Annotated in this window: 56 protein-coding genes (1 of these 56 cut by a window edge); 28 read left to right on the forward strand and 28 right to left on the reverse strand. The window is 65.5% G+C overall.

All coding sequences use genetic code 11. From position 1 onward, the window contains the following. Positions 1–250 precede the first annotated feature (250 nt). Positions 251–1,018, forward strand: a complete 768-nt coding sequence (locus tag EJV47_RS19515) for a TerC family protein (protein WP_126694868.1) — start codon at positions 251–253, stop codon at positions 1,016–1,018. Positions 1,019–1,238: 220 nt separating this feature from the next. On the opposite strand, the gene EJV47_RS19520 is transcribed toward EJV47_RS19515, so the two are convergent. The 3 genes from EJV47_RS19520 to EJV47_RS19530 all read right to left on the reverse strand — a co-directional run bounded on the left by EJV47_RS19520 (position 1,239) and on the right by EJV47_RS19530 (position 5,452). Next, on the reverse strand, positions 1,239–2,396 hold the full coding sequence (locus EJV47_RS19520) for a PepSY-associated TM helix domain-containing protein (protein WP_126694869.1): 1,158 nt from the start codon (positions 2,394–2,396) through the stop codon (positions 1,239–1,241). A 9-nt stretch (positions 2,397–2,405) separates the two neighbouring features. Then, entirely contained in the window at positions 2,406–2,903 is a 498-nt protein-coding gene (locus tag EJV47_RS19525; protein WP_126694870.1) for a GyrI-like domain-containing protein, read from the reverse strand. 89 nt (positions 2,904–2,992) lie between these two features. Further along, on the reverse strand, positions 2,993–5,452 hold the full coding sequence (locus tag EJV47_RS19530) for a TonB-dependent receptor (protein WP_126694871.1): 2,460 nt from the start codon (positions 5,450–5,452) through the stop codon (positions 2,993–2,995). Between the two features lie 452 nt (positions 5,453–5,904). Here EJV47_RS19530 and EJV47_RS19535 point away from each other — a divergent pair, with 452 nt between their 5' ends. After that, a complete protein-coding gene (locus EJV47_RS19535) occupies positions 5,905–6,396 on the forward strand; it encodes a hypothetical protein (protein ID WP_126694873.1) in 492 nt (163 codons plus the stop codon). Between the two features lie 9 nt (positions 6,397–6,405). On the opposite strand, the gene EJV47_RS19540 is transcribed toward EJV47_RS19535, so the two are convergent. Next, complete coding sequence (locus EJV47_RS19540) at positions 6,406–7,509, reverse strand: patatin-like phospholipase family protein (RefSeq protein WP_126694875.1); 1,104 nt, start codon at positions 7,507–7,509, stop codon at positions 6,406–6,408. Positions 7,510–7,671: 162 nt separating this feature from the next. Here EJV47_RS19540 and EJV47_RS19545 point away from each other — a divergent pair, with 162 nt between their 5' ends. The 7 genes from EJV47_RS19545 to EJV47_RS19575 all read left to right on the forward strand — a co-directional run bounded on the left by EJV47_RS19545 (position 7,672) and on the right by EJV47_RS19575 (position 15,698). Continuing rightward, positions 7,672–8,670 (forward strand): NAD-dependent epimerase/dehydratase family protein, encoded by a 999-nt coding sequence (locus EJV47_RS19545; RefSeq protein ID WP_126694877.1) that lies wholly within the window; start codon positions 7,672–7,674, stop codon positions 8,668–8,670. Positions 8,671–8,849: 179 nt separating this feature from the next. Then, positions 8,850–9,575 carry a DUF3891 family protein gene (locus EJV47_RS19550; protein WP_126694879.1) on the forward strand — a complete coding sequence of 242 codons (726 nt, stop codon included), beginning with the start codon at positions 8,850–8,852 and terminating at the stop codon, positions 9,573–9,575. Positions 9,576–9,670: 95 nt separating this feature from the next. After that, positions 9,671–11,890: an OmpA family protein gene (locus tag EJV47_RS19555; RefSeq protein WP_126694881.1), complete on the forward strand. Its 2,220-nt coding sequence runs from the start codon at positions 9,671–9,673 to the stop codon at positions 11,888–11,890. A 93-nt stretch (positions 11,891–11,983) separates the two neighbouring features. Then, positions 11,984–12,961, forward strand: a complete 978-nt coding sequence (locus tag EJV47_RS19560; RefSeq protein ID WP_126694883.1) for a YihY/virulence factor BrkB family protein — start codon at positions 11,984–11,986, stop codon at positions 12,959–12,961. 71 nt (positions 12,962–13,032) lie between these two features. Next, complete coding sequence (locus tag EJV47_RS19565; protein ID WP_126694885.1) at positions 13,033–14,196, forward strand: hypothetical protein; 1,164 nt, start codon at positions 13,033–13,035, stop codon at positions 14,194–14,196. Positions 14,197–14,261: 65 nt separating this feature from the next. Then, positions 14,262–14,957 (forward strand): spondin domain-containing protein, encoded by a 696-nt coding sequence (locus tag EJV47_RS19570; protein WP_126694887.1) that lies wholly within the window; start codon positions 14,262–14,264, stop codon positions 14,955–14,957. A gap of 51 nt (positions 14,958–15,008) precedes the next feature. After that, complete coding sequence (locus EJV47_RS19575; RefSeq protein WP_126694889.1) at positions 15,009–15,698, forward strand: hypothetical protein; 690 nt, start codon at positions 15,009–15,011, stop codon at positions 15,696–15,698. 79 nt (positions 15,699–15,777) lie between these two features. Here EJV47_RS19575 and rlmN read toward each other — a convergent pair whose 3' ends face one another. Beyond that, positions 15,778–16,851 (reverse strand): dual-specificity RNA methyltransferase RlmN, encoded by a 1,074-nt coding sequence (gene rlmN / locus EJV47_RS19580; protein ID WP_126694891.1) that lies wholly within the window; start codon positions 16,849–16,851, stop codon positions 15,778–15,780. A gap of 285 nt (positions 16,852–17,136) precedes the next feature. Further along, the gene (locus EJV47_RS19585) at positions 17,137–17,568 is read right to left on the reverse strand and encodes a thioesterase family protein (protein ID WP_126694893.1); all 432 of its coding nucleotides are present in this window, start codon (positions 17,566–17,568) and stop codon (positions 17,137–17,139) included. Between the two features lie 220 nt (positions 17,569–17,788). On the opposite strand from EJV47_RS19585, the gene mnmC2 reads away from it, so the two are divergent. The 6 genes from mnmC2 (at position 17,789) to EJV47_RS19615 (ending at position 22,440) form a co-directional block, all read left to right on the forward strand. Further along, complete coding sequence (mnmC2, locus tag EJV47_RS19590) at positions 17,789–18,469, forward strand: tRNA (5-methylaminomethyl-2-thiouridine)(34)-methyltransferase MnmC2 (RefSeq protein WP_126694895.1); 681 nt, start codon at positions 17,789–17,791, stop codon at positions 18,467–18,469. A gap of 95 nt (positions 18,470–18,564) precedes the next feature. Beyond that, positions 18,565–19,506, forward strand: a complete 942-nt coding sequence (locus EJV47_RS19595; RefSeq protein WP_126694897.1) for a hypothetical protein — start codon at positions 18,565–18,567, stop codon at positions 19,504–19,506. Positions 19,507–19,531: 25 nt separating this feature from the next. Next, positions 19,532–20,089, forward strand: a complete 558-nt coding sequence (locus EJV47_RS19600; RefSeq protein ID WP_126694899.1) for a hypothetical protein — start codon at positions 19,532–19,534, stop codon at positions 20,087–20,089. A 61-nt stretch (positions 20,090–20,150) separates the two neighbouring features. Further along, entirely contained in the window at positions 20,151–21,377 is a 1,227-nt protein-coding gene (locus tag EJV47_RS19605; protein ID WP_126694901.1) for a DUF2157 domain-containing protein, read from the forward strand. Then, positions 21,377–21,937, forward strand: a complete 561-nt coding sequence (locus tag EJV47_RS19610) for a GDYXXLXY domain-containing protein (protein ID WP_126694903.1) — start codon at positions 21,377–21,379, stop codon at positions 21,935–21,937. The genes EJV47_RS19605 and EJV47_RS19610 overlap by 1 nt, the downstream gene beginning before the upstream one ends. A 2-nt stretch (positions 21,938–21,939) precedes the next feature. Continuing rightward, entirely contained in the window at positions 21,940–22,440 is a 501-nt protein-coding gene (locus tag EJV47_RS19615) for a hypothetical protein (RefSeq protein ID WP_126694905.1), read from the forward strand. A gap of 31 nt (positions 22,441–22,471) precedes the next feature. Here EJV47_RS19615 and EJV47_RS19620 read toward each other — a convergent pair whose 3' ends face one another. The 4 genes from EJV47_RS19620 to bshC form a co-directional block, all read right to left on the reverse strand. Continuing rightward, the gene (locus tag EJV47_RS19620; protein ID WP_126694907.1) at positions 22,472–22,972 is read right to left on the reverse strand and encodes an ExbD/TolR family protein; all 501 of its coding nucleotides are present in this window, start codon (positions 22,970–22,972) and stop codon (positions 22,472–22,474) included. A gap of 56 nt (positions 22,973–23,028) precedes the next feature. Beyond that, positions 23,029–23,628, reverse strand: a complete 600-nt coding sequence (locus tag EJV47_RS19625; protein WP_126694909.1) for a 5-formyltetrahydrofolate cyclo-ligase — start codon at positions 23,626–23,628, stop codon at positions 23,029–23,031. A gap of 25 nt (positions 23,629–23,653) precedes the next feature. Further along, positions 23,654–24,529: a carboxypeptidase-like regulatory domain-containing protein gene (locus EJV47_RS19630; protein WP_126694910.1), complete on the reverse strand. Its 876-nt coding sequence runs from the start codon at positions 24,527–24,529 to the stop codon at positions 23,654–23,656. 163 nt (positions 24,530–24,692) lie between these two features. Then, positions 24,693–26,273 carry a bacillithiol biosynthesis cysteine-adding enzyme BshC gene (bshC, locus tag EJV47_RS19635; RefSeq protein ID WP_126694911.1) on the reverse strand — a complete coding sequence of 527 codons (1,581 nt, stop codon included), beginning with the start codon at positions 26,271–26,273 and terminating at the stop codon, positions 24,693–24,695. A 159-nt stretch (positions 26,274–26,432) separates the two neighbouring features. On the opposite strand from bshC, the gene EJV47_RS19640 reads away from it, so the two are divergent. After that, positions 26,433–26,636 carry a hypothetical protein gene (locus EJV47_RS19640; RefSeq protein ID WP_126694912.1) on the forward strand — a complete coding sequence of 68 codons (204 nt, stop codon included), beginning with the start codon at positions 26,433–26,435 and terminating at the stop codon, positions 26,634–26,636. Between the two features lie 83 nt (positions 26,637–26,719). Here EJV47_RS19640 and EJV47_RS19645 read toward each other — a convergent pair whose 3' ends face one another. From EJV47_RS19645 to EJV47_RS19655, 3 genes are all read right to left on the reverse strand, one after another. Beyond that, a complete protein-coding gene (locus tag EJV47_RS19645; protein ID WP_165903836.1) occupies positions 26,720–27,532 on the reverse strand; it encodes a phytanoyl-CoA dioxygenase family protein in 813 nt (270 codons plus the stop codon). Positions 27,533–27,789: 257 nt separating this feature from the next. Next, on the reverse strand, positions 27,790–29,106 hold the full coding sequence (gene rimO / locus EJV47_RS19650) for a 30S ribosomal protein S12 methylthiotransferase RimO (RefSeq protein WP_126694914.1): 1,317 nt from the start codon (positions 29,104–29,106) through the stop codon (positions 27,790–27,792). 253 nt (positions 29,107–29,359) lie between these two features. Next, a complete protein-coding gene (locus EJV47_RS19655; protein WP_126694915.1) occupies positions 29,360–30,505 on the reverse strand; it encodes an acyltransferase family protein in 1,146 nt (381 codons plus the stop codon). A gap of 128 nt (positions 30,506–30,633) precedes the next feature. On the opposite strand from EJV47_RS19655, the gene EJV47_RS19660 reads away from it, so the two are divergent. Further along, a complete protein-coding gene (locus EJV47_RS19660) occupies positions 30,634–30,939 on the forward strand; it encodes a hypothetical protein (protein ID WP_126694916.1) in 306 nt (101 codons plus the stop codon). 2 nt (positions 30,940–30,941) lie between these two features. On the opposite strand, the gene EJV47_RS19665 is transcribed toward EJV47_RS19660, so the two are convergent. The 10 genes from EJV47_RS19665 to EJV47_RS19705 all read right to left on the reverse strand — a co-directional run bounded on the left by EJV47_RS19665 (position 30,942) and on the right by EJV47_RS19705 (position 38,473). Beyond that, positions 30,942–31,643, reverse strand: a complete 702-nt coding sequence (locus EJV47_RS19665) for a hypothetical protein (RefSeq protein WP_126694917.1) — start codon at positions 31,641–31,643, stop codon at positions 30,942–30,944. 93 nt (positions 31,644–31,736) lie between these two features. Beyond that, entirely contained in the window at positions 31,737–32,714 is a 978-nt protein-coding gene (gene ftsY, locus EJV47_RS19670; protein ID WP_126694918.1) for a signal recognition particle-docking protein FtsY, read from the reverse strand. 260 nt (positions 32,715–32,974) lie between these two features. Next, complete coding sequence (locus tag EJV47_RS19675) at positions 32,975–33,136, reverse strand: DUF4295 domain-containing protein (protein WP_111477636.1); 162 nt, start codon at positions 33,134–33,136, stop codon at positions 32,975–32,977. 8 nt (positions 33,137–33,144) lie between these two features. Then, positions 33,145–33,327, reverse strand: a complete 183-nt coding sequence (rpmG, locus tag EJV47_RS19680) for a 50S ribosomal protein L33 (RefSeq protein ID WP_126694919.1) — start codon at positions 33,325–33,327, stop codon at positions 33,145–33,147. 300 nt (positions 33,328–33,627) lie between these two features. Beyond that, complete coding sequence (locus tag EJV47_RS19685) at positions 33,628–35,274, reverse strand: aminopeptidase P family protein (RefSeq protein WP_126694920.1); 1,647 nt, start codon at positions 35,272–35,274, stop codon at positions 33,628–33,630. Between the two features lie 186 nt (positions 35,275–35,460). Then, complete coding sequence (rpmB, locus tag EJV47_RS19690) at positions 35,461–35,700, reverse strand: 50S ribosomal protein L28 (RefSeq protein ID WP_059068864.1); 240 nt, start codon at positions 35,698–35,700, stop codon at positions 35,461–35,463. 263 nt (positions 35,701–35,963) lie between these two features. After that, positions 35,964–36,854: an SDR family oxidoreductase gene (locus EJV47_RS19695; protein ID WP_126694921.1), complete on the reverse strand. Its 891-nt coding sequence runs from the start codon at positions 36,852–36,854 to the stop codon at positions 35,964–35,966. A 102-nt stretch (positions 36,855–36,956) separates the two neighbouring features. Next, positions 36,957–37,877, reverse strand: a complete 921-nt coding sequence (locus tag EJV47_RS19700; protein WP_126694922.1) for a helix-turn-helix domain-containing protein — start codon at positions 37,875–37,877, stop codon at positions 36,957–36,959. A 48-nt stretch (positions 37,878–37,925) separates the two neighbouring features. Continuing rightward, positions 37,926–38,084: a C1orf53 family protein gene (locus tag EJV47_RS28135; protein ID WP_165903837.1), complete on the reverse strand. Its 159-nt coding sequence runs from the start codon at positions 38,082–38,084 to the stop codon at positions 37,926–37,928. An 8-nt stretch (positions 38,085–38,092) separates the two neighbouring features. Then, positions 38,093–38,473: a RidA family protein gene (locus EJV47_RS19705; protein WP_126694923.1), complete on the reverse strand. Its 381-nt coding sequence runs from the start codon at positions 38,471–38,473 to the stop codon at positions 38,093–38,095. A 237-nt stretch (positions 38,474–38,710) separates the two neighbouring features. Between EJV47_RS19705 and EJV47_RS19710 the strand changes: the two genes are divergently transcribed. Next, entirely contained in the window at positions 38,711–40,186 is a 1,476-nt protein-coding gene (locus EJV47_RS19710; protein ID WP_126694924.1) for a DUF6056 family protein, read from the forward strand. Between the two features lie 86 nt (positions 40,187–40,272). Here EJV47_RS19710 and EJV47_RS19715 read toward each other — a convergent pair whose 3' ends face one another. Beyond that, the gene (locus EJV47_RS19715; protein WP_126694925.1) at positions 40,273–41,181 is read right to left on the reverse strand and encodes an LEA/WHy family protein; all 909 of its coding nucleotides are present in this window, start codon (positions 41,179–41,181) and stop codon (positions 40,273–40,275) included. 194 nt (positions 41,182–41,375) lie between these two features. On the opposite strand from EJV47_RS19715, the gene rocD reads away from it, so the two are divergent. The 8 genes from rocD (at position 41,376) to hemB (ending at position 48,603) form a co-directional block, all read left to right on the forward strand. Next, positions 41,376–42,638 carry an ornithine--oxo-acid transaminase gene (gene rocD / locus EJV47_RS19720; RefSeq protein ID WP_126694926.1) on the forward strand — a complete coding sequence of 421 codons (1,263 nt, stop codon included), beginning with the start codon at positions 41,376–41,378 and terminating at the stop codon, positions 42,636–42,638. A gap of 325 nt (positions 42,639–42,963) precedes the next feature. Continuing rightward, positions 42,964–43,203, forward strand: a complete 240-nt coding sequence (locus EJV47_RS19725; protein WP_126694927.1) for a hypothetical protein — start codon at positions 42,964–42,966, stop codon at positions 43,201–43,203. A 471-nt stretch (positions 43,204–43,674) separates the two neighbouring features. After that, complete coding sequence (locus EJV47_RS19730) at positions 43,675–43,884, forward strand: hypothetical protein (RefSeq protein ID WP_126694928.1); 210 nt, start codon at positions 43,675–43,677, stop codon at positions 43,882–43,884. A gap of 660 nt (positions 43,885–44,544) precedes the next feature. Beyond that, complete coding sequence (locus EJV47_RS19735) at positions 44,545–45,087, forward strand: hypothetical protein (protein WP_126694929.1); 543 nt, start codon at positions 44,545–44,547, stop codon at positions 45,085–45,087. 431 nt (positions 45,088–45,518) lie between these two features. Further along, entirely contained in the window at positions 45,519–45,686 is a 168-nt protein-coding gene (locus tag EJV47_RS28140) for a hypothetical protein (RefSeq protein WP_165903838.1), read from the forward strand. Positions 45,687–46,124: 438 nt separating this feature from the next. Next, a complete protein-coding gene (locus EJV47_RS19740) occupies positions 46,125–46,532 on the forward strand; it encodes a hypothetical protein (RefSeq protein ID WP_126694930.1) in 408 nt (135 codons plus the stop codon). A gap of 471 nt (positions 46,533–47,003) precedes the next feature. Then, on the forward strand, positions 47,004–47,510 hold the full coding sequence (locus EJV47_RS19745) for a hypothetical protein (RefSeq protein ID WP_126694931.1): 507 nt from the start codon (positions 47,004–47,006) through the stop codon (positions 47,508–47,510). A 100-nt stretch (positions 47,511–47,610) separates the two neighbouring features. After that, positions 47,611–48,603, forward strand: a complete 993-nt coding sequence (hemB, locus tag EJV47_RS19750; RefSeq protein ID WP_126694932.1) for a porphobilinogen synthase — start codon at positions 47,611–47,613, stop codon at positions 48,601–48,603. Between the two features lie 199 nt (positions 48,604–48,802). On the opposite strand, the gene EJV47_RS19755 is transcribed toward hemB, so the two are convergent. The 4 genes from EJV47_RS19755 to EJV47_RS19770 form a co-directional block, all read right to left on the reverse strand. After that, a complete protein-coding gene (locus EJV47_RS19755; protein ID WP_126694933.1) occupies positions 48,803–49,903 on the reverse strand; it encodes a glycosyltransferase family 4 protein in 1,101 nt (366 codons plus the stop codon). An 88-nt stretch (positions 49,904–49,991) separates the two neighbouring features. Then, the gene (locus EJV47_RS19760; RefSeq protein WP_126694934.1) at positions 49,992–50,987 is read right to left on the reverse strand and encodes an NAD-dependent epimerase/dehydratase family protein; all 996 of its coding nucleotides are present in this window, start codon (positions 50,985–50,987) and stop codon (positions 49,992–49,994) included. Positions 50,988–51,278: 291 nt separating this feature from the next. Next, entirely contained in the window at positions 51,279–51,980 is a 702-nt protein-coding gene (locus EJV47_RS19765; RefSeq protein ID WP_126694935.1) for a phosphatase PAP2 family protein, read from the reverse strand. A 156-nt stretch (positions 51,981–52,136) separates the two neighbouring features. Beyond that, positions 52,137–53,564 carry an APC family permease gene (locus tag EJV47_RS19770; RefSeq protein WP_126694936.1) on the reverse strand — a complete coding sequence of 476 codons (1,428 nt, stop codon included), beginning with the start codon at positions 53,562–53,564 and terminating at the stop codon, positions 52,137–52,139. Between the two features lie 146 nt (positions 53,565–53,710). Between EJV47_RS19770 and EJV47_RS19775 the strand changes: the two genes are divergently transcribed. Beyond that, positions 53,711–54,667: a cation diffusion facilitator family transporter gene (locus EJV47_RS19775; RefSeq protein WP_126694937.1), complete on the forward strand. Its 957-nt coding sequence runs from the start codon at positions 53,711–53,713 to the stop codon at positions 54,665–54,667. Between the two features lie 164 nt (positions 54,668–54,831). After that, positions 54,832–55,096, forward strand: partial view of a glycoside hydrolase family 1 protein gene (locus EJV47_RS19780; RefSeq protein WP_126694938.1) — the 5' portion only. Its footprint extends 974 nt past the window's final position; only the first 265 of its 1,239 coding nucleotides appear in the window; the start codon lies at positions 54,832–54,834; its stop codon lies off the right edge, out of view.

The raw sequence follows: 55,096 nt of genomic DNA on the forward strand, positions 1-55,096 counted from the left end.
AGTAGCCCCGGCCGCGTGACGGGCCGGGGCTACGCAGGATGAACCCGCAGGCTCTCCTCAAACGAGCCCCAAGGTAAAAAACTGCTCCTGTTTCTTGCTTTCCATCACAGTATCTAACCCCTCCTCATCTGAGGAGGGGAACTAGCTTTAGCCGCAGACGCCCCGTCGCCGTAATAACCGTTGTTTTGCATTTTCGCCCTTTCCTGGCACTTGGCCGGACCTTTTCGGCCCAACCAGGGTTACTCTCTGCATGAACGTCCACCTCCAACAGATTCTGGATAACCCGCTGGCGGCGGCGGCCATTGTCGGCAACCTCATCATCATCGAAAGCCTGCTGAGCGTGGACAACGCGGCGGTGCTGGCCACGATGGTGGGCGACCTGCCCAAGGAGCAGCGCCAGAAGGCTTTGCGCTACGGCATCATCGGCGCCTACGTGTTCCGCGGGCTGTGTTTGCTGTTCGCCTCCTTCCTCATCAACTTCTGGTACCTCAAGCCCCTGGGCGGCCTGTACCTGCTGTACCTGGCGTACCAGCAGTTCAAGCCCAAGCGCGGCAGCGACGACGAGGAGCTGCCCGACAAGCAGCAAAGCTGGCTGTACCGCCGCACCCTGGGCGCCTTCGGGCAGTTCTGGGCCACCGTGGCCCTGATTGAGCTAATGGACCTGGCTTTCAGCATCGACAACGTCTTCGCCGTCGTCGCCTTCACCGACAACCTCATCCTGGTGTGCGTGGGCGTGTTCATCGGCATTCTGGCCATGCGCTTGGTGGCCCAAGCCTTCGTGCTGCTGATGGCCAAATATCCCTTCCTCGAAACCTCCGCCTTTTTGGTTATCGGCATCCTGGGCCTGAAGCTGATGCTGTCCTTGTTCGAGCATTTCCAGCCCACGCACCCCTTCAGCGTGTTCCTCAGCAGCCACACCGCCGATGTGGGCCTGACGGTGCTGACGGTGCTCATGTTCGTCGTGCCGCTGGGCACCTCGCTGCTGTTCAACGTGCCGCGGCACCAGCGGCTGGGGTAGCGGGGAACTGGCGCCGGTTTAGCCGTCGAAGACGGCGTAACCGGTGCCTGTCATAAAGCAGGCTTTCAGCCTGCGTTCGGCGCCCGGCCTCTTTGCTGGTTGCTCAAAAAAAGTCGTCGGGCCCGGAAGAACACTTCCGGGCCCGACTGCTTTTTGCACGGCCCCAACGCAGGTTGAAAACCTGCTTTATTGTGGGCACCGGTTACACTCGCTTCGCTCGCTAAACCGGCGCCAGCTGGGCCGATTGCGCGCGTGTCTTCGGCTTCTTGGTCTTGTTGCGCCGGCCCCACCAGATGATGGTACCCGTCACGGGCATGCTGGCCACAATCAGGCTGGTGAGGAAGGCCACGATTTTGCCGCCGAAGCCCAGAATCTGGCCCACGTGCAGGTCGTAGTTCATGTCCGAGAACAGGGTGCCGCGGCCTTTGCGGGCGTGGGGCAGAAACTCCATCAGCTGGCCCGACACGGGGTGAAAGGCGTACTCGTCGCGGTGGTAGTAGTGCAGGGCCTTGCCGTAGGTCCAGCAGTACACCGGGTCCTTGCGGGTGCTGGCCGGGCCGATCAGAATCATTTCGGCCCGGGGCGAGAGGCGGCGCGCCTCGCGGTACACGAGGTCGTGCAGGGGCTGGGCGGCCGCGGCGGCGGGCTGCAGGGTATCCACCTTGGCGCTGATTTTCTCGCGCTTGTCCACCGGCCCGCCGTTGATGACGAACACCGTCGAGTCGAGCATCCAGGGGAAAATCATGAACAGGCCAGTCAGGGCCAGCACCAAGGCAATGCTGGCGGCGTAGAAGCCCAGCACGTTGTGCAGGTCGTAGTTGACGCGCCGCCACCGGGCGCCCCACTTGATGGTGAAGCGCTGCTTCCGCTCCTGCTTGCGCTTGGGCCACCACAGTACCAAGCCCGTAATCAGCATCACCACGAAGATGGAAATGCCGCCCCCGACCACCCACTTGGCCACCGCCTCGGGCAGCAGCAGGTGCATGTGGATTTCCTGGACGATGGTGAAAAAGTGCGTGCGCAGATCCGTCTCGTGCAGCACCTGCCCCGTGTACGGGTTCAAGGACACCATGATGGGCGCCCCGGCCTTATCCACGAAAAACACCGTGGCCGAACGCTCGGGCCCGAAGTAGGTGGTCCAGCAGTCCTTGGCGGCAATGCCCGGGTGCGGGGCCAGGGCAGCGGCCTCCAGTTGCGAAGGCAGTTGCATGGCGGTAGTCTGCACCGGCACTTTGCGCCAGGGCTCCGTCAGGTCCCGGATATCATCCTGGAAGGTGAAGATGGCGCCGGTCAGGGCCACGATGAACACAATCAGCCCCGAGGCCAGCCCGAGCCAGAGGTGAAGTTTGCCGACGGCTTTCTTGAAGGGAGTCATCATGGCGGAAGGTTAGTGCGTCGTTGATTCCACGTCTCCGAGTACCGGAAACCAGATTTCCAGCCCGCCCAGGCCGGTGGCCGGGTCGAATTCGGGGCCGTACCGCTCGAAGTCGGGCGTGGGCGACCATTGCAGGCCGGAGGCGGGGTACCACTGCTGCCAGATAGCGTCCCAGGTGGCCTGCAGGGCGCTGATGGGGCCCGCGTGCTGGAACACGGCGTAGCGGGCCACCGGCACGCGCATGCGGCCCAGCCCCAGGGGCAGCGCGGCCAGGTCCGTTACCTCGTGGGCGCACATGTACTCGAAGGTTTTGCGGCCCACGTCGGCCTGGCACACGATGCCGTAGGTGACGCCGCCCGGTACCATCCCCGGCAGTGGCTTCAGCGCCCGAAACCGCCCCCACTGCGCCGGCACGGTGGCGTCGGCCGTGGCGAAGTGGTGAAAACTGCGCAGGCCGCCCATGAGCATGGCGCGGCCGGTTTCGAAGCGGGGAACGGGCGGTTGAGTCATAGCGGGTCAGGTGGCGGGGCGGCGGGAAAGGCAAAATCCGCCGCGGCCGGCAAGTGCGGCCGCGGCGGATTGCGGGGGGCGTAGGCGGCCTAGAACTTGTAGGCGATGCTGCCGATGATGCTGCGCAGCTTCTGCGGGTTCATGGTGGTGTAGCCGGTCCAGTACTGCTTGTCGGTGAGGTTATCCACCTTGGCCGAGAGGCGGTACTTGGGCTGGTCGAAGAAGATGCTGGCGTTGAGCACCGTGTAGCTGGGCAGCGTAAACACGTCGGTGGTGGTATTTACGATGCGGTTTTCGCTGGCGTAGTTGCCGCCGAAGCCCGCACCCAGGCCGCGCAGCGTGCCCGAGGGCAGCCGGTAGCTCACCCAGAGGTTGGCCAGGTTGGGCGAGGAGGCCACGTTGGGGCGGCGGCCGTTTTCCGCCTCGCTGGCGTTTTTCCACTCCGAGACGTTGTAGGCGTAGCCCGCCACGATGTTCAGGCCTTCCACGGGGTTGGCCGTCAGGTTCAGCTCGGCGCCCTGGCTAAACTGGGTGCCGTTCTGCGTCTGGGCGTTCGGAATGCCGTTGGTGGCGCCGGGGGAGCTGGGGGCTACCGGCGTGGCGCGCAGCAAGTCCTGCACCTGCACGTTGTAGTAGCTCAGCGTAGCGCTGATACGGCCGCCGGCCGCGTCCAGCTTGACGCCGCTTTCCCACTGGTTGGCCCGCTCTACTTTGGCCGTCTGGGCCTGGCCGCTGGTGTTGATAAACGTGCCGTCGGTGGGGTTGCGGAAGCTGTTCTGGTAGTTGGCAAACAGCGCCACGCGGTCCTTCACCGGCTGGTACACCACCCCGAACTTCGGCGAGAGGGTCGTCTGCGAGTAGGGCTTGTTTTCGGTGTAGTACACACCGCCCTTGTTGTCGTAGTGGTCGAGGCGCAGGGCGGCCAGCACGCTCAGCTTGTCGGTCAGGTTCAGCACATCGGAGGCGAAGGCGCTGTACGTGTTCGACTTGGTCACCACCAGGTAGTGGCTGGGCGCGGCGGCGGCGTAGGCGGCCTGCACGGCGTCGCGGTTGAAGCTGCGGTAGTCATTGGCCCCCAGCGTCAGCGGCACCGCATCGATGTAGCCGCCGAAGAAGTCCTGGTCGTTGTTGATGCGCAGGAAATCCAGGCCCAGCACCACACGGTTGCGCAGGCTGCCCACCTGGAAGTCACCGTTGAACAGCTGCTGTACCTCCCACACCTGCCGGCGGCTGTTCTGCGTCGATTGGTCGGCGCGGGCCAGCGTGACGGGGCCGCCGTTGGCGCCCGGCATCAGGTAGAAGTAGGGCGCGTTGCCGTTGGAGTAGCTGTGGCTGCTGGTCAGGAAGGTGGTGGAGGTGAAGCTCGGCGAAATCTTGTACCGCACCTGCCCGAACAGGTTGGTGCTGCGCGAGTCCTGAATCAGGCCCGGGCCGGTGTACGACTGCCGGTAGTCCAGCGGCGCGTCTTCGGCGCGGTTGAAGCCCAGCTGGGCCGAGGGGAAGTAGAAGAAGATGATCTGCTTGCTGGTGCCCCGGCCCTTGTAGATTTCCGCGTCGAGGTTGACGGTCAGGCGGTCCGAGGGGCGCCATTGCAGGCTGGGAGCCACGGCCAGGTTCTTGTTGAAGCCGGTGTAGCCCTTGTTCTGGTAGCTGTCCTCGTAGGTGTAGGCCGTGTTCAGGCGCAGGCCCAGGGTTTTGGGCTGGTCGGCGGGCGCGTTCTGATCCACCAGGTTCACGTCGGCACTCACGCGGTGGAAGCCGTAGGAGCCGGCCGCCACGTTGATTTCGCCGCCGAAGGTGTCGGTGGGCTTCTTGGTCACGCGGTTGATCAGGCCGCCGTAGGAGGTCAGGGCCGAGCCGAACAGCGTAGCCGACGGGCCCTTGATCAGCTCCAGCTTCTCCAGGTTCACCGCGTCGATGTCGCTGGTAACGGCGCCGGCCACGCCGTTGCGCAGCTGGCTCGACACCACGAAGCCCCGCGAGGCGTAGTAGGCGCCGCCGTCGCCGCTGCGGCCGGTGGCGTCCCACATTTTCTGCAGGCCCGGGGCGTTGCGCGTCGCGTCGTCGACGGTGAAAACCAGCTGCTCGGTCAGCAGCTCCTTGCCCACGGTGGCGTACACCTGCGGGTTTTCCAGGTTGCTGAGCGGCATCTTGGCCACGTCCACCGACTGCTTGCGGCTGAACTTATTGATGCGGTTGCCCTGCACCGTCACTTCGCGCAGCTGCTGGGCGCTTTCGGCCAGGGTGAAATCCACCGTCACCGGCTGCCCGCCGCTCACCGTTACGGGCTTCTCCGTCGTCTGCAGCCCCACGGCCGACACCACCACGGTGTATTCCCCGTCGCGCACCCGCTCGATGGCGAAGCGGCCCTGGGCATCGGTAATGGCGCCCTGGGGGCGGCCTTTCAATCCTACGGAAACAGCTTCGGCGGGCGAGCCATCCTGCGTGGTGACGGTACCGCGGATGGTGGTGGAGGCTTGCTGGGCCCAGGCGGGCAGCGCAGCAGCCGAAACGATGGTGGCCAGGCCGAGGAGGCGAAGGTGGTTCATGCGGGCTTCGTTATTTGGAATAATTCCAAAGAGCTGCAAAGAAATAGCCCAAACCCGGTTTAGTAAAATATCGACCTTTAATTGTTCAGAAATTTACAACACAACTTATAATCATTCTAAATACAAGAGCCGTTACAGCTAGGCCCCGAACGGGCGCTACAAACGCCAACCGCCCCTCCGGCCGGTTGCCAGAGGGGCGGTTGGTTTTCGATGGACCTGGAAAGCAGGCCGGTACGAATAAGCTCCGCGCCGCGCATGGTACCACACCTGACACCCATGCTAGTTGCCGCATGTGGCGCGGGGCTTCAGGAGTCTTTAACGTCGACCTAAATGGCCTGGCTGCGCCAGAAATGCGGATTTTGGGCCGCGTCGAATGCGGATTTTCAGCGTGCGTAATTGCCCCGGCCGGATTAGCCGACTTACTTGCCGCCCAGTAGTTACCACATTCCCGCATGAGCTTATCCGCATTACTCGCCCGCACTCTGGCGGCCGGCTTGCTGCTGGCCCAAACCGGCTGCGTGGGCCTGAGCTTGGTGGTGGGCAGCAAACAGGCGGACAACGGCACCTCGTTTACCAAGCACCGGGGCCAGCAGACGCCCTTCGATGGCAGCCAGCCCAGCTATACCAGCCAGGCCGATGCGCTGCGCCTGTGGGGCCCGCCCTGGCGCCGGCAGCTGCGCGACGGGCACGAGTGCTGGACTTACAAAACCCTGCGGCCGAAGTGGCGCGGCCTGGAAGTCTGGGGCATCCTATCAGTGCCCGTCTTGCTACCGGCCGGCCGCAAAAAAGCCACCCTGGAATTCGCCGATGGCCAGCTCGTGCGCTACACCATCGACAGTGGCCGCGGCTACTTCGTGGGCCTGTTCCTGAACAACAGCACGGGCGCCTGGTGGCGGTTTTTCGAGTACGATCCAGCATACGAAGGCTCCTGGGGCACTTATTAGCCAGGCGCCCTACCGCTTGGCCTGGGCCCGCAGTAGGTAGGCCTGCACGCCGCGCCGGCCGCTGTCCATGAGCTGCTGCTTCTCCGCGTCCGACATGCGCTTGATTTTCGGGGCGAAACCGGCGGTGTTGATGCTGATGGTCCGGCTCCAGTCCTCGGGGCGGGCGGGGTTGAGGTTTTCCTCCGTCAGGTTGTAGAGGGCGCCCACGTAGGAGCCGAAGCCGTGAATTTCGTAGGGGGCCAGGGCCTGCCGGCCGGTGGGCAGGGTATCGAGGGCAATCTGCTCGGCCCGATCCACGCGCAAACCCAGCGTCTGGGGGTTGAACACGTTGCCGCGGGCGTCGGGCGTGGCCGGGGCGCCGGTGGGCAGGTAGCGCGGCTTGTCGAACAGGTCGATGGGGTAGTTGGCCAGCACCCCGCCGTCGACCAGTACCTGCACGGGCTGGCCCTTGGCGGGCTTGCCGTGGATGACGTTGCCCTGGGCATCGAGCAGCACGGCGCGGAAGTACAGCGGAATGCTCATCGAGATGCGCACCGCATCGGCCACGCGCATCTGGGGGCTGGTTTCGTAGCTGAACACCTGCACCCGCTGCAGGGTGAGGTTGGTGCCGGTGGTGTACAGGTCGCGGAAGTGGCCGGGCTGCTGCTGGGCCAGCTGGTGCAACTCGCCCAGGGTGAGGTCGGGCTTGCCAGTTTTGCGGGCCACCAGGCCGGCTATTTTATCGGCCAGCGCGTCGCCGAGGTACCAGCCGTACTGCTTGCGCATGCGGTGCGAGCCGCCGAAGAAAAACCAGCGCCCGTCGTTGAAGCGCTGAATGGGCGTGTTGTTGACCACCTCCACGATTTCGGCCGGGGTGAAGCCCACGGCCAGCAGGGCCGCCTGAATGGCCCCGGCCGAGGTGCCGCCCACCCGCTCGATGCCGCGCAGCACGCCCTGCTTGTCCAGCTCGTCGAGGGCCCCGCCGTAGGCCACGCCGCGGATGCCGCCGCCCTCCATCACCAGGTTGCGGTACGGATACGCGGTTTGCTGGGCCAGGGTGCCGCCGGCCGTCAGCAGCAGGCCGGCCAGCAAGCCCAGGCGGCCAATCGTCACGGGTATAGTCTTGTGCCTCATGCTACAAAGATAACCGCCGGGCCGCCAGTGGTTGCACTCCGGCCCGCCGCAGGCAGCTCGACGGCCCTAAACCCGGTATCTTTGCTGGCGGCCCGCAGGGCCCCCGAGAAGACACTTTCCCCGACCTGCCTCCTTCCCCCACCCCATTCCCCCGTCCACCCCATGAGCACTACCGGCACAGGCGACACAATTCTGGTAATTGGCGCCGGCGGACAACTCGGCTTCGAACTCACCCACGAGCTGCGCCAGCGCTACGGCGCCTCGAACGTCATTGCGGCCGATGTGCGGCTGCCCAAGCACCCGGAGCTGGCCGAGGCCGGCCCCTTCGAGCAGCTCGACGTGCTCGACCGCGCCCGCCTCGGCGAGGTCATGCAGAAGTACCGCCCCCGGCAGGTGTACCACCTGGCCGCCCTGCTCTCGGCCACGGCCGAAAAGAACCCTGAGTTTGGCTGGCAGCTGAATATGGACGGGCTGTTCAACGTGCTCAACGCCGCGCTGGAGTACGACAAGCCGCGCATCTACTGGCCCTCGTCCATTGCCGTATTCGGGCCGCACACTCCGCGCGAAAACACCCCGCAGTACACCGTCATGGACCCCGGCACGGTGTACGGCATCAGCAAGCAGGCCGGGGAGCTGTGGCTCGACTGGTATTTCCGCCGCCACGGCCTCGACGTGCGCAGCCTGCGCTACCCCGGCCTGATCGGCTACAAATCCTTGCCCGGCGGCGGCACCACCGACTACGCCGTCGACATCTACCACCACGCGGTGCAGGGCCTCGCCTACCAGTGCTTTCTGCAGGAGGATACCTACCTGCCGATGATGTACATGCCCGACGCGCTCAAGGCCACGCTGGATTTGATGCACGCCCCGGCCGAGCAGGTGAAAATCCGCACCTCGTACAACCTGGGCGCCATGAGCTTTTCGCCAGCCGAAATTACCCGCAGCATTCAGCAGCACCTGCCCGATTTTCAGGTCAGCTACCAGCCCGACTCGCGCCAGCAGATTGCCGACTCCTGGCCCAAGAGCATCGACGACTCCCGCGCCCGCGAGGACTGGGGCTGGACGCCCGCCTTCGACCTCGACCGGATGACGGCCGACATGCTGCAGCACCTGCAGCAGGAGCCCGAGTACCTGGCCCCGCTGACGGCCGCCGCGAAGTAGCGCGGGCTTGGCTACGCCTTCCTTCGGTTCAGCCCGCGTCCGTCAGATAGTAATTCCACTTTTGAAACTCTGGTCGTTTAACGATGCAGATTACTATCTAGCGGACGCGGGCTAAAGCCCGCGCTACATCATTCTGGCCCGGCCTGCGTATCGAAAGCGGCTTTATTCGCGATGCGCCCATGATTGTCAACTACACCGCCGAGGGCTGGCAGCTTATCTACCAGCAGGCTCACGCCCTGCTCGCGGCCCAGTTGCTGCACCAGTGGCCCGCCTTTCTGCCGCCGGACCGCTGGGTGGGCCTGCTGGCCGCCGCTGCCCAGCACGATGACGGGCAGCGCCGCTGGGACGGCCGCTACGCCCTCACCCCTGCCGGCGCCCCGGCCGACTTCACCATGAAGGCCTTTTCGCCCGAACAGGCCCGCGAAGTGATGCGCGAAGCCCGCTTCCAGGGTCGCTGGCGCAGCCTGCTCACCGCGCTGCACCTGAGCTTTCTGTACGAGGAGCTGCGCGGGCAGAACCCCGAAACCGACGCCTTCCTCGACGGTTTGCGCCGCTGCCAGCAGCAGTGGCGGCGGGAGCTGGGAATGCGAAAAGCCGAGGCCCAGCAGGCTTACGCCCTGTTGCAGTGGTGCGACCGGCTCAGCCTCATCTTGTGCCGCCAGGAGCTGCCCGACATGGAACGCCTGCTCGAAATCAGCCAGGGCCCCGACGGCCGCCGCTACGACGTGCGCCAGCTCGCCGACGGCACGGTACAGGTGCAGCCCTGGCCCTTCGCGGCCCCGGAGTTTGAAGTGACGGTGGAGGCGGCGGTGCTGCGGCAGCTGCAGTTCCAAGATGATGAGGGGCTGAGCCAGGCCATCAAGGCGGCGCCCATCGTCGTGCTGCGCTGGACGCTGCGCCGCTGACGGCGGCCCGGGTGGCGCCTTGCCGGGGCCGGCGGGTGAAAAATACGTACTGCCCCGGATGGAACAGCCACTGCTTTCGGGCCGACCTTGCGGAGGTGAAACCGTGGCTATACTTCTCCCCCACAGCCGGCCGCCGCTTCGGCCGCGTAGCGCTGACAGCTGTTCTGGTCCTGCTGGCCGCCCTGGCCGGGGCGCAAACGCCCGAGCCGGCGGACCTGGCCCTGGACGAAACCTTTGCCGATAACCGCCGCGGCTGGGCCGTGGGCGATTTTGGCACTTGGTCGGCCACGCTCACGCCGGGCGAGCTGACGCTGACGGCCCGCGACAACGCTGGCTATTGGAACTGGCTGGGGGTGGCCGTCAATTTCGAGCAGGATTTTACCATCGAGGCGGAAATGCAGACTTCCACGGCGGGTGGGCTGGTCTGGGGCGGCCGCTCCTGGCGCAACTCCCGGCTGTTTGGCCCGCTGGTGGATGGCTGCGCCGTCACGAGCTGGCGCGACGGGCAGTTTTATTGGTCGGCCAACAACCCGGTGCGCACGGCGGCCATTCAGCCGGCCGGCGGCTGGAACAGCTTCCGCATGGAGCGGCGCGGGCCCCAGCTCCGATACCTGCTGAACGGGCAGTTGGTGTACCAGGAAGCTTACACCGGGGTGCGGGGCAACAGAATCGGCTTCCAGATCGGGAATGGCGGCACCTTGCGGGTGCGGCGGCTACGGGTGTGGCACCGCAGCCACCTGCGCCTGGCCCCGGCCGCCGCCGCCCGGCTGGCCCGCGAAGAGCAGACAGCCCTGAACGACCCGCAGCAAAGTGAGTCGATGCCCATCGTCACGCCCGACGGCCGCGCCATTTACTTTTCGCGCGGCAACGTAGCCACGCAGCTGCCCAACGTCATTCACCGGGCCCGCCGCCGGGCCGATGGGCGCGACTGGGAAACGCCTGTTGACGTGGGGCCGCCGCTCAACAACAACTCCTTCAACGCGGTCATGGGCATCACGCCCGACGGGCAGACGCTGCTGCTGACGGGCCACTACCTGCCCGATGGGCGCCCGGCCGCCACGGGCGGCTGCTCGCTCAGCCACCGCCGGCCCGATGGCTCCTGGTCCGTGCCCGAGCCCATCATCATCCCCGGCCTGCCCGCCCGGGCCTCCCACTACTACTACTCGCTGGCCGCCAGCGGCCAAACCCTGGTGGTAGCCACCGGCAACCAGGACGACCCCGAAGACCCGCTTGACCTGTACTTCAGCCACCGCGACCCGGGCACCGGCCGGTGGTCGGCCCTGCAAGGGCTCGGGCCCGACGTGAACACGCTGGGCTACGAAAACTCGCCCTTTCTGGCCGCCGATGGCAAGACGCTGTACTTCAACTCCGACGGGCACGGCGGCTACGGCCACCTTGACCTGTTCGTGACCCAGCGCCTCGACGACACCTGGCAGCGCTGGAGCCCGCCGCTCAACCTGGGCCCCACTTTCAACTCGGTACACGAAGACTGCTGCCTCTCGGTGCCGGCGGCTGGCGACTACGCCTACTGGGTAACCGGCAACCCGCCCCACCAGGGCGGCGACGTGTTCCGGGCCCGCCTCGTGCCCGAAACGCGGCCCCAGCCCACGCTGCTGGTGCGGGGGCAGGTGCGCGACGCCCGCAGCGGCCGGCCGGTGGCGGCGGCCGTCGTCTACGAAACGCTGCCCGCCGGCACCTTCGCCGGCCGGGCCCAGGCCGACACCGCCGGCCGGTTTGAAATCGTGCTGCCGGCCGCGGCCCAATACGGCTTCCGCGCCGAGGCGGCGGGCTACGTGGCCGCCTCCGACTACCTAGACCTGACCGCGCTGACCACCCCCCAGGAAACCACGCAGGACCTGCTGCTGCTGCCCGTGGCCGCGCCCGTAGCGGCCTTGCCGAGCCGGGCCGCGGGGGGCACCAGGGCGCCGGGCACGTTGCCGGAGCAGCTCAGCGCCGTGGCCGTCCCGGCCGAAGAGAAAATCACGCTCAACAACGTGTTTTTCGTGCGGGGCAAGGCTATCCTGCTGCCCGGCTCGTTTCCGGAGCTGCGGCGCCTGGCCCAAACGCTGCAGGAACACCCGGAGCTGGCTATCCGTCTCGATGGGCACACGGATAACGTCGGCACGGCCGCCGAGCTGCAGACGCTGAGCGAGCAACGGGTGGTGGCGGTCAAGAATTTCCTCGTCAGGCAGGGCGTGCAGGCGACCCGCCTGGACACGCGCGGCTACGGCGGCACCCGCCCGGTGGCGCCCAACGACACGGAAACGCACAAAGCCCGGAACCGGCGGGTTGAATTCGTGATTGTGCGGCGCTGACCGGGCTCCGCGGAAGCCCGGCCCCAACGTCTGGCCCCGACCGGCCGTAGTACGGCAGATATCAACCCGGCCCCACTGGCGGGCCCGCTGTTTATGGCTACCCCTTTCCGCTTCTCCTCGCTGCCTTCGTTGCTGAGCAATACCCTCGGGCAGTTCAACGAAAACAACTCCCTGCGCCTGGCGGCCGCGCTGTCCTACAATGCAGTGCTGTCGTTGCCGCCGCTGCTGCTCATCGTCATCACCACCGCGGGCACCCTGCTGGGGCAGGAGGCGGTGCAGGGCCAGGTGTTTGCCCAGCTCAACGGCCTGGTCAGCGCCGACGCGGCCAAGACCATTCAGGACTCCATCACCAGCTTCAACCAGCAGCGGCAGGGCGGCATGTCGGCCGCCCTGGGCATTGGCACGCTGATTTTTACGGCCACCACGTTCTTCGTCACCCTGCAGGAAAGCCTGAACAGCATCTGGAACCTGCGCGTCAAGACCTCCGGCAACGTGGGCGTCGTCAAGCAGTTTATCCGCGACCGGGTGCTGAGCTTCGGCATTATTCTGAGCATCGCCCTGCTGCTGCTGATTTCCTTCGTGGTCAGCGCCCTGCTCAGTTTCTTCACCAACTACCTGCAGCGCATCATGCCCGACGCGACGGTCCTGCTGCTGCGCGCCATCGACTTCGTGCTGTCGTACGCCATTACCACGGTGCTCTTTGCCCTGATTTACCGCTTCCTGCCCGACGCCATCATCCGCTGGCGCGACGTGTGGGTGGGCGCCGCCGTCACGGCCGGGCTGTTCGTGCTCGGCAAATACCTGCTCACCTTCTACATCAGCTCGGCCGACCCCGGCTCGGCCTTCGGGGCGGCCGGTTCCATCATCGTGCTGCTGATCTGGATTTACTACTCCTCGCTCATCATCTTTTTCGGCGCCGAGCTGACCCAGCAGTACGCCGACTGCTTCGGGGCCCATGTGGTGCCCAAGGCCCACGCCGTGCGCATCGAAGTGCGCGAAGTGCCCCCCGGAGAAAGCGAGGAGGAGCAGAAAACGGGCCGCCCCCACGCCGAAGGACGCTGGCGCAAGTAGAATTATAGCAAGGCATAGCTTGATATAACTAAGCAAAAAAGTTATAGCTTGGCGCATTCCTGCCTTCCGCTATGCGTCCTGCTATTGCCCTTCCGGGCCTTATTCTCTTATGGTGCAGCGCGGCCCTGAGCGCCCGCGCCCAAACGCCCGCCGATTCTGCCCGCCTCGTCGTTATCAGCCCGGTGGTGGGCGAGGTAATCGACGCCGGCGAAAAGGCTACTTACGGGCTGTTTCCCTACTACTCGGCCAATAACTTCGAGGAAGCGCGCCTGTACCGGGCCCTGCGCCCCGACAGCGCCCTGACCCTGCGCGCCCGCCTGCGCGACGGCCGCACGGCCCTGCGCCCGATCAGCGCCGACGAGCTGGCCATGGTCCGCCGCAGCATCGAGGAGCGCGTCCGCAACGTGGGCACCGCCGCGCCCCTGGGTGCCCCTACCGACTCGGTGGGCCAGCACTACCAGGTGACCCTTCGCAGCGGAACCAGCTTCACCGGCACGCTGGTGGCCCTACGCCCCCGGGAGCTGGAATTCGACACGCCCGATCTGGGCCGGGTGCTCACGCCCCGCGCCAGCATCGTGGAGCTGCTGCCGCTGCTGGGCAAGCGCCGCCCCTGGGAATACGTGGGCAACGGCACCCGCCTGTTTTTTGCCCCCACGGCCCGCAATCTGCGCCGGGGCGAGGGCTACGTGCAGAGCCTGAACCTGCTGCTGGCCGGCGCCAACTACGGCCTGACCGACCACTTTTCCGTGGGGGTGCTGGCCTCGCTGATTCCGTCGATACCTTTTTACCAGCAGGCCTTTGCCATTACGCCCAAACTCAGCACCCCGCTGCGCAACGACAACTGGCACGTGGGCGGCGGGGTGCTCTACGCCACCGCCGGCGGCACCGGCCTGGGTGTGGCCTACGGCGTGACGACCTTTGGCACGGCTAACCGCAACGTGACTTTCGGGCTGGGCTACGGCTTCGGCGGCGGCGAGCTGGCCCGCTCTCCGGTGTTTCTGCTGGGCGGGGCTACGCGCGTCGGGCGGCGCATCTCGCTGATGTCGGAGAACTACCTGTTTGCCGCCGGGCGGGGCAACGGCGTGGCCGCGGGCCTGTACGGGATGCGCCTGAACTGGCCCCGCGCTACCTTCAGCCTCGGCGCCCTGTATTTTGCTTCCCGGAGCGCGTTCTTCAGCACCTACATCTACCCAGTGTACCTCGACCTGAGCTACCGCTTCGGGCAGGTAAAATAAGCCGGGGCCGCACCAATCCGGCCGGCTGCGACGTTGCGTTCGTAGCTTCGCCTTATCCTGCCGCTATGAAACGTCTGCTTCTTCTGCCGCTGCTGGCCCTGCTGCTCGGCGCCTGCGAAAAAGATCCTGAACCGAGGAGCCTCGCCGGCGACCCGGGCACGGCTAAGTACCGCATCATCTTCCGGGCCACTTGGAGCGCGGCCACCCACCCGCAGGCCTACCCGGCCGGGGCTCATTTTTCCCGCCTGATTGGGGCAGCGCACGGCACTGCTATGGACGGCGCGGAAGTATTGTTCCGCCCCGACCACCTGGCCAGCCCCGGCCTCAAGGACATGGCCGAGCGAGGCAATAACACTATTCTGCGCACCGAGCTGCTGGCTCATCAGGGCGCGGGCCTGCCGGTGCGCGAAATTTTCGAAAACAACCTGGCTTACATCGACTCGCCCGGGCAGTTTGTGGATACCGTGCAGGTGGATGGGCAGCACCCGCTGGTGTCGGCCGTGACGATGATTGCGCCCAGTCCCGACTGGTTTGTGGCCCTGCACGAGCAGTCCTTACTGGATGAGCGGGGCCAGTGGCTGCCGGCCCTAACGGTAGTGGCCCGTGCCTACGACGCTGGCACCGACAGCGGCCCGGACTTCGACTCGCCCGACCAGCCCACCACGCCGGCCCGGCCGGTAGCGCCCATCGTCGGCGCCCCGCTGGCCCCGGGGGGCACGAGCACGCCCCTGGGAACTTTTTATCTGGAGCGCATTCAGTAAGGCTGGCCCGCCCGTGCCGGCTGCTTATCTTTGAGGAATATGCACTTCGGTATGACTCGTTATTTCCTCATTGCAGCCGCCGCGCTGCTCCCGCTCTGTTCCATCGGCCAGGCCCAGGCCCAAACCGCCTCCACTGCGCAGCTGGAAAGCCAGCTGGCTACGGAAGCCTGCCAGGAGCTGACCAAGCAGAACACTGCCCGCCCCCTGGCCCAGCTCAGCCCCACCGAGGCCATGAGCACCCTGCAGCAGACCATGATTCAGGTGGTGATGAAGCACCCGCAGGAGGTGGAGAAAATCATGAAGGCCAACGGCGCCGACCCCTCCACCGCCATGCGCGAGATGGGCCAGCGGGTAGCTACCAAGCTGGGCGCCGATTGTCCGGTGGCCATGGCGCTGTTTACGCGCATGGCCGAGGGCAACACCGGCGAGGCATCGGCGGCCGACCTCAGCGTAAGCCCCGAGGAGCAGCCCCTGCTGATCAAGCTATCCACCGACATCTGCACCGACCTCAGCGCCCAGGATGCAAAGAAACCCTTGGCCAAGATGCCCAAAGCCGAGCGCATGAACCTGGTGCAGGCCATGATGGAAAAGCACATGAAAGCCAACCAGGCCGCGCTGACCAAGCAATACGGCCCCACCTTCTTCCAGGACATGGAGCGCATCCGGGCCATGGGCGTGAAAGTGGGCGGGCTCATGGCCAAGCAGTGCCCCACGCAGGCCGCAGCTTTCACGCGACCCTAAGCTTCCAGTAGCCACTTCAGCAAACGGCCCGCCGCGCAGACTTGCGCGGCGGGCCGTTTGGCTTAGCGAATAGGCTGCATTAAGCCGGCTGGGGCTGGCCTTCCTTGGTAGCCAGCTGCCCGCAGGCCGCGTCGATGTCCTTGCCGCGGGAGCGGCGCACGTTCACCTGCACGCCGCGGTCGGCGAGGTACTTCATGAAGGGCACGAGACGGTCTTCCTGGGCGTTGAGGTAGGCGGCCGGCGCAATGGGGTTGTACTCAATCAGGTTGACCTTGCAGGGAATCCACTTGGTGATTTCCAGCAGGGCTTTGGCGTCCTCGATGCTGTCGTTGAAGTTGTCGAACACGATGTATTCGTAGGTCACCATGCGGCCCGTTACCTGGTGGTAGTGCTGCAGCGCCTCCTTCAGCACCGGCAGCGAGTTCGACTCGTTGATGGGCATGATGGTGTTGCGCTTCTCATCGGTGGGCGCGTGCAGGCTCAGCGCGAGGTTGGCCTTGAAGCCGTCGTCGGCCAGCTTCTTGATCATCTTGGAGATGCCGGCGGTGCTCACGGTGAGGCGGCGGGCGGCCATGCCCAGGCCTTCCTTGTTGTCGGTGATGCGCTCCACGCTCTTGAGCACGTTGGCGTAGTTGAGCAGCGGCTCGCCCATGCCCATGTACACGATGTTGGTGAGCGGCTTGCCAAAGTGCTCCTCGGCCTGCTGGGCAATGATGGCCACCTGGTCGAAGATTTCGGCCGTGTCGAGGTTGCGCTTGCGCTCCATGTAGCCGGTGGCGCAGAACTTACAGGTAAGCGAGCAGCCCACCTGCGAGGAAATGCAGGCCGTCATGCGGTCATCCTTGGGGATGAGCACGCCCTCGACGAGGTGCCCGTCGTGCAGGCGGAAGGCGTACTTGATGGTGCCGTCGGTACTTTGCTGCTGCTTCTGAATCTGCACCGCGTTGATGCTGAAGTGCGCGGCCAGCAGCTCGCGGGTGCTGAGCGAGAGGTTGTTCATCTCCGCGAAGCTCGTGGCTACGTTGCGCCAGAGCCACTCCATCACCTGTTTGGCGCGGAAAGGCTTTTCCCCGTGCTCCACCAAAAAGGTCTTGAGCTCGTCGAGGGTAAGTTTGCGGATATCCCGCTTGGTGACAATGGGCAGCGTAATCATGGCACAAAGGTACAAACTAGCAGCAGCTTAGGTTCCCGCTAATTGCGCAGGCGCGAGAGGAAGTAGCTGATTGATAACTAGAACGTCATCCTGAGCGAAGCGAAGGACCTTCCTCGCCCCCCGCACCGCCGCTGATACCAACGTACAGACTTGGCTAGAATAGCAAAAAGCGCAGCCACCCAAGCCCGGACGATTGGGCGTTGGTGGCTGCGCTTTGTAGTTGGTGCATGGTGGGAGGAAGGTCCTTCGCGCTGCTCAGGATGACGTCCTTAATTATCTGCTCAGCTACCCCTGCTCTGTCAGCCGGGCGGCTACGTCGGCGGGCAGGGGGCGCAGCTTGCGCGTGTGGTAGTCGAAGCAGAGCATGCCGGTTTTGGCCCGGGCTATGTCGCGGCCGGTGGTGGTCTGCACTTGGTACACCACATCGAAGCCGTACTTGCTCAGCTCGGTGGCCGCCATCTGAATGCGCAGCACGTCGCCGTAGAACCCCTCGCCCTTGTACTCGACGGCCAGGTCGGCCATGATGAGGCCCTGGCCGGTGGCGGGGTCGACTTCCGCCAGCTGCACCCGGCGCAGAAACTGCACCCGCGCCTCGTGCAGCAGGCTCACCAGCGCGTCGTTGCCGAGGTGGTTGCCGTAGTTCAAATCGGTGATGCGCACGGGCAGCTCCACGACGACGGCAAAGGACTCGGGCAGGGTTATCTTGATTCGGGCCATGAATCGGCGAAAAAACGGGGCCGCGCTGAAACTCACGGCCCTGGGTTTACGATTAAGGCCGCGCCGCGGGGAAGCGCCGGGCCGGGGAAGTTCAATTTTTTCGTCCCGCGCAAATATCGGCATGCCGAATTGTCGAACGGCCGATTTGCCGTATCTTACCATCCCCCGGCCCCCCACCGGCGCATTCTCCCCTGTTCCCATCTTCTTCACCGTTCCCCCAATGATTGTAGAAGTACGTCCCACGGCCGACGGCTCCAACACGCTGTACGTGCCCGCCCTCGACGAGCATTACCATTCCACGCACGGCGCCGTGCAGGAAGCGCTGCACGTGTACCTGCAAGCCGGGCTGGAAACGGCCCTGGCTACTGCCACCGGTCCGGCCCCGGTGTGGGTGCTGGAAGTGGGCTTCGGAACCGGGCTGAACGCGCTGCTGACCCTGCAGCGCAGCCTCTCGTCGGCCGCCCCCATCTTCTACGACACCATCGAAAAGCACCCGCTTGCGGCCAGCGTTATCCGCAAGCTCGGCGCCGAGCGCTACATCCTCAACCCCGAGCTGCTGGAATGCTACGAGCTGCTGCACGAAGCCAGCTGGAACACTCCCGAGGCCCTGACCACGCAATTTGCCCTGCTCAAGCTGGAAGGCGCCCTGCAGGACTTGCCGCTGGCCGAGGACACCTACCAGGTTATCTACTTCGACGCTTTCGCGCCCGAAAAGCAGCCGGATATGTGGACGGAGGAAGTATTCCGGCAGCTGTACGCCGCCGCCGCACCGGGGGGCTGCCTGGTGAGCTACTGCGCCAAGGGAGCCTTCAAGCGCAGCCTGAAAGCCGCCGGCTGGCAGGTAGAAACCCTGCCCGGCCCGGCCGGCAAGCGCGAAATGACCCGCGCCTGGAAGCGGTAAACGTGGCTTGCACCAAGGCCCGAACCTAGTAATTTGGACGGCGCTTTCGCTCTGAGCGGAGGCGCCGTCTTCGTTTTATTTCTACCCGTTTCCGCATGAGCTTTCTGTACTCCGTCAAGAGCATTTTCCGCGCCCTCTTCGTCGAAGCCGGCCTCAGTGACTTATCGTTCGGCCTGTTTCACCGCCTGAAGCTGCCGGCCCTGATGCGCCAGCGTCGCTGGCCCGAGTTTGAGCAGGCCCTACTCGGCGTATCGCCCGACGAGTTAAGCACCCTGCTCGACGAATTGTGTCTCACCAACCGCCACCACCCCCAGGTACTGACGTACCTGCAAACCGCCGATTCGGAGCTGAGCCGCCTGGTGGCGGGCGTGTACCATACACACACGGCCTGGGAGAGGCGCAGCAGCTACCAGGCCTCGGAGCTGACGCAAAGCCAGGTCAACGGCTTCTTCGAGCACCTAGAGCAGGCCCACCGAGCGCTTTGCCACGACTTCAGCGCGCCGAAGCTGCAGGTGGAGGCACTGGCCCGCCGCATCCGGGTAGAAATGGGCCTGAGCGAAAAGCAGGAAGCCCACAAGTCCTTCGCGGCAGCTGTCAGCCTGCAGCCGGGGCACTTGCTGGCCTACCTGAACCACTTCAAGCTACTGCTGCCCAAATGGTTGGGTAGTGAGCCGGAAGTGCGGGAGCTGCTCGACTTCGCCGACGACGCCGACACCCGGCAGTTGCTGCGCCTGATGTACCTGGTGGAAATGTACACCGACCTGTACTACGACGACCCGAAGAACGCCGGCCGCCAGTTGCAGCAGCAGTACGCCGCCGATATCGAAGCGGCCCTGGCCGCGCCCCGGCCGATAGCCAACGGCTCGGTCAAGGCCGTGTACGCGGCCAATTACCTGGCCTGCTTATACGACATTTTGGGGCGGCGCAAGGACCGGCAGCAACTCATTCAGCAGCTTGGCAACCGCTTTACTGTGCACCCCTGGGCCTACTTCGACGTGCGCGGCCGCCGGCAGATTGAAGCGCTGAACCTGGGCTAATCGTACGGCTAGGCTATATCAGCCCATGAAGCTCAACCGCCGCCTCAACCAGCTCACGGCCGCCGAGTACCGGCACGTGCTGACCAACTACCGCCGCTACACCGATTTCAACTCCCTGGGGTTGTTTCGCAGCATCCTCGAAAACGAGAAGCTGGACCCGGCCCAGCGCCTGCAGGTGCGCGACGCGGCCGTTACGGCCTTCCCGAAGTTCTTCGAGTTTCTGCAGCTGAAAGACCCGGATACCTACCTGCAGCTACAAGCCCTGGGCCAGGAACAGACCGCGGCCGAACGGCAAGCCGCCTGGCAGCAAGTACAGCGCAACCAGCAGCAGCTACTGGCCGACAAGCGCCTGCGCCACCGCAACTTCGGCACTTACGCTAAGCATGAGTGTGGTTACGCCGATTGCCCCCTGAACGGGCTGATGATTCGGCAGGGCTCCCGCACGACAGGACGCGGCATGTGGTTTCACTCCGACCGGCGCCTGGGCTGGAATCATTACCGCAACCACCAAGCGGAGCAGCGGCGGCAGGATCGGAAAGCCTTCAACGCCGCCCGCCACACCCGTTTTCCCGAAGACCTGTAGCTCGGCCGTAGTCGGACCGGCGTCACGCAACTGCGGGTTTCGCCGTAAGTTCAGGCGGATTATGAGTCAACAGTTTCTTGATACCGAAGGCCCGGGCTGGGTGGATCGGGGCATTATCAGCCCGGAGCAGCTGCGGCAGCTGCGGGCCCTGTACCCGGAAGAGCAGCGCACCATCGGGCTGCTGCCGCTGCTGGGCTCCCTGCTGGTGGCCCTGAGCGCGCTGAGCGTGGTGGCGGCCAACTGGCAGGACCTACCCGAAGCCCTGCGCCTGGCCTTGCTGCTGGGCGCGCTGACCGGGGCTTACGCCGCCGGCGAGTATTTTCTGGCCCGGGGCTACCGCGGGCTGGGCATCGGACTGGTGGGGCTGGGGCTGGGTTTGTTTGGGGCCAGCATCGTGCTGACCAGCCAGCTCTACCAGCTCATCGGCTACGACGCGACCGGGCTGCTGGCCTGGGTGGTGGCCGGCGTGCTGCTGACTTACGTGTACCAGAGCCGCACGCTGCTGCTGCTCACGGTGGGCATAGCGGCGCTGGCCCAGGGCTACAGCGTGGGCAGCCTGAGCACCTTCAGCTACGCCACCGCCGCGCTGACGGCCGGCGGCCTGGGCTACTACTGGTGGCGCCGCCCCGACGGCTTCTGCGGGGCCGTGCTGAGCACCGGGCTGCTGTGGCAGGCGGCCCTGCTGGTGCAGCACCTGCACATCAAAATCACCTGGTTTTTCGTGCCGGCCATGCTGGTGTACGCCCTCGGCGACTGGCAGCCGCACCGCCCGGCGGCCCGCGCCTGGCAGGCCCCGCCACTGGTGGCCGCGTTTCTGTTTACGCTCGGGCTGGCCATGTTCGGCGAGGGCGGCGACTACACCCGCGAGCTGCGCCCCCAGCCCCTGGGCTACCTCGGCGCCCTGCTGCTGGTGCTGCTGATTTCGGTGGCCGGCAAGCGCGCCCGCGGCCGCCTCACCGGCACCGCCGACTGGCTGCTGCTGCTGCCCGGCTATTACTTTCCCGGCGGGCTGGCCCTGGCCGTGGCCACGCTGGTGGTGCTTTACGCCTACTCCGGGGCGGTGCTCTACCGCGGCTTCCGCGAGCAGGCGCCCGAGCGCGTCAACCTCGGCACCGTGCTCTTCGTGCTGACGACCATGGTGGCCTACTTCAAGCTGACCTGGGGCTTCCTCGATAAGTCGCTGTTTTTCCTGCTCGGCGGGGCGCTGCTGCTCGGCCTGAGCTGGTACCTGCGCCGGCAGGCCCGCAGCCTCCCCCCTACCGACCAACCGCCCCCCGCTAAGCCCTGATGCGCCATCTGCCCACTTTTTCGCCCGCGCCCGAGCGGCGGCGCCGCTGGGTACTACTGGCCGTGGCCGCCCAGGTAGTGTTCATCCTGCTGGTGGCCGTGGCCGGATACGCCGTCAGCCACTACGGTCAGCGCATCACGCTGCGCACCACCGCCGTGGATACCGGCGCCCTCACCCGCGGCGACTACCTGAGCCTGAACTACGACGTGAGCCAGCTGCCCCGCCGCCTCTGGCGCGGCGACGCGGAGCCGCGCCGGCGCCGGCCGGTGTACGTGCAGCTGCAGCCCCTGCCCACCGGCGAGTACGCGGCCGTGGCCATCTACCCCGCCGAGCCCGCCGCCCTGCCCGCCAGCCACGTGGTGCTGCGCGGCTGGGTGGCCAACGCGTGGCGCCAGGGCCTGCAGCTGCGCTACGGCCTGGAGCGCTACTACGTGCCCGAAAACGCCGGCCGCCTGCTGGCCCGGCGCGCCCGACGCGAGCCGCTGCGGGTGCAAATCAGCATTGCGCCCTGGGGCCAGGCGCGCATCACCGGCGTGGAGCCGCTGCCGGCCGCCCGCTAGGTATGAGCACGCGTTCGAGGTGCCGCTGGCTGTTCGTGGCCGGCTGGGCCGCCGCTACGCTGGGGCCGTACGTGGCCCTGTTCGGCTCGGCGGCGCTAACCATGGGCGTGGACGTACAGATGCACAACACGTATTTCGTGGTGGGCCCTGCCGGCGCCCTGCAGGGCCTGGCCCTGCTGCTGACGCCGCTCGTCGGGGCGGTTTATTTGCTGATCATGCGCCGCCTAGGCCGCACCGCCCTCTGGGTTATCGGCCTGCTGGCCCTGCTGCTGATTTACCTGTGTGGCGGCCTCATCGAGGCGCTGGCCCAACTTGCCCCGGTCGCACACCTTCGTGAGTATCCGGGCGGCGCAGCCGGTCAGGCGCCAGTTGGCTCTTCCCTGCTTCGCTTGATTCCAGGGCTGCGGCTGCTACAAGTGCTGTTTGGCCTGGCAGCCCTGCTGGCGGGCCGGGCCCTGGGCCGCCGTAGCCCGCAAACGTCACCGCCCGACTTTCATCTTTGAGAGTCGGGCGGTGACGTTTGCGCGGTATTGTTTAGCGGGTCAGCAAGGCCAAATCCTGCGCGTCGGTATCCACAATGGCGTATTTCTTCTGCCCGGTTATGGTCATTTCGTCCAGGGCGTCCACCATGTCGCGGTAGGAGGCCTCGGGCGTGGTTTTGATGAGCACGGTGGTGTTGGGCCGGCGCCGGCGCTGCTCCAGCAGCACCCGCCGCAGCCCGTCGGCCCCGAAGTTGGTGGTGTGCAGCTCGGGCTTGCTGCTGGCGTCGTTCAGACCAAAAAAGTAATGCACCTGGTTGTTTTTGTCGAGCAGCAAAGTCAGCGCGTTCTTGGCTCCTACGTCGGTGGGCTTGCCTTTGCCGTCGGGCATGCTCAGCTGCATCACGTTGGGCTTGCTGAAGGTGGTGGTCAGCATGAAGAAGGTCAGCAGCAGGAAGGCCAGGTCCACCATCGGCGTCATATCGAGGCGGAAAGCGTGCTTTTTGGCGCGGGGCTTGGTGCTGCGGGGCTGGGCGGCGGCTTGGATTTCGGCCATGACGGATACGGGCTTGAAGGTGAATAACTACCCGCTGAACGGCCCCGCCCCGCCGCTTATTGCCCGCCGGCGGCCGGCAGCCCGAAGCGCCACACCCGTCCGGGCGTCACGCAGGCGTGCAGGGGCACGTCGCCGGGCCACACGTCGGCGATGCGCGGCACCGGCGGCTCCAGGCTCAGCCCAATGCGCAGCGCCTGCGGGTGCTGGGCCAGAAACCGGTCGTAAAAGCCCTTGCCGTAGCCCACGCGCTGCCCCTGCTCGTCGAAAGCCAGCAGCGGAATCAGCACGGCGTCGGGCTGCCAGGTGCCGGGGGGCAGAGCCTGACCAGCAGGCTCCGGGATGCCCCAGCGGTTAGGCGTCAGCTCGGTGGCCTCGTCCAGGTGGTAGTGCTGCAGCGAAACACCATCGGCCTGCACCACCGGCACGGCTACGCGCAGCCCCGGCAGCTGCTGCCACACCCGCCGGATGATCAGCCAGGTATCGGGCTCGTGCTGCTGCGGAATGGGCAGAAACGTGTGCAGCCAGGACCACTCGGCCACCGGAAACGCGGCGAAAAACTGCGCGGCCAGGGCCGCGCTGCGCCGCTGCACCTCGGCCGGCAGCAGCTGCTTACGGGCGGCCAGCATCTGGCGGCGAAGCTCGGCTTTGGTGCTCATCGGGCACAAAATACGCCGCGCCGGGCTAATCCTGCACCGTCACGAAAAAGCTCAGGATGGGGCGCACGTCGGCGGCAGAAGCGTCGAGCAGGGTGCGTTTCCAGGCCACCTGGGCGGTGCGGCGGTAGTACAGGCTGGTGGCAGTGCTGCCGAGCAAAGAGCCGAACACCAGCCCGTCCTCGGCCGCCGCTTCGCCCTCCCACTTCAGCAGCTCCACGGCCATGAAGAAATCCTCCGCGAGCAGCAGCTGCTCGTCGGCCAGCTCGAAGACCACGCTGCCGCCGCGCTGCACCGGGGCCCGCACAATCAGCTCCCGGTCGAGTAGCTGCTCGTCGGTGGGCCAGCCCTTGGCGTCGAGGCGGTAGAAATGCAGCCGGCAGGTGACGGTGGCTCCGGCATCCTGCCCGACGAAGAACCCGGCCCGCAGCAGGCGGCTGGGCGGGCGTTTCAGGCGAATGATGGTACCGATTTGGGCGCCCAGCTCCCCAGCCGCCAGCCCGATAGCGGCCATATTGGCCTTGCTGACGCTGCCCAGGGTGTGGGTGCGGCGGAAAGCACTGCGGGCCAGCACCTGCACCTCGCGCAGGGCTACGGTGCCGGTGCTCAGCGCCACGGTCGGCTCGGCGCGGAGCTGGGCCAGCGTGAGGTGCCGCGGCCGGAAGCCCAGGCTGCTCACCCGCACCGAATCGGTGGGGGCGGCGCCCGCGGCGTCGAGACGGTAGCGGCCCAGTTCGTCGGCCACGGTGCCCACTTCGCGCCCCGGCAGCCCGATGGTGGCAAAGGGCACCGGCGCCTGCGTCTGGGCATTGAGCACGGTGCCGCTGATAACCTGCGCCCCGGCCAGGGCCGGCAGCAACAGACTGAGCAGAAACACCGCCAGCGGCGGGCAGAGACGAGGCATACCCGGTAGTACGCAGCCGACGCCCGGTTAGCCGAACCCGGCCGGTTCAGGCACTGTCATGTCGAACAAAGTGAGACATCTGGATGAAGCCGTTCAACGAAATCAACCCAGACGCCTCACTTCGTCGCGGACATGACAAGCCGCTCGACGTGACAGGGCGCGCCTACTCCTCCTCTAGCACCGTGAACTGCAGGGCCAGCGGGTCGAAGGCCTCGATGAGCTGGCCGATAAAGCCGGGGTTGTTGGTCAGGATGCTCAGCACGTTATCGTGGCGCTCCTGCAGGCCGCCGGCGGGAAACAGCTTGTCCTTGAGGCCGCTGAGCTGGTTGTAGGCCGTTTCGTGCTTGGTTTCGGCGGCTTTGCTCAGGCGCTTTTCCAGCCCGGCCACGATGCCCGTCACCTTCTGCTGCTCGGCGGCCACGGTCTTGACCAGCGTCGGGTCGAGGCGCTGGGCCAGGGCCGATACGGCGGCAAAGGCGGCGGCCAGCTGCTGCTGCTGCTCGGCCAGGCTGACTTCCTCCTGCCCCACGGTGGCGGCCACCTGCTTTTTCAGCTCGGGCAGCGGGCGGAACAAATCGTCGGTCGTCAGGCCCAGCTTGCGCAGCTTGCCCACATGGGTGCGGCCCACGTACAGGGCCGAGTTGCGCAGCAGCACCAGCGGCATGGGCACCTGGTAGTGGTCGAACACGCCCTTGAGCTGCAGCCAGTAGTTGACTTCGGCCCCGCCGCCCACGTAGCAGAGGTTGGGCAGCAGCAGCTCCTGGTAGAGCGGGCGCAGCACCACGTTGGGGCTAAAGCATTCGGGCTGCTCCTCGGCGCGGCGCACGGCCTCGTCCACCGTCCAGCGGATGTCGGTGTTGCGCACCAGCACGTGGCCGTCTTCCAGCTCCAGCCGCTCCCGCTGCCCGGCGTCGGTGATATAAAAGAGGTTGAGCGGGCGCACGTACACCTGGGGCTTGTAGCCGGCGGCCTCCAGGGCTGCGTCGGCGGCCTGCACGGCCTGGTAGGCCGGCTGGGCGCGCAGCTCTTCGGCCAGCACGGGGGCCAGCACCGGTTTCAGCGCCGCGTCGTCGGGCTCGATGCTCACCAGGCCGTACTCCCCGAACAGGCTGTGCACCAGCCGGCGCATGGCCTCGGCCAGGGTGCCGCTCTGCTCGTAGGCGTCGCGGAAGGCGGCGGGCACTTCGGCGGGCAGCTGGCTGAGCACCTGCTCGGGCAGCCCGTCGAGCCCGAGCCGCCCCACGGGGCCGCCGGTGCCTTCGGTCTGCCACTCCAGCTTTTTGCCGAAGAGGTGCAGGTGGTTGATTTCGGCGAAATCGTGGTCCTCGGAGGCCAGCCAGTACACCGGCACGAAATCGTACTGCGGGTACTCCTGCTTGAGTTGCCGGCACAGCTTCAGCACCGTCACAATCTTGTAGATGAAGTACAGCGGGCCGGTCAGCACGTTGAGCTGGTGGCCGGTGGTGACGGTGAAGGTGGTGTCCTGTTGCAGCAGCGCCAGGTTTTGCTGCACGGCCGGGTGCACCGCGGGCAGGGCCGCGTACTGGCGCTGCAGGGCCTCGGTCAGCCGGGCGCGGGTATCGGCCGAATAATGGGCCTGCTTGTCGGCTATCTGCTCCCGGAAGGCCGCCAGCGTGGGGAAGCGGTGGTAAAAAGGCTGGAGGCGGGGCTCCTGCTGCAGGTAATCGGTGAGGAAGGAGCTGAAGGCGCCGGTGGCGGCGTAGGGCAGACAGTGCACGGGCATGAGGCAGTCGGGGAAACGGTGCAGGCTGCAACGTTCGCGAAAAAACCGCGGCCCGCGCCGAATGTTCAGGTGTAACCTTATTTCGCCGGCTACGTCTTTTTTGCACCGTGGTTATTTCCTATATTGCTTAACCACCCCGCCACCGCTTACCACCCTTTTATGAACCTCGTTATGCCTCCTTGGGCCTGGTTGGCCCTGCTCGGGCTTTTGCCCTGGCTGTTCACCGTCTGGCACATCCGCAGCGGCGAGTTTCCGGGCCGCTGGGAGCGGCGGCGCTGGTTCAACACCGTGACTTACCTGCCCATCATCGGCATGTGGCAGTACTGGACCAGCGGCGTGCACCGCCGGAATCTGTCGCACTAAGGAATACTGCCTTTCGCCCTTCACAAACAAGCAGGCCCGCCGTTCGCACGGCGGGCCTGCTTGCTTTTACGGGGAGTACGAATTTAGTCAGCCGGCCAGAACCGCATTTCCAGCGACACGCGCGTGGCGTCGGCGTTCAGGTTCACGGCGCCGCCGTGCAGCAGGTAGGGCGAAAACACCAGCACCTCGTGCGGGGCCGGGTTGGGCCGGATAATCTGCAGGGGCTCCTCCGATTCTTTCACGGCGGGCACCGTGAAGGCCACGCCGTTGTACACGGCCCCGCCGCGGGTGCGCACCACACGGCTTTCGGGCCACCAGTGGCTGCCGGGCACCAGCGTCAGCGAGGAGTTGGCCGTGCTGCCGGCCAGCGGCGCGTAGATGTTCACGCAGTCGTCGTAGTCGGGCAGCCACACGTCGCGGTGCAGGGGGTTGTTGTCGGGCTGGTTGGGGCGCACGATGCGCAGGTGAAACCAGCGGCCGTTGTCCCAGGGGTTCAGGGCCTGCACCGGGCGGCCGCAGAGCGCCGATACGCGCTGCTCCAGCACGCTGGCGGGCAGCGGCAGCCGCGTCTGGGAAATCTCCTTGATCTGGTTGATAACCGCCAGGTGCAACTCCTTGCTGTCACCGACGGCGTGGTGGTACTGGCTGATGTCGAAATCATCGGCCACGGCCAGGCCCGCGTGGCGCATAAACTCGCGCACGAGCTGGTACAGGCCCCGTTGCAGCTGCTGCAGCTCCGCGGCGGGCAGAAACTCCGCTACCGTGTAGCCCTGGGCCGCCCAGTCAGTACCCGCCGTGAGGTCTTGGGCCGTAGCCAGGAGTACCTGCTGATCCGGCGCATCCGCTTCGCCCTCGATGCGGTACTCCACCGCTTTGTTATTGATGTTGACTTTCATAGTTGAATACGTACTGCGGTTTTCGGACCGACGCAGCCGCAATGTAGAGACGCGTACTTGCGTCTCGTCGGCCGCGCCGTTTGGGCGTCGTCGTTCGGGCATCATCGTTCAACGACAAGAGGCAAATATGCGTCTCTACACCGTTCTTACAACCGCTGCACCAAGCCCATCAGACTGGATTTTCACAGGCATAACCCAGTAAAAACGACAAAGACTGCCCGGCAGAGCAGTCTTTGTGGTATAAGGCAGGCCCGAAATTACTGGCTCACTACCTCGCCGTACAGGTCGAAGTCCGAGGCTTCGGTAATCTTCACCTGGGCGAAGTCGCCGAGGCGCACGTACTGGCTGGTAGCCGGCACCAGCACCTCGTTGTCGACCTCGGGCGAGTCGTACTGGGTGCGGCCGACCCAGTAGCCGCTTTCCTTGCGGTCGAAGAGCACTTTGTAGGTGTTGCCCACCTTCTGCTCGTTCAGGTCCATCGAAATGCCCTGCTGCAGCTCCATGATGGCGTCGGCGCGCTCCTGCTTGACTTCGGCGGGCACGTTGTCTTCCAGCGTGTAGGCGTGGGTGTTTTCCTCGTGCGAGTAGGTGAAGATGCCCAGGCGCTCAAACTTGGTCTTTTCCACGAAGTCGTACAGCTCCTGGAAATCCTGCTCCGTTTCGCCGGGGTGGCCGGCAATGAGGGTGGTACGCAGGGCAATGTCGGGCATACGCTGCCGAATCTGGTCGACCAGCTCCACCGTGCGGCGCTTCGAGATGCCGCGGCGCATGGTCTTCAGCATGTTGTCCGAGATATGCTGCAGGGGCATGTCGAGGTACTTGCACACGTTTTCGCGCTCCTGCATCACGTCCAGCACTTCCATCGGGAACTGCGAGGGGTAAGCGTACTGCAGGCGAATCCAGTCGATGCCGCTGACGTCGGAGAGGCGGCGCACCAGCTCGGCCAGCTTCCGCTCCCCGTATTTCTCCAGGCCGTAGTAGGTCAGGTCCTGGGCAATGAGAATCAGCTCCTTGGTGCCCAGGCGCGCCAGCTTGGTGGCCTCGGTCACCAGGTCGTCCATGGTCTTATCGACGTGCTTGCCGCGCATCAGCGGGATGGCGCAGAACGAGCAGGGGCGGTTGCAGCCCTCGGCAATCTTGAAGTAGGCGTAGTGCTTGGGCGTCGTGAGCAGCCGCTCACCCACCAGCTCGTGCTTGTAGTCGGCGTTCAGGGTCTTGAGCAGCTGGGGCAGCTCCAGGGTGCCGAAGTAGGCATCGACCTGCGGAATTTCTACCTCCAGCTGGTCTTTATAGCGCTGCGAGAGGCAACCCGTCACGTACACCTTGTCGACCTTGCCGGCTTCCTTAGCGTCGGCGTACTGCAGGATGGTGTCGATGCTTTCCTGCTTGGCGTTGTCGATGAAGCCGCAGGTGTTGATGATGACGATGCCCGACTCGTTCTTGGTCGATTCGTGGGTTACGTCGTAGCCGTTGCCGCGCAGCTGGCCCATCAGCACTTCCGAGTCCACCAGGTTCTTGGAGCAGCCCAGGGTGATGACGTTGACCTTATTGGCCCGATTGCCTTTTACTTTCATTCTGCCTGTGGCGCGAACTTATAGTTCGCGTATCGTTGTGCGGCGCCGCCCACCGGAAAGCACCTAATCCTGAACAAATTACCCCGTTTTCGCGCCGGGCGAAAATTGGTGCGCAAAGGTACGAAGACGCCAACGCCTTTTCCTAGCCCGAACGTTCCAGTAGCGCGAAGCAGAGCTTCGCGCTTCGTTGCTGACGTTTATCCGACACTCGTTCGAGTATATCGTTCAACGAAACGCGAAGCAGAGCTTCGCGCTACAGCCCCCGACCACCCGTCAGCACGCCGTACGCGGCCGGGGCCACGCGGCGCAGCCCGGCGCCCAGCAGCACGGCCAGGGCCACCACCGCCAGCGGCAGGAGCAGAAACGTAAGCAGTTGCTGCTCGGGCCAGCGGCCCAGCACGGCTTCGGTGGCGTAGTTGACCAGCGGCACGTGCAGGGCGTAAATCATAAACGAGAAGCCCGTCAGCCAGACAAACCAGCGCCGGCGCATGGCGGCCCGCACCAGCCCATTCGAGCCAAACCACATGACCACTACGCCCAGCAGCTCGGCCGCGCGGTGCAGCAGCGTCATCGGGAAGAAGGGCGGGTGCTCGTAGTAAAAGGCCAGCCAGGTTTTCAGCCCGACAAGGCCCAGCCAGAGCAGGGCAAAGGGCAGCAGCCGGAACCAGCGCGGCTGCAGCAGCACCTCTTTGTCGCGGCGGCGCAGCCACACGCCCAGGGCGAAGAACAGCAGCCCGTTGCCTTCCACCAGCAGCACGTTGAAATCCGTCAGCCACAGCAGCCCGGCCACGGCGAAGTACACGGCGGGGGCCCGGTCGAGCACCCAGCGCAGGGCCGGGTAGGCCAGGTTCAGCACCAGCAGGCTACGCAGAAACCAGAGCTGAAACGGCACCGGCGCCAGCAGCCAGCGCAGCAGCAGCTGCCCCGACGAGTAGCCGCTGACGAAGGCGTTTTCGGGCCCGAAGATGCTCAGCGAAGCCTGCTGCACCAGCTGCCGGGAGTACGGGTGCTGCTCCAGCGCCCAGGTGAACAGCAGCCCGAGCAGGCTCCAGAGCAGGTAGGGCACGAGCAGGGTGCGCAGCCGCCGTTTCACCCGTTCCCGGTGCGGCGTGCCCGCGTCGTGGTGGGCGAAGAGGTAGCCCGAAATGGCGAACAGAATGGGGATGCGGAAGCGCAGCAGCCCGTTGGCCAGCAAGTATTGCAGGAACGTGCCCACCGCCAGTGGCTCGTCGACCGGCGTGAAGGGCTGCAGGTAGCGCGGGTGCAGGTTGTAGGCGTGCACGTACACCAGCATGAGCATGGCTACCAGGGACCAGAACCGCAGCTTCTGGCTCAGCAGCGGGTCGAGGCGCGCGGGCTGCACCACGGCCGGGGCGGGGGCTTTGTAGACGATGTGCATACCCCACCAGATGCCGGCGGCGGCGCGGGGGTTGCCCGGCAGATCTGCTCCTTCCGGCTGATATCAGAAGCCGCGCCCGCGTACCAACGGCCGCTCTTGCGCGTTGAATAACCCTCACCTGCCGCCCCATGAAACTACTACTCCCCGCCCTGGCCCTGACGGCCGCCGGCCTCACCGGCTGCATCTCCACCCGCACCGCCCCGCTGCCCGCCGATGGGGCAGCGCAGGTGTATTTTACCCGCCTGCCCGAGCGCCCTTACCGGGAACTAGCCTACGTCGAGGCCACCGGCAACGCCTTCACCACCCGCCCCCAGCTGCTGCGCAAGCTCCAGCAGCAGCAAGCCCGCCTGCAGGGCGACGCGCTGGTGCAGGTGCGCTACGACTTCGTGTTCTGGTGGCCGCACGCCGGGGCCGTGGTGGTGAAGTACCAGTAAACTCAGCCCGCGCTTTTGCCCGCCTCCGACTTGCCGATCAGCGCCTCCATCAGCTGCTGGGCCGCCACCAGCACCGGCCCGCCCAGCGCATCCTGCCACAGGGCCTCGAACGACGCCTGCCCAAAATGCAGCCCCGAGGGCGTGAGCATGTTGATGCGCACCGTACCCTTGGGTGGCGCGGCCGGCCTGGGCTCCGTCCACGGCCCGATCTGCTCGGCCACGCGCTGCCCGGCGGCCAGCAGCCCCTGAATCGGGGCCACCAGGGAGTCGTCGGGCCGCTCCCACACCACGCCGGCCCCGCTAAAGTTGTAGTAGCGGGCCGAACCGTCGGCGTAGGCGGCCACCAGGTCGAGGCCCTGGTCCAGGCCTACTTCCACCACCACGCCCAGCACCTGCTTGGCCTCGGCGGCAGTCGGTTCCTGGCCCAGCTCCCGCAGCGCCTGCCAGGCCTGCAGGTAGTGCCGCGCCTCCAGTCCGTCGGTGGCCAGCACCCGACGCAGGGCCTCGGCGGCCGCAGCAGCGTCGTGCTGCTCCACGGCTTGCTGGGCGGCTACAAACCAGTTCCACGGCTCGGTAGCGGCCAGGTCGGAGCCCGGGCGGGGCCACTGGTCCAGCGACAGGTCGCCGAACAGCACCTCGCGGATGCCGGCGGGCGGGGGCGGCGGGGTGCTGCCGCTGAGTTTGTTGAGCAGATTTCGGAGCATGGGAGCTGGGAAAAAGAGCCAGAACCCAAATAACGCGAAAGCGCCACCGACCCGAGGCCGGTGGCGCTTTTACAAAGCCGCTCGGGGCAGCTCTTACTTCTTCGAAAACAGCGAATCCACGAAGGTGCGGCGGTCGAACAGCTGCAGGTCGGTCATTTTCTCGCCCACCCCGATGTAGCGCACCGGCACGTTCAGCTGGTCGGAGATGCCGATAACCACGCCGCCCTTGGCCGTGCCGTCGAGCTTGGTAATGGCCAGGGCCGATACTTCGGTGGCTTTGGTGAATTCCTTGGCCTGAATAAAGGCGTTCTGCCCGGTGCTGCCGTCGAGCACCAGCAGTACCTCGTGCGGGGCGTCGGGAATCACCTTCTGCATCACGCGCTTGATTTTGCTCAGCTCGTTCATCAGGTTCACCTTGTTGTGCAGGCGCCCGGCCGTGTCGATGATGACCACATCGGCCTGCATTTCCACGCCTTTCTGCACCGCGTCGTAGGCCACGGAGGCCGGGTCGGTGTTCATGCCGTGCGAAATGACGGGCACGCCCACCCGCTGGCCCCAGATGATAAGCTGATCCACGGCGGCGGCGCGGAAGGTGTCGGCGGCGCCGAGCACTACTTTTTTGCCGGCCGAGTGGAAGCGGTGGGCCAGCTTGCCGATGGTCGTGGTCTTACCCACGCCGTTGACGCCCACCACCATAATCACGAAGGGCTGCCCGCCGGCCCGGTCGCTGCGCTCCAGCACGGCCGTCGAACCCGAGTCGTTGCGCTGCAGCAGCTCGGCAATTTCCTCGCGCAGGATGCGGTCCAGCTCCGAGGTGCCCACGTACTTGTCGCGGGCCACGCGCTTCTCGATGCGGTCAATGACCTTCACCGTGGTATCGATGCCCACGTCGGCGTGCACCAGTACGGTTTCCAGGTCGTCGAGTACCTCTTCGTCGACGGTGCTCTTGCCCACCACGGCTTTGCTGAGCTGGTCGAAGAAGCTGGTTTTGGTTTTTTCCAGCCCTTTGTCCAGGGACTCGCGCTGCTCCTTGTTTTCCTTATCCTTCTTGAAAAAATCGAACAGGCCCATGTATCTGGTGCTTCGTGCCTAGTGCTTGGTGCTTCGGAAAGGGGGGAACGACCAGAGTCGTCTTCCGTCAGCGGCGACGGAAGGGCGGCTGCGGCCCAGGCACCAAGCTCTGGCCGCGCAGCACACCGGGGGTAATACGCAAAAAAGTCCCACGGAAAGGCGGGACTTCTTCACTTATTTGACGGGCGCGAAACGGTGGCCCCGTGGGGCACCGGATGGGCGTTGGCACAGCCTCTTGACCGTACGCACCCGCAAAGGCCTTACTTGGTGCCGGTAGCGAGGAACTCCTGCACTTTGTCCACGGGCACCATTTCCTCCTTGAAGGTGTAGGCGCCGGTTTTGGGCGAGCGGACAGCGCGGATAACCTTAGCCCAGTCCTTGCCGCCCGAGGTTTTCAGGGTAGCTACTACTTTCTTAGCCATGACTCAGCTTACTTGATTTCCTTGTGAACGGTCATTTTTTTCAGCACCGGGTTGTATTTCTTCAACTCGATACGCTCCGGGGTATTCTTCCGGTTTTTCGTCGTGATGTAGCGCGAGGTGCCCGGCTGGCCCGAGTTCTTGTGCTCGGTGCACTCCAGGATTACCTGCACCCGGTTTCCTTTCTTGGCCATCGTGGTACGGTCAGGGCGTGGGTTTCGATTTTAGGACTGCAAAGATACGGAATGGTTTGATAAAGTCAAACTCCTGATTCGTTGTTCGTTGGTGTTTTTGCTTTTCAACCGTCATCCTGAGCGCAGCGAAGGACCTTTCTCGCACCCTGCACCGACTAAAAAGTGCAGCCACCAACACCCGTGAGACTATATGGCTGCGCTTTATCGTTTTGGATACGGCGCGCCGGCACGTAGGCATCAGCGGCGGTGCAGGGTGCGAGAAAGGTCCTTCGCTGCGCTCAGGATGACGACCAGAACCACCTACTTCAGTTCCGGCAGCTTGAAGTCGTCGAGGGCGCTGGGCTGGGCCATCAGGCTTTCGATTTCGGCCACGGTGCGCGGGGCATCCTTCGACAGGTTTTCCCAGCCCGACTGCGTGATGAGCACGTCGTCTTCGATGCGCACGCCGATGTTCCACCACTTTTTGTCGCAGGGGCTGCCCTCGGGAATGTAGATGCCGGGCTCCACGGTGATGACGTTGCCGGCCTTGAGCGGGCCGTAGCTTCCGCGGTCGTGCACATCTAGGCCGAGGTAGTGCGAGGTGCCGTGCGGGAAATAGCGGCGCACCTCGGCGTCGGTCTTGATGATGCCGAGCTTCTTGAGGCCCTCGGCAATGACTTTTTCGGCGGCCTGGTGCGGGGCCTGGAAGGGCACATTGGGCTTGCAGGCCTGGAAACCGGCATCCTGGGCGGCCAGCACCAGCTCGTAAATCTGCTTCTGCTCGGGGCTGAACTTGCCCGAGGGCGGGGCCGTGCGCGTCACGTCGGCGGTGTAGCCGTGGTACTCGGCGCCGCAGTCCATCAGGATGAGGTCCTGCCCGATGCGGGGCTTGTCGTTGGTTTCGTAGTGCAGGATGCAGCCGTTGGCCCCCGCCCCCACGATGCTGGGGTAGCCCTCAAACTCGGCGCCGTACTTCTTGTACACGTACTCGTGCAGGCCCTGCACTTCCATCTCGCTCATGTCGGGCTTGAGGGCTTTCATCACCTCCTGCTGGCCCACGGTGCTGATGCGGATGGCCTGGCGCAGCAGCCGGATTTCCTCGGGCGTCTTCACCTCGCGCAGCTGGTCCAGCACGTCGCTCACGGTGCCGCCGTCGAAGCGCGACTGGGGCTTGGAGGCCACCACTTTCTCGCGGGCGGCCTTGGTATCGGCTTTCAGAAAGGCTTGCACGTAGGCGTCGGCGGCAATGGCGGGCTGGGCGCTGGCCTGGCTGGCAATGTAGGGGCGCAGGTTGTCACCGTTGACCACGCCGTAGCGCTGAATCAGCTGGTGCAGGGCGGTCAGGCGCGGGTTGAAGTCGGTGGGCACGCCGGCCTGCTGGCGGAAGGAAGCCACCAAGTCGTAGAGGTCGGCGGGATTATCGGCCTCGTCGCGCACGTCGGTGGGCAAATCGAGCAGCAGCACCTGGTTGAACTTGTTCCAGGCAATGCCGGCGCCGGCAAAATCCTTGTTATCGGCCACGTACTGCAGCTTCAGCTCCCGCTGGGCGCCGTCCTTGCCCAGGCGGCGGCCGGTCCACAGCTCCCGCTTCGGGTCGCGCGGCTGCACGAACAGGGCTTCGGTCACGCCGCTCTGCCCGCCCACGGTCTGCGGCTCCTTGAAGAGCACCAGCACGCCGTCGGGCTCGTCGTAGCCCGAGAGGTAATAGAGGTCGGGGCTCTGGTGGAAGATGTAGCTTACGTCGTTGGCGCGGTTGCGCACCGGGGCCGTGAAAATCACCGCCACCGAGCCGGCGGGCATCTGCTGGCGCAGGGCGTCGCGGCGGCCCCGGTGGAAGCTCGGGTCGAGCAAATCGGCGGGGCGGTTGGGGCCGGCCGGGCGCTGGGCCAGCGCGGGCGCGGCACGTAGCGCCCCCAGGCACAGCAGGGCGAAGGTCCCTTGCCGGAACCACGACGAAACGGATAGCATAGCAGCAGCGGGCGGCTCAGCGCGGCACCAGAGGCGGCGGGGCGGGCCGGGAAGGTAAAAGAAACAGAATTTGGCCGAATCGTTGCGCCGGCGCGAAACCTGGGCCGCAGCCGGACGCAAAAAAGCCAGTCGGCAGCCCGGCGCGAGGCCCGGCTGCCGACTGGCAATACTGGTAGCGGCGCTTACTTAGTAAACGACGTAGCCTTCCTGCTTGGCCTTCTTCAGCACGGCCATGATGCCGTTCTTGTTGATGGTGCGGATGGTCGAAGCAGCCACGCGCAGCGTAACCCAAGCATCTTCCTCGGGGATGTAGAAGCGCTTCTTCTGCAGGTTCGGGTAGAACTTGCGCTTGGTTTTGTTGTTGGCGTGCGACACGTTGTTACCAACGCGGGTACGCTTGCCGGTCAGGTCACAAACTCGGGCCATGGCTATGTGTACTTTGGAGTGACGATGCTAGAAAAAGGGACGCAAATATCGGTATATCCTGGACAAAACCAAACCGGCAGGCTGAAAAATAGCTGGTTAGCCTCCGAAACAGCCCAAAAACGCCCCTTTTTCCGCCGCTGCCGCGCCGTGGCCGGCCGCCCGACAGTAAGCTGAGCCGCCCGTCATCGGCGGCCGGCCACGGCGCCGCCCCACTGCCCCGCCAAGTAGATGCACACGGTGGCGGCAGCCGGGCAGGACGTTGATTAGGCGAAGTAGTGGCCTTGGGCGAGGTCGGCGAGCAGGCCGATGTGCTGGGGCTGCCAGCCGAGGCGCTGCTGGGTGAGGGCGCTGGAGGCCGGGATGTCGAGACTGGCGAAACCGGCCATCCAGCCGAAATGCGCCCCGGCTTCCTCACGGGACTTGCTCACGACGGGCACGCCCAGGTGGCGGCCGATGGCCTCGGCAATATCGCGCAGCGGGATGCCCTCCTCGGCCACGCCGTGGTAGCGCGCCCCGGCCGGGCTCTGCTCCAGCACCAGGCGGTACAGCCGGGCCGCGTCGAGGCGGTGCACGGTGGGCCAGCGGTTCAGCCCGTCGCCGATGTAGGCGGCTTCGCCCTTTTCCCGCGCCAGCTGAATCAGGTAGGGCACAAAGCCGTGGTCCCCCCGGTCGTGCACCGAAGCGCCCAGGCGGATGGCCGTAGCGCGCACGCCCTGGGCGGCGAAGGCCAGGCCCGCGTCTTCCGACAGGCGCACGGCCGGCACATCGGCGGGGCGGACGTCGTCTTCGGTGGCGGGCCGGCCGCCGGACGAGAGGCCGCCGAAGCCGGAGGTGACAATCAGCGGCCGGTCGGAGCCGAGCAGCGCCGTTCCGAGGGCTTCAATGGCGCGGCGGTCGGTCTGGACGGCGGCGGGGAAGTTGTTGAAGTCGTGGACGAAGCCGGTGTGGATGACGCCGTCGGTGGCGGCGGCGCCGCGGCGCAGGGAATCCAGGTCTTCGAGGGTGCCGCGGTGAACGTCGGCGCCCGTGGCGGCCAAGGCACGGGCCGACTCTTCGGAGCGGGCCAGGCCGAGCACCTGATGGCCCGCGCCGAGCAATTCCTGAACGACGGCCGAGCCGACAAAGCCCGTGGCGCCGGTGACAAAAACACGCATGCGTTGCTCTCTTTTAGAGTGATTGGGAACAACGCAAAGGTGCGGGCGGGCTGCCCCGAGGCGTTTGCGCGGCGCAAACCATCTGTTGAAAAAATCAAACAATCAGTCCCGGAACGCGCCGGGCGTCAGGCCGGTCTGCCGCTTGAAGAAATGGCAGAAGTGGGCCACGTCGGCGAAGCCCAGGCAGTCGGCAATTTCGGAGACGGTCCAGCCGGTGTGCTTCAGCAGCAGCCGGGCCTCCTGTCCGATGCGGGCGCTGATGAGGGCGGTAGTGGTGTGGCCGGTGGTTTCGCGCAGCACCCGGTTCAGGTGGTTCACGTGCACGGCCAGCGCGTCGGCGAAGTCCTTAGCGGTGCGCAGGCGCAGCTGCTGGTGCGAGGTAGCCAGCGGAAACTGCCGCTCCAGTAGGTCGGTGAACTGAGCCGTGAGGCGGGCGGCGGCCGAGTGCGCGGCGGGTGGCGTGGCGGCGGGCTGCAGCTTCTGGCCCAGCAGAATCAACTCCCAGAGGTAGGCACGCAGCAAATCGTACTTGTAGGCGAAGCCGGAGGCCATTTCCTGCTCCATCTTCTCAAAAACGGGTTCGATGCCGGCGTACTCGGCGTCAGTCAGCGGCCAGAGCGGGCAGGCGCCGGGCTGAAACACGGGCAGCTCATCGAGCGGGGCGCCACCCTTGGCGGGCAGCAGAAAGGCATCGGTGAACACGCAGAAGTAGCCGGTCTGATTCAGGTCGTGGGGCAGCCAGCGGTAGGGCACGCGGTGCGAGGCAAACCAGAGGGCGTTGCCGTCGACTTCCACGCTCTGGTCGGCGTACTCGACGCGGCTACGGCCCCGGATCAGGCTGATTTTATAGAAGCTGCGCCGGTCGAACTTCATCGGCGGCCGGCTGGCGTACCCCGGCATCATATCCGCCATGTTCACCACGGTGAAGTCGCCGACTTCGCGTTGCATAAGGGCCGGCGGCGCGTCGCCCGGGCGGGCTACGGTCAGGGCGCGGTAGAACTCTTCGAGCGACTTGGCAGGCATGGCAGCACGTTGAAAGAATCAAAGATACACGCCGCCTACCGCCTGGTTCTACTGCTTCGCGGCTTTCTTGGCCTTCCAGGGGCAGTGCCGGCAGCCGCTGCCGCAGCAGCTGCCGCGGCGCCGGTGGTACTGCTCGGTGAAGACCAGGTAGCCTTCGGGGGTGTAGTAAAAGTCGCCGGGCTGCAGGGGCTGGGGCTTGGCTTTCATGCAGGCTCCTAACCGCGCAGGGCGGCAATACATTCAATTTCGACCAGGGCATCGAGCGGCAGGCGCGACACCTCCACGGTGGTGCGGGCCGGCCGGTGCGCCCCGAATACCTCGGCGTACACGGCATTCATGCGCTGAAAATCGGCGAAGTTTTTCAGGAATACGGTGGTCTTCACCACGTCGGCCAGCCCCAGCCCCTGGGCCGACAGCACGGTGTTCAGGTTCAGCAGGGCCTGCCGCGTCTGCTCCTCGATGTCGCGCGCCTCAATCTGCATGGTGGCGGGGTTGAGCGGCGTCTGGCCGGAGCAAAACACCAAGCCGCCGGTGACAATGGCCTGGGAGTAAGGGCCGACGGCCTGCGGAGCGTCGGGGTGGTGGAGGGTTTGCATGGGGCAGGAATTGATAGCCGCCAAAAATAAGACCGTTTCGGCAGCCGGGCTCCGGGCCGGCCGGCATGGGTCAGTGGTGAGCAAGCCTACTCGGCCCGGCCCCGGAGGCCGAGCGGCGCGTATTGCGGCGGCAAGCCCCGCGGCCGTCCGGCCCGCTGGTGCCCGCGCCGCGGGGCGAGGCATCCAACGTCGGGTTGCGGGTAACTTGCCTCCCTCATTGCTTGGCCCCGACTCCTGATGCCCACCAATTCTGCCGCACGTGCTACCGCCCGGTACTGGCTGATTCCCGCCGCGCTGACCTTCGCCGCGCTGCTGCCGCTGGCCCTGCTTAGCTACTACAATCATCCGTTCATGGATGATTATTTCAACGCGGCCAATGCGCAGCGGCTGGGGTTTTGGGGTGCTCAGCGCGAGCTGTACCTGCGCTGGACCGGCCGCTTTTTCTCCTCCCTGCTGGCCGTTGGGGCCAACCCCATGCAGTTTGGGTGGTACGACGGGCTGCGCCTCACCCCTTTTCTGATACTGAGCTGCACCTGCCTTATTGCTTACCTGGCCGTGCGGACGCTCAGCCCACCCGGGCGGCCGCGGGTGGAGGCGGCCGTGCTGGCGGGCAGCTTCCTGCTGGTGTATCTGCAGCTGATTCCGTCGCTGTACCCCACGTTTTACTGGTTTACGGGCAGCGTGGTGTACCAGCTGGCCGGCATGTGGGTGCTACTGGCCCTGGCCGCCGGCGTACGGGCGGGCCGGGCCGCTAGTGCCCCGGCCCGCCGCGGCTGGTGGCTTACGGCTGCCTTCGGGGTGGTGGCGGCGGGCGGCTCCAACGAAATGGCCCTGTTGCACGTGCTGCTCGGGCTGGGGCTGCTGACGCTGCTGCACTGGCGCCGGCCGGCCCGCTCCAGCTGGCTGGGCCTGCTGGCGGTGGCCGGGGTGGCCGCGGCAGTGTCTTTGGCGGCCCCCGGCAATTTTGTGCGCATGGCCGAGGAGTTTGCCGTCAACCCCACGCGGCGCGGGCTGCTCGCAGGCCTGAACGAAGCCGTACCACAGGCCTTTTTCCACGCCCGCAGCTTCCTCAAATCCATTCCCTGGCCGCTGTGGCTGGGCCTGACCGCTGCCTGGGCGCTGGTGGTGCTGCAGTGGCGCCGCACGGCCGGCTTGCCCACCGCGCCGCGGCTGCCGTGGTACCTGGGCTTGCCCTGCCTGATTGTGGGGCTGTACGCGACGGAGTTGCTGCTGCAGCTGGCCATGGGCCGCCAGGGCCCCGACCGCGTCATCAACGGCGTGTGGCTGTTTTGGCTGCCGGCCTGGCTTACGGCCGTGTGGGCCGCTGTGGCTGCGGCCCCGGCCCGGCGCGCTGGGCCGGCACCCGCCTGGACTACCGCTCTGGCCTGCACCGCGCTGCTGCTGGGCGTGTACGGCCTGGGGCTGCCCCAACGCGCCTGGCGGGAGTTGCTGCGCAACGGTGCGGCTTACGACGCGCAGATGCTGGCCCGCGAGGCGCTGCTGCGCGGCGACGCCGGCGGGCGTCCCCCGCACCTGGTGGTGCCGCCCATCCTGGGCATCACGCCCGAACACGTGCTCATCAGCGGCTGGGACCTGTCGGCCGACCCCAACCTGTACATCAACACCGAAACGGCGCTGTACTTCGGCCTGCAAAGTCTGCGCGTGGATGAAAAGCTGCTGCCCCAGGCGCATCCCGATTTCCGCAATAACTGAGGAGCCAGGCGGCTACACCTTGGGGGTTGTTGGTCGGGCCTAGCGCCTGCGCGGTTCCGAACCAGCTCACTTTTCCGTTTTGGCAGCTACTTGCCCTTGCGCGGAATATTCTTCAGCTCCTGCAGCGTGCCCTCGCTGTTGAAGTTCAGTTGCATGTCCTTAGGGTTGTGCCTCCCGGCCGCCACCACGGCCACGCCGTCGAGGTCGTAGCGGGTTTTATCGGCCTTAAACAGGCTCTTGAACGCCACCTTGGGCACGGCTTTGGGCTGAAAGGCAACGCGCACGGGCATGATTTCGGTGCCGCGCTTACTGAACGTGACGTCCTTGGTCTCCAGCCCGCGCACCTCCATATCGTCGCCGCCGATGCGGAAGTTGTACCGCACGCTGCGGATGGTGACGGGGAAGGGGTTGTAATTGGTCACGCGCAGCTTCATCAGCGCCTCGCCGTGCCTGAGGCCCAAGTCCGTCACGTCCACGTCGGCCACCTCGATTTTGGGCATTTTCGGCACGTATACCTTCTTCGACAGCCGCACCGGAATCCTCTCGGAGCCCACCAGCGGCAGACGGGTATACATCTGCATCTGCATTTCCACCTCCACGCAGTCCTGCTGGATATCCTTGATTTTACGCCTGAGCTGGTCCATGTCCACGCTCACCGGAATGTCGAGCGGGCTACTGCCGCGGCGGCGGATGACGGTTGGCCGGCCCTGGCTGCCCTGGGCCATCTTTTCGCCGTCGATGCGGGTGACGTAGCTGAAGCTGTCGACGCGCAGGCGCAGTGGGGCGTGGTTGCGCAGGTCGACGTGCAGCCGGGCCTTGAGCGAGTCGGCCGTGATGTTGCCCGCGTTCATGCTTACGTTGTCGAGGGTGGGCAGCAGCCGGCGGCCGTTGTCGGTGGCCTTGTAGCCGATAAAGCCGCTCACGACGAGCAGCAGTAGAAGGGCGAGCAGCGCCCCGAGCACGGGGTGCCGCCCGAAAAACGAAGTTCTGGCCATGGCCGCGTTGTTCGGTGAAGGGTGAAAAATTCCGGTTCAGAGGAATGCGGCAACGGGCCGAACGGCTTGCTCTGGTTCACGGCCCGGGCGGCATTTTGTTATCGTTCAGCCACTTGGTGTCGAGCACCTTCCCCTCCCGTTTTCCGTACTTTTGAAGCCTCCGACCCCATTTCCCTCTCCCAAACATTCCCGCCATGTCCGTCAGCACGCCCCCCGCTACCGCCGCCCCCATCCAGCTCAGCAGCCACGATTTGATGCAGCTGGAAGACCAGTACGGCGCCCACAACTACCACCCGCTGCCGGTGGTGCTCAGCCGCGGCGAGGGCGTGCACCTCTGGGACGTGGAAGGCAAGCACTACTACGACTTCCTCTCCGCCTACTCGGCCGTAAACCAGGGCCACTGCCACCCGCGCATTATCCGGGCGCTGACGGAGCAGGCCCAGAAGCTCACCCTTACCTCGCGCGCCTTCTTTAACGACCAGCTCGGCCGGGCCGAAAAGTACCTGTGCGAGCTGTTCAACTACGACAAGGCCCTGCTGATGAACTCGGGCGCCGAAGCCGTGGAAACCGCCCTGAAATTGGCCCGCCGCTGGGGCTACGAGCAGAAGGGCATTGCCCCGAACCAGGCCCGCATTTTGGTGGCCGAGCACAACTTCCACGGCCGCACCACCGGCATCATTTCCTTCAGCACCGACCCGGACAGCACCGGCGGCTTCGGCCCCTACATGCCCGGCTACCAGGTGGTGCCCTACGACGACCTGGCCGCCCTGGAAGCCGCCGTGCAGGACCCGCACGTGTGCGCCTTCCTCGTCGAGCCCATTCAGGGCGAGGCGGGCGTGGTGGTGCCCTCGGATGGCTATTTGGCTCACGCCCACCAGATCTGCAAAAAGCACAAGGTGCTGCTCATTGCCGACGAAATCCAGACCGGGCTGGGCCGCACCGGCGAACTGCTGGCCTCCTGCTACGAGGGCCTGCACGCCGATATGCTGGTGCTGGGCAAGGCCCTGAGCGGCGGGGTGCTGCCCGTATCGGCGGTGCTGGCCCGCAACGAAATCATGCTCGGCATCAAGCCCGGGCAGCACGGCTCGACCTTCGGCGGCAACCCGCTGGCCTGCGCCGTGATGGTGGCCGCCCTCGACGTGCTACTGGAGGAAAAGCTCACCGAAAACGCCCGCGCCCTGGGCGAAGTATTCCGCGAGCGGATGCGCCGCCTGCAGGCCAAGCGCCCCGAAGTGGTGGAGCTGGTGCGCGGCAAGGGTCTGTTGAACGCCGTCGTCATCAAGCCCCGCCCCGACGGCCGCACCGCCTGGGACGTGTGCGTGACGCTGATGGAGCGCGGCGTGCTGGCCAAGCCCACCCACGGCGACATTATCCGCTTCGCCCCGCCCCTGGTCATCACCGAGGAACAGTTGCACGAAGCCTGCGACGTGATTGAGGAAGTGATTCTGGCGTTTTAAGTGGCCGGTAGCTGGCGCCGGTTTAGCCGGCGAAGCCGGCGTAACCGGTGCCCACCGTAAAGCAGGCTTTCAGCCTGCGTGGAACGTTGCCGTGCCGGGCCCGGCTGCTTGTCCGGGCGCTACCCGCAGGCTGAAAGCCTGCTTCATGCCAGGCACCGGTTACGCCGTCTTCGACGGCTAAACCGGCGCCAGGCTTGGAGCTGCGGGTCACTCACCCAGCCATTCCGAATTTTCGCATAGCCCAGGAACGGTTTCACCGAGTCCGGCGGTTAGGCGGCTGAGCGACAGGTTACTTTTGTACTGTCGCCACCACCAAACTCCGGTTATGCTGATCCGTTACGCCCTGCTGTTGACTTTTTCCGTGCTGATTTTGGCGAGCTGCCAGACTTCCAAATCGGCACTTACCTCCCCGGGCTGGGAGTTTACCAGCGTCGATGCCACCGACAGCACTGAGGCCGTGGTGCTGATGCACAGCTCGCAGGGCCCCGAGCCCGTGCGCGCCACCATATCGATGGCGGAAGCGCGGACTATGTCGGCCGCCCGCGCCGAGATGGAGCGCCGCTAAGCCTGCCTTTCCCGACTGTTTTGTTTCGCCGCGGTGAGCTACCCAGCCTGCCGCGGCGAACTGCTTTTGAGCGGGGCCGTAGGTAAGCCGAGCTGGCCGTATGTTGCCGGCGCTCCTTGCCTCTGCCCGATGTCGACTCCCCTTCTGCGCCGCCTGGCCTGGCTGCTGGTATTGCCCAGTGGTCTGCTCATCGGCTGCCACAGTGCCAAGCCTGGCTTCACCTTCCGTCCCGCCACCAGTACGCCCGTTGCCACCCCGGCAGCGCCCGTTTCGCCAGCAGCGCCCGCGGTGACTTCCTCAGCGGTAGGGGCTCCATCGGCCCCCGCAGTTCCGCTGCACTCTGCCCCCCGCCCGCCGCTCCGTACTGCAGCGGCACACCCAAAACCGGCAGCCGGGCCACCGGCCGTGCTGCGTCAGGCGCTACGGCCCCGGCTGGTAGCCCGGCACCAGGTCGGCCACCGGCCCAGCCGTGTGCGCTCCGAGTCGGGACGCAATACGTTTCACATCGTGCTGGGCGCGGTGCTCATCGTGAGCAGCATTGTGGTGGGGCTGTGGCTGGGGGGCTGGCTGGGCCTGGGTGTGGGCGCGGCCATCATGCTGCTCGGCGACTATTTCCTCGTGCTGGGTATCGGCGGCAAGCACGCCTGGCTGGAAATCTTCCAGGAGTTCTTTAATATGTGAGGATTTTTCCTGGCGTGTGATGTCTGCCTGCGGTCTGCGTCGCTTGGGTTTGTACCTGTTGTAAGTGCCTTGCTCGGCTGCCGCGGCCAGCAAGCCGTCTTTGCGCCTGCGTCGGTCCTGTCCGTCACCAGCCCTAACGCCTCCGCTGGGCCGCACCTGGCGCCCATAGCTCCTTCTGCGTCGGAAGCCGAACAGGTGGCGGGCCCGGCTGCGGGGTGCACTCCGCGAAGCCACCCCGTCGGGCCGTTGGCTGCTTGGCCGTAAAGTCCCTTCGGTCGGCGGTTTATCGGAACCCTGCCTGGCCCCGCTCCCTGGCCCGGGCGACTGTTGCCCGGCCAGGGAGCGGAGTGCCGCGCTTAGGCGGCTCAGCCCGCCGGCCGCAGAGGCCAGTCCGCTCACTATTGTGGCGCTAACAGCTCTGGCACTGATGGTTACTACTCTTGACCGTAGCCTCCATTGCCAGCCTGACGCCGACCGGCATTGTGCTCGGCGCCACGCTCTGGTTCGGCATCAGATTTTTGCGGTACCGCCTCCAGCCCGGCTCCATGTAGCCCGAAGTCGATTTTTTTCTTTGCCTGAATAGTCCTTTCGCGGCTGATTATGGTCGGCGCAGCACTGGCCGGGCGGCTAGGTTTACCTGTCCGCCAACCTCCAGTCGCCTTGTCCTACCACCTTGCTTCGCGGGTTTGCCTGAGCCTGTTGCTGGCTTTCAGCCTCGCGGGGCTGAGCAGCTGCCAGAGCAGCCGCCCGGTCTTTCACCTCGACTTGCGCCTCGCGCCCACCCGGCAGGCCCTGGCGGCTGATTCGGCATCGGCGGCCCCACTGATTCCCGCCGCAACGGCCATGGCGGCTGCCGCAATTCCGTCGTTTCCTCCGGCAAAACCAGCCGCTCGGCTACGCAGGGCGTCAGCGGTCCGTTCCTCGGCGCAGCGGCGCCAGCACAAGCAGCCTCTGGTGACGGCACCGCCCCGCTTCCACCTGCAACGGCCGCACCACACCAACTCCCAAGCCCTCGGCCGGGCCGTCAGGCCGCAGCGCACGGGCATCGATGGCAGCTCCTTCTTCACGATGCTGCTGCTGGCGCTGCTGATATTCCTGATTGCCAAATTCACGGTGGTCATGCTCGTCATCCTGGGCGTGCTGGCCCTGGTGGCCCTCATCATCCTCATTTGGCTCAGCACGGGCCACTGGGCTTACGGGTAACGGCCCGGCAGTTCAGCTTTTATCTTCCAACCTACCTATTTCCTACGATGCGCAAGCTCTACTTCTATCTTCTGCTGCCGCTGCTGATCCTGGGGCTGCTGACTAGCTGCCAAAGTAGCCGCCCGGCCTATCATTTCGGGTATCGGCCGGCTCCGGCAGCTCCCGACCCGGCCGGGCCGGCGGCGGATGCACCGCGGCTAACCGCCAGGCCGGGGCCGCCCAAGACGGCACCGGCGGCAACAGTCCGACGGTCAGCCGTGGCGCCGGCCCGCCCCCGGCGCGCTGCGGTGCGGGCGCAGCTTCAGGCCCGACAGCCGCGGACAGCCCTTGCCCAAGTCCAGACCAGCCGGCTTACGAGGCTGCGGCCCCAGCCTCAGCACGCGGCAGTCCGCCATTACCAGCCCCGCAAAGCGGCTTCCGCTTACGAGGGCATGTTTTATACCGGCCTCGTCCTCGTGCTTCTGGGCCTGATTGTGCTGCTTACCTCGCTGGTCACGGTGTCGGGCATGCTCGCCCTGGCTGGCCTGGGTATATTCCTGGCTGGACTGGTAATAACGAGCTTCGGCTGGGCGGGCGACGGGCACTGGGACTTTGGCTAAGCCCCGGCCGCACTGCTTGCCCGTGGTATTCACTCGCTTTACCCGTTCTGCATGAAGCACAATTCCTGCTACTGGTTGCTGTTGCTGCTGCCGATTCTGGGGCTGCTAGCGGGTTGCCAAAGCAGCCGCCCGGCCTTCTGCTTCGGCTATCGACCGGCTGCCTCAGGGCCCGCCCCGACGGCCGCCCAACCGGATTCGGCGCTGCCGGCCGCGGCACCAGCTGCGGTGCCTACTGCTACTCGGCCGGCCCCGCCTCAGCCCCATCACGCCGCTCCGCGCCCCCGGCCACTTGCCCGGCCTCTGGCTTTGCGGCCCCTGGTGCGGCAGGCGGCCGCCGCGGCGGCCCGGCCGCCGCAGCTGTTGCATCTGCGGCCAACAGCCAGCGGCCACCGCTCGGCGGCGCCGGTGGTAGTGCTGCTGAGCGTGGGGGCGCTGGCTATGTTTATAGCGCTGGGCATCGGTACGCTGGATGCGGGGCTGGTAGCCAGCCTCATCGGGCTGGCCTGCCTGGCGGCGGTGGTCCTGCTGCTGCTGGTGCGCACCATCTGGCCGCGGTCCAGGTCGGCGGCGCGGAGTACTGCGGCCCGCAGCAGCCTAAGCCAATTCTTCCAACCGGCCACAAAATGGCAGCGCCGCCTTGCCGTCCGCAGCCGGGCCGCGCGCCCCACCGACGGCGGTATCGACGCGCTGGGTCGTTTTATGGTCAAAGCCGCCGCAGTAGCCGCGTCGGTTTTTCTGCTAACGCTGATTATGGGGCTGGTTTTCAGCTCGACGGTCACGACAGTCATTGGGGCGGCTGGCTTGGGGCTTCTGCTGGTTTTGGCAATCCTTATCCTCAGTGCCTGATGCCGCCAAAGGGCAGTGGCGGCGCCGACGGATACCTTAAACCCGGTTCACAGCCCCTGTCCCAGCCCGACAACCTTGCTTTTCTGAGGGTCTTGTCCAGCTGATTTATTCCATGTTCCGGTAGCTCCACTCATGCTCTTGCGCCGCGTTTTCCTCCTGCCTCTGAGCCTGCTGTTGCTACTGAGCAGCTGCCAGAGCAACCGCCCTACCTTTTACTTCGGCCACCGGCCCGCGCCGGCTCATCGTGCGCCGGTAGCCGCTGATGTGGCTAGTCCTACCGCGCCACCCGATTCGGATGCCGTTGCTTCGGTGGCTTTAGTAGCACTGCCGGCAGAAAGCCGCAGAATACCCGGCCACAAGCGCGCCCTGCCGCTACGGCCCGCGCAGCCACCCGCCCGTTTCGCACCGACGCGCCGGGGCCCGGCCAGCCCCGTAGCCCGCGCAGCGGGGCGGGTCATCCGGCACCGCGCCTTGCAGCAAAAGCCCCCGCGCAACACCGCCGACTTCGATCATGGCAAAGCCCTGCGGGAAACCATCCTGGCCGCGCTGTACGTGGTGGGCCTCGTCGTGCTGCTGATTGTGCTCTTGGCGGCCCCTACGGCGACGGGGCAGCTGGTCTGGGGCATCGTGTTTGGCGTCGCGGCTTTGCCGTTGCTGTATTGGCTGGGGCGGGTCGTGGTGGAACTGATTCGTCCGGCCGGAAACACGCGGCGGCACCGCCGCGGCTTCGTTAACAAACAGGTTCGGCAGCCTCGGGCTTGGAACCGCCACCCAACCAAGGACTCCTGGGACAAGCTGATACCCTTTGTGGTCGGCATTCTGAGCACGCTAATTCTGTTGATTATCTGGGGCTTGGCGACACTGCTGCATACCAGCTTCTGGGCGGCATTTGGCTGGCTGCTCCTAATTCTAGCCGGGCTTTATGTGCTGACTCTGCTGATCAGCTTGCTGCTGAAAATTTTTCAAAAAAGGCACTGAAGTAAGAATCGATGGCGCGGGCCGGGCTGCATCCGGGCCCACCTCAACCGCAACTTTATCTTTGCCCCGGCTGTTTTGCCCGGTTGATTAACACGTTCTCATGGCACTAATCCCCACGCACCGCCCCCGGCGGAACCGCAAGTCCGAAGTCATCCGCAACATGGTGCAGGAAACCACCCTGTCGGTCCACGACTTCATCTACCCTGTGTTCCTGATCGAAGGCGAGAACAAGACCATCGAAGTCACCTCGATGCCCGGCATTCAGCGCTTCACCGCCGACCGGCTCCTCGACGAAATCGGCCAGTGCGTCGACCTCGGCATCAAGTCCTTCGCGCCTTTCCCCAGCATCGACGACCGGCTCAAGGACCGCCTGGCCCAGGAAAGCCACAACCCCGACGGGCTCTACACCCGCACCATCGCCCAGATCAAAAAGGCCTTCCCCGACGTGGTCATCATGTCGGACGTGGCCATGGACCCTTACTCCTCCGACGGGCACGACGGCATCGTGGACCCGGATTCGGGCGAAATCCTGAACGACGCCACCCTGGAAGTGCTCGGCCAGATGGCCCTGGCCCAGGCCCGCGCCGGCGCCGACATCATCGGCCCCTCGGACATGATGGATGGCCGCGTGGCCTGGATTCGCGACGTGCTCGACCGCAACGCCTTCAGCCACGTGAGCATCATGAGCTACACGGCCAAGTACGCCTCGGCCTTCTACGGTCCCTTCCGCGACGCGCTGGGCTCGGCCCCCAAGAAGGGCGACAAGAAAAGCTACCAGATGAACCCCGCCAACCGCCGCGAGGCCCTGCGCGAGCTGGTGCTCGACGAGCAGGAAGGCGCCGACATGGTGATGATCAAGCCCGCCCTGAGCTACCTCGACGTGATTCGGGAAGTGCGCAATCACACCCAGCTGCCCGTGACGGCCTACAACGTGTCGGGCGAGTACGCCATGGTGAAAGCCGCCGCCCAGAACGGCTGGGTCGACGGGGAGCGGACCATGATGGAGGTGCTGATGAGCATCAAGCGCGCCGGCGCCGACGCCATCCTGACGTACTTCGCCAAGGAAGCCGCCCAGGTGCTACGCCGCGGCTAGGGTGGGCTGATAGAACGTCATCCTGAGCAGAGCGAAGGACCTTGCTCGAACCCTGCACCGCCGCTGCCTACGAAGTGCAGACGCTCCAGGCAGAACGATAAAAGCGCAGCCACCAGCACAAGGGCGTTGGTGGCTGCGCTTTTCAGTTGGTGCGGGGCGCGAGGAAGGTCCTTCGCTCTGCTCAGGATGACAGGGCTGGCTAGGCGGGCTGCTTGGCGGTGAGCTGGTCGAACAGCTGCACGTAATGGTCGCGCTCCGACAGCACGGAGTACTTGCTGACCACCGTCTGGCGGCCCTGGCGGCCCATCTGCTGGCGCAGGGCGGCGTTGTCGATGAGGCGGCTGATTTTGTCCACCCACTCCTCGGTGCCGTCGGCCAAGAAGCCGTTGACGCCGTCCTGGATGATTTCGGAGTTGACGCCCACCGGCGACATGATGGTGGCAATTTCCAGGGCCATGTACTGCAGCCCTTTCAGGCCGCACTTGCCCTTGGCCCACTCCGTATCGGGCAGCGGCATCAGCCCAATTTCGATTTCGGACAGGTCCTGGATTTCGGTGTCCTTGCGCCAGGGCAGGCCGGTGATGCCCAGCTCCTCGTTGCGGTAGGAGCCGTCGCCAATCACCTTGAAGTACACTTTGTCGCCGTACTTGGCCTTGAGCTGGCGCAGGGCCGGCAGGGCCGTTTCGAAGTGCTCGATGGTGGTAAACGAGCCGCTCCAGCCCACGCACACCCGGCCGGGGTGGGGCGGCGTCGCGGCCCGCTGGTACTCCTCGGTGTCGATGGTGGTGGGCACGATGACCACGTTCTTGTTGAACTGCCGGGCGTAGGAAGCCAGGTACTCGTTGCCGGCAAAAATCAGGTCGGACATGGCAATGATGTCCTTGGTTTTGTCCGGGTTCTTGAGGAACAGCAGGTTGGTATTGGCCCCGGAGGCCTCGCCCTGGTTGCGCCAGATGGAGTCGTCGAAGTCGAACACCACCTTGGCTTTGGAGCGGGCAAACAGGCTCTCGAACACCGTGGTGCCGATCATGAAGGCCTCGCGCTGGATGAAGATGATGTCGTAGCTGCCCGCCTTGAGCGCGTTGCCGAGGCGCTTGGCGGCGCTTTTCAGGAAGATGCCCAGCTTGCCCACGTAGTTGCCGGGGCTGTAGAGCACCTTGTCGTCGGCCGGCGAAATCAGGTAGGAGTATTCGCTTTCGTAGCCGTGCTGGCGCAGGTAGTCGAGGTACTGCTCGAAGCGGAAACGCTGCGACGGGGAGCGGTCGGGCCGGTGCATGGCCACGAAGAGGACGCGCTTCATGTGCTAATCGAGGGAGAAGGTGAAATGACATGCCCCGGTCGCGGCCTGCGGGCAGGTCACGGCCGGGGCGGCAGTCAGCGGTAGCCGGTTAGTCTTCCAGCCACACGGGCGGCAGCTTCTCGGTTACTTCGATGTTCTCGAACTTGCTGCTCTTCTTAATGCCGGTGCGCTTGGCCCAGTCCACCATCTGGTCGAGGCCTTCGCGCAGGGTGGTGGCGCGGTCGGTGCCGAACAGGCGGTGCGCCTTGCTGTGGTCCGACCAGGCAATCTGTACCTCGTTGCGGGCTTCTACGTGGCGGATCATGCCTTCCAGGCCCATGCTTTCCATCACGGTGGTAGCCAGCTCGTTCACCGAGTACTCCTGGTCGGCGCCGATGTTAATCACCTCGCCGTAGGATTCCTTGATGTTGACGCAGTTGGCAATGTGGGGGGCAATGTCGCCCACGTAGGAGAAGGCGCGCTTCTGCTCCCCGTCGCCGAAGATGGTCAGGGGCTTGCCCTGCATCAGCTGGTTCATGAAGATGCCCACCACGTTGCGGTACCGGTCACCGAGGTTCTGGTACTCGCCGTACACGTTGTGCGGGCGGAAGATGACGTAGTCGAGGCCGAACATTTCGTGGGCGCACTTCAGGTCCAGCTCCACGGCGTACTTGGCCACGCCGTAGGGGTCTTCGGGCTGGGGCGTCATGTCTTCGCGCATGGGCGGCTCCAGGGCGCCGTAGGTGGCAATGCTCGACGTGAACACGAAGCACTTGATCTTGTGCTTGATGCTTTCGTTGATGAGGTTCACGCTGCCCACCAGGTTGTTCTGGTAGTTGAAGCGGCGGATAAAGTGGCTCAGGCCTTCGGCAGCGTAGGCCGCCAGGTGGTACACGTAGTCGAACTTGTGTTGCTCGAACAGGCGGGCCAGCAGTTCGTGGTCGAGGATGGAGCCCTGCACGAAGGTGGCTTCGGTGGGTACGTTTTCCTCAAAGCCGCCGCTCAGGTCGTCAAGCACGACTACCTGGTGGCCGAGTTTCAGCAGTTCGCGGGCGACGTGGGCCCCGATGAAACCGGCTCCACCAGTTACCAGTGAAGTTATCATGTGTATTACGTTAGGATTATCCCCGTTAGAGCCGCTAACCCAGCGACTAGTTTGTTGCAAACAAAGGTAATAGCTCCATCCTTATAAAAAAGGCAGAACCGGCGGCGGGCCGCCCCGGCTGAAGCTCATTGCCGCGCCACTTACGCAAGCCGGGCGCTTTGGTTCGGCGACGGCATCAATTGGTAAGCCAAGGCGGCAAAAAGCCTGCCCCAAAGCTGGAACAGGCTTTTCGGGAAGCCATGCCCCAACGGCCGGCTTCGGTTTCAGGCAGGATAAGCGGAGGGAGAAAAGTCAGATGCGGCCGAGCAGGAAGTTCAGCAGCTGCCGCACGCCGCCGAACATTTCATCGAGCTGGTAGCTCATCAGAAACAGGCCCACGTAGAACGGGCTGGGGTGCTGGTACTGCCACTGCACCAGCGGCGCGAAGAAGCGGCGGCGCACGGCGGGCAGGTTGGCCGCCAGGGCCGTGGCCGCGCCCACGGCGCCGCCCGCGAGCAAATCGGTGGGGTAGTGCAGGCCGAGAAAGAGCCGGGGCAGGCAGATGAAGAACACGACGTAGAACAAGGCCAGGGCGCCCAGTCGCGGCGACAGGAAGCAGAACCCGACGGCCAGGGCAAAGAAGATGGTGGCATGGTCGCTCGGGAAGGAGCTGTTGTCGGCCGAGTCGGACAGGAGCTGCTCCTGGGCCGGCTGCAGGTGCAGCTCGGTGTTGTGCAGAGGGCGGGGCCGCTCGGGAAACACGTGGGTGAGTACGCGCGTCACCATCATGCCCAGCAGGCAGCCGGCCAGGATGCCCAGCACAATCTGCCGGCGGGCATTGCCCTCGGCGGTGTCGCGGCACTGAAACCAGGTCCACCACAGCACCACGGTGAACAGACCGCCTTTCAGCAGGTTGTTGTAGCTGAGAAAGGCGACGAAGTTGTCGAGCCACGTGGACGCGTGGACCCATTGGTTGATGCTTTCCAGCACCACCCGGTCGAGGGCAGGTACCATGTTGGTGGGAAGGATAAGAAGGTGGCGGGATTGTGAGTTAAATATAATTTAATTAAAATTTAATCCAATAATAATCATAATTACTTTCTGAAAATAATCCTCTTACACTTCACCTACTGCCGGCTAGCAACCTGGGCTACCTTATGGTTCGTGGCTTCAGCTTCCCCCGAACGGCCAGCGGCCCAAGCGGCGGCTCCAGAGCAGAAAAATCAGCGTCCCCAGGCCCATCATCAGCAGGGCCGCCAGCTGAAAGGGCAGAAACAGCTGGGTGCCGGCGGCCTCGTCGGTGTAGAGCACTACGCCGTCCTTGATGCTGTAGAACACCCGCAGCCATACAGCTACGGCCACCAGCACCGGCAGCGGGTAGAGCGGCATGCGGAAGGGCAGCCCGGCGGTGCCCCGGCGACGGCGCAGCAGCACCAGCCCCACGGCCTGCCCCACAAACTGCACCAGGATGCGCATGGCTAGGATGGCGCTGATGACTTCCCCCAGCTTAAAGAGCAGACTGAACACGAAGCCCACGCCCCCGAGCAGCAGCAGCGACACGTGCGGAAACTGCTTGGTGGGGTGGGTGCGGGCGAATACGGGCAGAAACTCGCCGTCGGCGGCCGCCGCGTAGGGGATGCGCGAGTAGCCCAGCAGCACGGCAAACAGGGAAGCAAAGGCCACCCAGAGCACCAGGGCCGTGGCGGCTTTGGCGGCCGTGGGCCCGTAGAGCCGCTCCACGAAGGTGCTGACGATAAACTTCGACTCCTGCGCCTCCTGCCAGGGAATAACGGTGCCCACGCTCCAGTTCAGCAGCAGGTACAGGGCCATGATGCCGAGGATGCTCAGGAAAATGCTGCGCGGAATCACGCGCTGCGGCTCCCGGATTTCGCCGCCCAGGTGGCACACGTTGTAGTAGCCCAGGTAGCTGTAGATGGTCTTGACGGTGGCCTGCCCCATGGCCGCCGACAGCAGCACGCCCGGCAGCGCGCCCAGCCCGCCGGCCGGCAGCCAAGCCACCGCGTGGGTGCTGTGCGTGAGGCCGCCGAAAATCAGCCAGCCCATGAGCAGCAGCACGCCCACCCACAGCAGCACGCCCAGCCGGCCGATGTCGCCGATGCGGCGGTAGAGCAGGGCAATGAGCAAGAGCACCACCGCGCCCGATACCAGCTTGGGCTGCCACCACTGCTCCAGCGGCACCAGGTAGCCGAAGTATTGCGCGAAGCCGATGGCGCCCGAAGCCACCACCAGCGGGGCCTGCACCAGCGTCTGCCACACGTAGAGAAACGAAAGCAGCCGGCCCCACTTCTGCTCCCCGTAGGCCAGCTTCAGAAAGCGGTAGGAGCCGCCGGCCTCCGGGTAGGCCGCGCCCAGCTCCGCCCAGATCAGCCCGTCGACGAGGCTGAGGGCGGCGCCCACCAGCCAGGCCAGCAGAAAGTACGGCCCCATGAAGCCCATGACCAGCGGCAAGGTCACGAAGGGCCCGATGCCGACCATGTCAATCATATTCAGGGCGGTGGCCGAGAGCAGGCCCAGCTCCCGGCGCAGCGGCGGGGTGGCCACGGACGGCGGCGTAGTCGGAGTAGAGGGTTCGGGCATAGGCGGAGACGGGCGGCCACGGCGGGCCGGCGCGGAGTAACCCGCAGGTGGGCCGACAGGTTTTCGGGCGTAAGTTGCGGGCTGATTAGCCAAACCCGTCGGCTGGCGTCTGGCCGGGCCGTACGACCCACTCCAACTTCATTTCTGTGGCCAACCCCAACTCTTCTAAATCCGCGCTTTACGGCGGCCTGCTCGCCAACGTGGGCATTGCCGTCAGCAAATTTGTCGCGGCCTATTTCACCCGCAGCTCGGCCATGCTTTCCGAGGGCATTCACTCCCTCGTCGACAGCGGCAACGCCGTGCTGCTGCTCTACGGCATGAGCCGCAGCCAGCGCCCGGCCGATGCGCGCCACCCCTTCGGCCGCTCCAAGGAGCTGTATTTCTGGGGCCTGATTGTGGCCGTGCTCATTTTCAGCATCGGCGGGGGCATGTCGTTCTACGAGGGCATCAAGCACATCGAGCACCCCGAGCCGCTCACCGACCCGCTCTGGAACTACGTGGTGCTGGGCGTGTCCATTGCCTTCGAGGGCTGGGCCTTGTTTCTGGCCATGAAGGCCCTGTACCAGATGGAAGGCGCCCGCGAAGCCGGCTTCTGGAAGACGCTGCGCCTGAGCCGCGACCCGGCCGTCTTCGCCTCGGTGCTCGAAAATCTGGCCGCCGTGGTGGGCCTGGTGGTGGCCCTGCTGGGCGTGTACTTCGGGCACATGCTGAACAACCCCTTCCTCGACGGGGCCGCCTCCATCGTTATCGGCGTGCTGCTGATGCTGGTGGCCGTGTTTCTGGTGGCCCGCACCCGGGCCCTGCTGGTGGGCGAAGGCGCCGACGAAGCCACTCTGGCCGGGTTGGCAGGCATCATCAACCAGGAGCCGGCCGTGGGCTCCCAGGCCCGCACCCCGCTCACCATGTACCTGGGCCCCAGCGACGTGGTGCTGGCCCTCGACGTGAATTTCAACCCCCAGCTCACCGCCGCCGAGGTGGCCCAGGCCATCGACCGGCTGCAGGACAACATCCGCGCGCAGTACCCGGAGTTCAAGCGCATCTTCATCGAAGCCCACTCGGTATCGGCGCGGGAGCGGACGGAAACGGCCGCCGCGCCGCGGTAGGCCCGCCGAACCGTTCGGGCCCAATACCAGTAGAACGTCCTGCCGAGCCCGACTCGGCAGGACGTTCTTATCTTACCTGCATCCCGCCCGATTCTGCTGCCCACCCATCCGCTCCCCCAACCAATCCGGCCGTTTCGGCGGCCTACACCTTCTGAGCTAGTCGTATGACCTACTTCGACGACCGCGCCGCGGCGCCGCGCACCTCGCCCTTCTCCTCGTTCTGGATGGGCGGCTACGAATGCACCGACCAGCAGAACTGCTTCGGCCACCGCGTCGACTTTCTGCACCTGACCGACCACTACCAGCAGCTCGCCGACGACTACCAGCGCCTGCAGCCCTTCGGCATCCGCACGGTGCGCGAGGGTATTCGCTGGAGCCAGGTGGAGCGCACGCCCTACCAATATGACTGGAGCACCGTGGCCGCCATGC

The organism is Hymenobacter gummosus (genome assembly GCF_003970915.1).
In the GTDB taxonomy this organism is placed as follows: Bacteria; Bacteroidota; Bacteroidia; order Cytophagales; family Hymenobacteraceae; genus Solirubrum; species Solirubrum gummosum.

Bases quoted from the DNA above. Each gene is read 5' to 3' on its own strand.
- bshC (WP_126694911.1), bottom strand. From the start codon at position 26,273: ATGCCCGTGCACTGTCTGCCCTACGCCGCCACCGGCGCCTTCAGCTCC.
- EJV47_RS19545 (WP_126694877.1), top strand. From the start codon at position 7,672: ATGAGCACTACCGGCACAGGCGACACAATTCTGGTAATTGGCGCCGGC.
- EJV47_RS19740 (WP_126694930.1), top strand. From the start codon at position 46,125: ATGTTTATAGCGCTGGGCATCGGTACGCTGGATGCGGGGCTGGTAGCC.
- EJV47_RS19550 (WP_126694879.1), top strand. From the start codon at position 8,850: ATGATTGTCAACTACACCGCCGAGGGCTGGCAGCTTATCTACCAGCAG.
- EJV47_RS19685 (WP_126694920.1), bottom strand. From the start codon at position 35,274: ATGCTATCCGTTTCGTCGTGGTTCCGGCAAGGGACCTTCGCCCTGCTG.
- EJV47_RS28135 (WP_165903837.1), bottom strand. From the start codon at position 38,084: ATGAAAGCCAAGCCCCAGCCCCTGCAGCCCGGCGACTTTTACTACACC.
- EJV47_RS19710 (WP_126694924.1), top strand. From the start codon at position 38,711: ATGCCCACCAATTCTGCCGCACGTGCTACCGCCCGGTACTGGCTGATT.
- rpmB (WP_059068864.1), bottom strand. From the start codon at position 35,700: ATGGCCCGAGTTTGTGACCTGACCGGCAAGCGTACCCGCGTTGGTAAC.
- EJV47_RS19560 (WP_126694883.1), top strand. From the start codon at position 11,984: ATGGCTACCCCTTTCCGCTTCTCCTCGCTGCCTTCGTTGCTGAGCAAT.
- EJV47_RS28140 (WP_165903838.1), top strand. From the start codon at position 45,519: ATGTTTTATACCGGCCTCGTCCTCGTGCTTCTGGGCCTGATTGTGCTG.
- EJV47_RS19640 (WP_126694912.1), top strand. From the start codon at position 26,433: ATGAACCTCGTTATGCCTCCTTGGGCCTGGTTGGCCCTGCTCGGGCTT.
- EJV47_RS19715 (WP_126694925.1), bottom strand. From the start codon at position 41,181: ATGGCCAGAACTTCGTTTTTCGGGCGGCACCCCGTGCTCGGGGCGCTG.
- EJV47_RS19585 (WP_126694893.1), bottom strand. From the start codon at position 17,568: ATGGCCCGAATCAAGATAACCCTGCCCGAGTCCTTTGCCGTCGTCGTG.
- EJV47_RS19595 (WP_126694897.1), top strand. From the start codon at position 18,565: ATGAGCTTTCTGTACTCCGTCAAGAGCATTTTCCGCGCCCTCTTCGTC.
- EJV47_RS19695 (WP_126694921.1), bottom strand. From the start codon at position 36,854: ATGCGTGTTTTTGTCACCGGCGCCACGGGCTTTGTCGGCTCGGCCGTC.
- EJV47_RS19535 (WP_126694873.1), top strand. From the start codon at position 5,905: ATGAGCTTATCCGCATTACTCGCCCGCACTCTGGCGGCCGGCTTGCTG.
- EJV47_RS19620 (WP_126694907.1), bottom strand. From the start codon at position 22,972: ATGGCCGAAATCCAAGCCGCCGCCCAGCCCCGCAGCACCAAGCCCCGC.
- EJV47_RS19520 (WP_126694869.1), bottom strand. From the start codon at position 2,396: ATGATGACTCCCTTCAAGAAAGCCGTCGGCAAACTTCACCTCTGGCTC.
- EJV47_RS19530 (WP_126694871.1), bottom strand. From the start codon at position 5,452: ATGAACCACCTTCGCCTCCTCGGCCTGGCCACCATCGTTTCGGCTGCT.
- rocD (WP_126694926.1), top strand. From the start codon at position 41,376: ATGTCCGTCAGCACGCCCCCCGCTACCGCCGCCCCCATCCAGCTCAGC.
- rimO (WP_126694914.1), bottom strand. From the start codon at position 29,106: ATGAAAGTAAAAGGCAATCGGGCCAATAAGGTCAACGTCATCACCCTG.
- EJV47_RS19700 (WP_126694922.1), bottom strand. From the start codon at position 37,877: ATGCCTGCCAAGTCGCTCGAAGAGTTCTACCGCGCCCTGACCGTAGCC.
- EJV47_RS19540 (WP_126694875.1), bottom strand. From the start codon at position 7,509: ATGAGGCACAAGACTATACCCGTGACGATTGGCCGCCTGGGCTTGCTG.
- EJV47_RS19665 (WP_126694917.1), bottom strand. From the start codon at position 31,643: ATGCTCCGAAATCTGCTCAACAAACTCAGCGGCAGCACCCCGCCGCCC.
- ftsY (WP_126694918.1), bottom strand. From the start codon at position 32,714: ATGGGCCTGTTCGATTTTTTCAAGAAGGATAAGGAAAACAAGGAGCAG.
- EJV47_RS19760 (WP_126694934.1), bottom strand. From the start codon at position 50,987: ATGATAACTTCACTGGTAACTGGTGGAGCCGGTTTCATCGGGGCCCAC.
- rpmG (WP_126694919.1), bottom strand. From the start codon at position 33,327: ATGGCCAAGAAAGGAAACCGGGTGCAGGTAATCCTGGAGTGCACCGAG.
- EJV47_RS19570 (WP_126694887.1), top strand. From the start codon at position 14,262: ATGAAACGTCTGCTTCTTCTGCCGCTGCTGGCCCTGCTGCTCGGCGCC.
- EJV47_RS19705 (WP_126694923.1), bottom strand. From the start codon at position 38,473: ATGCAAACCCTCCACCACCCCGACGCTCCGCAGGCCGTCGGCCCTTAC.
- EJV47_RS19625 (WP_126694909.1), bottom strand. From the start codon at position 23,628: ATGAGCACCAAAGCCGAGCTTCGCCGCCAGATGCTGGCCGCCCGTAAG.
- EJV47_RS19660 (WP_126694916.1), top strand. From the start codon at position 30,634: ATGAAACTACTACTCCCCGCCCTGGCCCTGACGGCCGCCGGCCTCACC.
- EJV47_RS19525 (WP_126694870.1), bottom strand. From the start codon at position 2,903: ATGACTCAACCGCCCGTTCCCCGCTTCGAAACCGGCCGCGCCATGCTC.
- EJV47_RS19575 (WP_126694889.1), top strand. From the start codon at position 15,009: ATGACTCGTTATTTCCTCATTGCAGCCGCCGCGCTGCTCCCGCTCTGT.
- EJV47_RS19600 (WP_126694899.1), top strand. From the start codon at position 19,532: ATGAAGCTCAACCGCCGCCTCAACCAGCTCACGGCCGCCGAGTACCGG.
- rlmN (WP_126694891.1), bottom strand. From the start codon at position 16,851: ATGATTACGCTGCCCATTGTCACCAAGCGGGATATCCGCAAACTTACC.
- hemB (WP_126694932.1), top strand. From the start codon at position 47,611: ATGGCACTAATCCCCACGCACCGCCCCCGGCGGAACCGCAAGTCCGAA.
- EJV47_RS19675 (WP_111477636.1), bottom strand. From the start codon at position 33,136: ATGGCTAAGAAAGTAGTAGCTACCCTGAAAACCTCGGGCGGCAAGGAC.
- EJV47_RS19630 (WP_126694910.1), bottom strand. From the start codon at position 24,529: ATGCCTCGTCTCTGCCCGCCGCTGGCGGTGTTTCTGCTCAGTCTGTTG.
- EJV47_RS19725 (WP_126694927.1), top strand. From the start codon at position 42,964: ATGCTGATCCGTTACGCCCTGCTGTTGACTTTTTCCGTGCTGATTTTG.
- EJV47_RS19565 (WP_126694885.1), top strand. From the start codon at position 13,033: ATGCGTCCTGCTATTGCCCTTCCGGGCCTTATTCTCTTATGGTGCAGC.
- EJV47_RS19655 (WP_126694915.1), bottom strand. From the start codon at position 30,505: ATGCACATCGTCTACAAAGCCCCCGCCCCGGCCGTGGTGCAGCCCGCG.
- EJV47_RS19645 (WP_165903836.1), bottom strand. From the start codon at position 27,532: ATGAAAGTCAACATCAATAACAAAGCGGTGGAGTACCGCATCGAGGGC.
- EJV47_RS19615 (WP_126694905.1), top strand. From the start codon at position 21,940: ATGAGCACGCGTTCGAGGTGCCGCTGGCTGTTCGTGGCCGGCTGGGCC.
- EJV47_RS19610 (WP_126694903.1), top strand. From the start codon at position 21,377: ATGCGCCATCTGCCCACTTTTTCGCCCGCGCCCGAGCGGCGGCGCCGC.
- EJV47_RS19605 (WP_126694901.1), top strand. From the start codon at position 20,151: ATGAGTCAACAGTTTCTTGATACCGAAGGCCCGGGCTGGGTGGATCGG.
- EJV47_RS19515 (WP_126694868.1), top strand. From the start codon at position 251: ATGAACGTCCACCTCCAACAGATTCTGGATAACCCGCTGGCGGCGGCG.
- mnmC2 (WP_126694895.1), top strand. From the start codon at position 17,789: ATGATTGTAGAAGTACGTCCCACGGCCGACGGCTCCAACACGCTGTAC.
- EJV47_RS19770 (WP_126694936.1), bottom strand. From the start codon at position 53,564: ATGCCCGAACCCTCTACTCCGACTACGCCGCCGTCCGTGGCCACCCCG.
- EJV47_RS19755 (WP_126694933.1), bottom strand. From the start codon at position 49,903: ATGAAGCGCGTCCTCTTCGTGGCCATGCACCGGCCCGACCGCTCCCCG.
- EJV47_RS19765 (WP_126694935.1), bottom strand. From the start codon at position 51,980: ATGGTACCTGCCCTCGACCGGGTGGTGCTGGAAAGCATCAACCAATGG.